A 56,499-nucleotide genomic window follows, 5' to 3' on the forward strand; every position below is an offset into this window, starting at 1 on the left:
TCGACCTCTGCGTGCTGGGCGTCGAACTGAGCCGGAGTGCGATCGCCGTCGTGCGATGGTTCCGGCCCGGCGGCGACGAGTACCTCTGGCGGTTCAGTTTCTGAGCCTGGTCGTCGGAACCCTGGCCGACGAGCCCTTCCCGTGAGGTGGCGGGTCAGCTGCTGAGCCGAGCGCGTCTCTCGGCGACGTAGTCCGCAGCCGTGAAGGCCTCGAGGACGGGCGGCAGGTGATCGGCCCCGAGGTCGGTGACCAGCACGCCCGGGTCGACCCCGAGCACGACGGCGAGACGGACGATCGTGTGCAACACGGGGTTGCCGATGCCGCGCTCGATCTTTCCGTAGTTGGACACGTTCATGCCCGCGAGGTGCGCCACCTCGTCCTGGCTCAGCGCGAGGCGCAGACGCTCGTCACGGATGCGTTCTCCGAAGAGGCGGGCGGCGGCGGACGTCGGTTCAGGCATGCCTCATGGATACGCTGCTCAGCGTCTGACATCCAGAGTCCACGGCACCGAGACATGAAAGCCCTGGTGCCTCAGACCCCTCGAGTGCGGTGCCGGGGGTCAGAGGTCGGACGCCTCCGCGTCGCCGGCCTCCTGGTCGGCGTCGCCCGCCGAACCGGTCGAACGCGGGTCGTCGGTCGACGGCCGGCGCGCCGCGTAGTCGTCACGCAGCCGCACGAGGCGCGCCACCGCGCTCTCGAACCGATGCGTGGCCGCTCCGGGCGACGTGTCACCGAAGTGACGACGGACCCAGTGCTCGAGGCGACCCCGCGCCTCCGGATCGTCGACGACCCGATCGACGAGGGCGACGATGTCGCCCGCACCGTCGGCCGTCAACCACTCGGCGTCACCGAGGTAGCCCGATTCGTCGACGTCGGCCTCGACGGCGACCGGACGGGTCACGACGAGGGGACGGCCCGTGGCGAGGCGGTCGTAGACCATCGCCGAGATGTCGGTCACGGCGACGTCGGCCGCGGCCAGTTGCCAGCCGAGCTCGGGCCCCACGTCGTGGACGTGGTGGGCGTCGGGATCACGCGCGTTCGCCTCGCCGAGGGCCCGGATGATCGCCTCGTGCGCCCGCCGGTACTCGGGGTCGAGCACGCCGCTTCGCGGATGCGCCCGGTAGACGACCCGGTGACGCCCCGACGCCAGCAGGGCCCTGACGAGGGCGAGGCCGTGCGTCGCGATCGACCCGTACGCGGCCGCGGGACGGTCACCCTCCCAGGTCGGGGCGTAGAGCACGACGAGGCGGTCGTCGTCGGGGTACGGCACCTCGCCCGAGAAGTGGTCGGCCTGCGGTCGGCCGATGGGCACGGCGCGCTTCTCGAGGTCGTAGTCCCAGAGTTTGGCGGCGAGGCGGTCCTTGGCGGCGTCGCCCGCGACGAAGGCGTAGTCGTAGGCCTTGAACTGGTTCGTCGTCATGTACATCTTGTCGCTCTCGCCGTGGTTGACGAAGACGTGCCACATGCGGCCGTACCGCATCATCTGGAAGTTCTTGGCGTTCTGGTTGACGTACAGGGTCAGGGCCAGCGGCTGAGCGGCGACGAAGTCCTCGAGGTCGGCCACCTTGCGGGCGTAGACCAGCGGCACCGGGCTCTCGTCGAGCATGGTCACCATGGTGCCCGGCGAACGGACGACGATGGCGACGGGGAAGGTCTCGGCCAGGTGGGCGAGAGGCGCGTACCACTGGCGGATCTGGTACATGTTGACGGCCGTGTCGGCGAAGTACACGGCGACGCGCACGGTGCCCGGAGCCGGCGTCACCGCGACCCGCGGGTCGCGCTCGAGCCGACGTCGACTGCTGCGGGAACGGACGGCCCGGCGGGCGAGGCTCCAGGCGAGCCCCAGGTCTCGGGTCAGCGGCACATGCCCTCCTCGGGTCGGTCCGTCACCCGATCGGCGCCGGACCCCGGAAAGCCTAGAGGACCGGAGGTCGACCGGCCCTGGACATGCGGAGGACCGTTACCCAACCGATGGAGCGTCGACCGCCCGGCGCCTCTCGCCACCCCTCCACCCAGCCCGCGAACCAGGGCCGCAGGCGCTGCGGGGTGCGTGCCCAGCGCAGCAGCTGGACCCCCGTCCAGGAGGCGACGTAGACGGGGACCAACGGCCAGGGCAGGTTGCGCTTGGCCAGCCAGACCCGGTTCCGGGCGTTCAGACGGTAGTAGTCGGCGTGCCGCGCTGGGTCGATGGCCGGGTGGTTCGCCACGAGCGAGCCCTCGTACCAGGTGCGCCTGCCCTGGGCCCAGACCCGCCACGCCAGCTCGATGCCCTCGTGCGCGTAGAAGTACGGCTCCCCCCAGCCGGCGCAGGCGTCGAAGACGTCGCGCGGCAGCAGGGTGGCCCCCTCCCAGACGGAGAACACGTCGCTCGAGCGGCGAGGGTCGCCCTTGCGCAGTCGAGGCGTCCAGCGGCGGGGGTTCGCGGCGCCGTCGGGGTCCACGACCCGCGGCTGCAGGAGCCCGATCTCGGGTCGGGCCCGCATCAACGCGACGGCGTCGGCGAGGAACCGCTCGGAGGGCAGGCTCGCGTCGTCGTCGAGGAAGAAGATCCACTCGCCCGAGACCGCTTCGGCTCCCCGGTTGCGGCCGGCGGGGATGCCCACGTTCTCGGCGAGTTCGAGCAGGCGGACCCCGGTCGGGACCTCGACCTCGGCGGTCGCGGCGTCTCGTCCGTTCACCACGCAGACGACGTCCAGCTCGACGTCGCGCTGGGCCAGCATCGTGGCCAACCCCCGGGCCAGGTCGCGCGGACGTCGCCCCTGGGTCAGGCTCACGACTCCGACCCGGGGCCGGACCTCGCTCAGGAGCGCACCCGCTTCGACGCCATGATGGCGACGAAGTGGCCGACCAACGCCAGCACCGACAGCGGGAGCAGGGCGACGAGCAGGACGCGGTCGGCGGTGACACCGCCCACGACGAGGCCGACGATCGCGGCCAGGAAGACGAGCATGGTCAGCTCGACCGAGTGGTACAGCCGATGGAACGGCACGAAGCGCGCGGCGCTGCGCAGTCGGGACAGGAGGCGCCCGCTCGGTTGGGTCGCGCCTCCTCGTTTGTCTTCGAGCCGGGCGAGGCCCGCGTTCGCCCGGGCGACGTGGACCATGTCGTTGAGGGCCTTGTTGAGCACGATCACGAGGGCCAGGGCGAAGCCGGCGGACGTCCAGAGGAAGTCCTCCGGGGTCTCGAAGGGGAACCCGGCGGCACGGACGCCCAGCACGATCGGGATGAGCGCCTCGGTCGAGTAGTGGCCGACCTTGTCGAGGAAGACCCCGGCCGGCGAGCTCGTTCCGCGCCAGCGGGCCACCTCGCCGTCACAGCAGTCGACGAGCATCTGCAGCTGGCCCAGCACGAGGGCGAGCAGGGCACCGGTGATGCCCGGCACGAGCAGCGACAGGGCGGTGCACCAGCCGACGAGGATCATCAACCCGGTCACGCCGTTCGCCGAGACGCTGGTCTTGAGCAACCACCAGGTCAGGTAGGGCGAGACGTCGCGCAGGTACAGCGAGGCCGTCCAGTGCTCGGCGTTCGCGCGGCTGCGCACCTCGGGCGGCTGGGCGACGCGTCGCAGCTCGGCGATCGAGCTCGGTCTGGTGGGCAGCGCGGTCATCGGCGGCTACCTTCCGGTCTGGGCGGTGATGTTCTTCGTGAGGTCGAGGAAGCCGAGCACAAAGCCGACGCCCCACCCGAAGTGGATGGAAGGCAAGACTACGAGAAACCAGAGCCGGGTGCGGAGGTCGTCGCCGCGGGCGGCGAGCAGAGCGGCCGCGAGCACGAAGACGACGTAGACACCGGGTACGACGAGGGCGAGCGTGGCCCACCCGAGGGCGGTGCCGAGGGCGAGGCCGACCAGGCCGGTCAGGCCGACCAACAGGCCGAGCGCCACGCCGAGCACCATGGCGGGAGGGACCAGGTACCGCACGGTGTTCGCCTTGGGGAAGCGTCGGGCCAGTTCGCCCCGCCAGAGCCCGGTCGCGACGAACTGGCGCGCCAGCTTGCGCAGGCTCGGTCGCGGACGATAGGTCACCACGAGCCGAGGGGTGAACCAGACCGTGCCGCCCGTGGCCCGGAGCCGGCGGTTGAGCTCCCAGTCCTGACCGCGCTTGACGCCCTCGTCGAAGAGGCCGACCTCGATCAGACGGTGCCGGAGGAACACCCCCAGGTAAGCCGTGTCGGTCGGTCCCTCGGCCCCGCCGACGTGGTGCGGCGTCCCACCGAGGCCGACCCGACTGCCGTAGGCGCGGGCGACGGCCTTCTCGAAGGGGGTGCGCCCGACGGCGGCCATGATGCCGCCCACGTTGTCGGCCCCGCTGCGTTCGAGGGTCTGGACCGCGATGCGCGTGTAGTCGCGAGGCAGCACCGAGTGGGCGTCGACGCGGACCGTGACGGGGTGGACCGAGGCCCGGATGGCCACGTTGAGCCCGGCAGGGGTCGAACCGACGGGGTTGGGGATGCTGCGGACACGCGGGTCGGCCGCCGACATCTCGGCCACGACCTCGTTCGTGCGGTCGACGCTCGGACCGAGGGCCAAGATCACCTCGAACGGGCCTTCGTAGTCCTGGTCGAGCAGGCTCTCGACCGCCGCCCGGATCTCGTGCTCTTCGTTGAGGACGGGCATGACGTACGAGACACCGGGTCGGGTGGCGTCGCCTGCTTGCATGGATCGCGTTCCTCGGGCTCGTGAGCGCCGGGGAGGCGCGGGTCGGGACTGCGGACGGCCGCAGGGATCGTGGCGAGCTTAGCAACACGCCAACGGGGGCCGGGACGCCCTCGCGTCCCGACCCCCGCCGCACCGACCGGGCAGAGCCTCAGGAGGTCAAGGTGTCGAGGGTCACCTTCGTGGTGTCGGTCTTCCCGTCCCGGACGTAGGTGAGGTCGGCCGTCGCGCCACCGGCGAGGAACCGGACCTGCGCCGTGAGGTCCGTCCGGTCGCTGATCGGCACGCCGTTGAACTCGGTCACGACGTCGCCCTGCCGCAGGCCGGCGTTCTGCGCCGCACCACCAGGGCTCAGCTGGACGATGAGCGCCCCGACCCGGGTGGCGGCCGCGTCGCTCGTGGCGTCGTTCACGCTGGCGCCGAGGAGGCCGTGGCTGGCCTTCCCGTTCGCCATGATCTCTTTGGCGACGCGCTGCACGAGGTTCGACGGCACCGAGAAGCCGACGCCGATGCTGCCGGACGATTCTCCGGAACTGGCGATGGCGACGTTGAGGCCGATCAGCTCTCCTTGCGAGTCGAGCAGCGCACCGCCCGAGTTGCCCGGGTTGATGGACGCGTCGGTCTGGATGACCGGCAGCGAGATGACCGAGCTGGCCTGGTTCTGCGTGCCGCCGTCCCCGTTGTTGAAGGAGAAGGGCCCCTGGCCGTTGTTGTCGTTCTGCTGGCCCTGGTCGCTGCCGTCCGTCGGGGCGGCCGAGGACTGCACGGTGATGCTGCGGTTGAGGGTCGAGACGATGCCGTCGGTCACCGTGTTCGACAGACCGAGCGGTGCGCCGATGGCCACGGCGGTGTCGCCGACGTTCAGCTCCGACGAGTCGGCGAAGGCGATGGGGGTGAGCCCGGTCGCGTCGACCTTCAGCACGGCGAGGTCGACGGTGGGGTCGAGGCCCACGACCTCGGCCGGCAGGATGCTGCCGTCGCTGAGCGTGACGGTGACGGAACCCGACGCACTCGCCCCGTCGAGGGTGACGACGTGCGTGTTCGTGACGATGTAGCCGTCGTCGCTCAGGATGACGCCCGAGCCGGTGCCGCCGGACTCGCCCGCCGTCACGTTGATCGTGACGACCGACTTCGTGGCCTTCGCCGCCACCGCCGTGACGACCGTCGCGTCGTCGTAGTCGTTGACCGTCAGGTCTCGCGACTGACCCGTGGCCGAGACGCCGGCCCCGGAGTCGCGGGACAGCACCGCGGCGACGCCGCCGCCCGCCGCGCCTCCGACGAGGACGCCGACCAGGAGGGCCGCCGCGACGGACCCCGCACCACGCCGGCTCTTCTTCGGTTTCTCCGCAGGCGCCCGCCAACCAGCCGCTGCGTACGAGTTCGTCGTGTCGTACGCGAACGCCGACGGGTCGGAGTCCGGCTGCCGATAGGGGTCGGTCCCGGCCTGCTGGTAGGAGGACGGCTGCTGGTACGACCCGGGTTGCTGGTAGGAGGACGGCTGCTGGTACGACCCGGGTTGCTGATACGAACCGGGCTGCTGGTAGGGACCGGGCTGCTGAGGGTCCCCGGCCTGCTGGTACGAACCCGTCTGCTGGTACGAACCGGGCTGCTGGTAGGGACCCGCCTGCTGGTGAGACGACGGATGCGGGAACGAGCCGGGTCGAGGCTGCGAGTCGTCGTTCCGGCGCCCGTCGGGGCCGGACTCGAACTCGCCCGCTCGCGGCGTGCTGCCGGGGAGAGGCGGAGCACCGTAGGTGACGCCCTGGTCCGCCGGGTACGGCGTCGTGGGCTGGGCACCGTCGTTCGTGGCCCGGTCGTCGCCCGGGACGCCCTGCGAACCGTCGGCGGTGCCCTCGGGCGTGCGCGGTGCGCCGTCGTCGGCGTCGTCGTGGCGGGGGGTGTCGGTCATGGTGCTCCTTCCAAGCCCTGACAGCCTGGTCGCCCAAGCTGGGCGGATCATACGGCGAGCCTGTGAGCGGACTGCGCCCAGCTTATGCGGGGGCTGGACGGGACCTCCCCCGAGCCCCTCCTCCGCGGCTACGGTGACGGGATCATGACTCCTCAAGCACCCTGGCAACGCGCGGCGAGCGGCGCCATGCTCCTCGACGCCGCCGGTCGACTCGCCACGACCATCTTCGCCGAGATGTCGGCGCTCGCCACGGCGACGGACAGCATCAACCTCGGGCAGGGGTACCCCGACGAGGACGGCCCGGTCGAGGTCCTCGAGGCGGCGCACGAGGCACTGCGCTCGGGCCTCAACCAGTACCCCCCGGGCCGGGGCATGCCCGTCCTCCTCGACGCCGTTGCCGCCCACCAGAGGCGGTTCTACGGCATCGACCTCGATCCGCGACGCGAGGTGCTCGTGACCGCGGGGGCGACCGAGGCGCTGGCGGCCACGATCCTGGCCTTCGTCGACCGCGGTGACGAGGTGGTGACGCTCGAGCCCTTCTACGATGCGTACGGAGCCGTCATCGGGCTCGCGGGCGGCGTCCACGTCACCGTCCCGCTCCGGGGTGCGGACTCGGTCGTCGACCCGGACGAACTCCGGCGGGCCTTCGGTCCGCGCACCCGCCTCGTCGTGCTGAACGACCCGCACAACCCCACGGGTAGCGTCCTCGACGACGCGACCAGGCGCCTCCTGCTCGAACTCGCCGTCGAGCACGACGCGCTCGTCGTCACCGACGAGGTCTACGAGCACCTGCTCTTCGACGGAGCGGCACACGTGCCGTTCGCCACCCTGCCCGGGGCGGCGGCCCGGACGATCAGCATCTCGTCGGGAGGCAAGACCTTCAACACGACGGGGTGGAAGATCGGCTGGCTGACCGGTCCGGCCGAACTCGTCGACCGCATCGTCGCCGTCAAGCAGTACCTGACCTTCGTGAACGGCTCGGTCTTCCAGCCCGCGATCGCCGTCGGACTCGGACTTCCCGACGCCTACTTCGACGGGATCGCTCGCACGCTGGCCCACAAGCGAGACGTGCTGTCGGACGGGCTGCGTCGGGCCGGCTTCGCGGTGCGCGCGAGCCGCGGCTCGTACTTCGTGGTCGCCGACGCCGCTCCGCTGGGGTTCGACGACGCGGCCGAGCTCTGCCGGCGCCTCCCGGAATCGGTCGGAGTCGTCGGCTTGCCGATCAGCGCCTTCTGCCACCCCGCGCTCGCCGCCGAGCAGTCGTCCCTCGTCCGCTTCGCCTTCTGCAAGCGCGTCGAGGTGCTCGAGCAGGCCGCGGCCCGACTCGCGTCACTCTCGGTCTGAGCGCTCCGAGGAGGTCTCGCCGGCCCCCACGCGGCGCGGGACCACGTCGTACCGACGCAGGGCCAGGGACGGGTTCAGGCGCCGCACGGCGGCGATCCGGTCGGCCGAGACCCTGGCCACTGCCATGACGTCGACCTCGTCCCCGACCGAGGCGACGGCCACGCCCGTCGGGTCGACGATCGTGCTGCAGCCCACGCCGATCGGCGGTGCGTGGTCCGCGGCGGCGACGTACACGGTGTTCTCGAGCGCACGAGCGGTCAGGAGGGTCGTCCAGTGGTGCTGCTTGAGCGGCCCGCGCACCCATTCGGCCGGCATCAGGACGACGTCGGCCCCGGCGTCGACGAGCGTCCGCGTGACCTCGGGGAACCGCAGGTCGTAGCAGGTCTGCAGACCGAAGACGAGCCCGCCGACCTCGAAGGTCGCGGCGACGGCCAACGGGCCCGGCACGATCCACCGGGACTCCTGCCCACCGAACGCGTCGTAGAGGTGCTGCTTCGAGTAGCGGGCGACGACGCCCCGACCGGGCGCCACGGCCACGAGCAGGTTCTCGAACCGGGCCGGGTCGGGCGAGACGGCGACGAGGCCGGCGACGACCACGACGCCGAGCCGGTCGGCCAGCGCGGTCAGGTGTCGCACGAAGGGCCCGTCCGTCGGTTCCGCGGCATCGAGGTACGCCGGGCCCAGGTCGGGAGAAAAATACGACGAGTACTCGGGGAAGACCACCACCTGTGCTCCACGGCGGACCGCCTCCTCGGTGAGGTCCGTGATGGCCCGCCGGTTGCGCGCCGGGTCGTCGCCGGGCGCGGTCTGCACGACCGCGACGACGACCTCGGACGTCCTGCCGGCGGTCATCGCGCCCACCGCCCCGCCACCTCGGCGGCGGCCTCGCCCACCCAGTAGGAGGCGCGGGTCGTGGACTCGGCGACGCCCCCGGCCATCTGCGTGGTCGAGACGGCGTCCGCGAAGCCGTCCGCAGGCGCGTCGACCGCACCGGCGACGAGGACGACCGGTACTCCGACGGCGTCGGCCATCCGACGCACGAGCGACACGGTCTTCCCGGCGGCGGTCTGACCGTCGAACGATCCTTCTCCCGTGACGACGACGTCACCGTGGGCCAGGGCCTCGGCGAGACGGACCGTCTCGGCGACGGCGACCGCTCCGGGTTGCAGACGGGCACCCCAGGCGAGCAGACCGAAACCCGTTCCTCCTGCGGCCCCGGCCCCGGGCGTCGTGGGATCGACGTCGACGAGGCTCGCGAAACGCTCGAGACCCTGCTCGAGTGCGAGGACGTCGTCGACGGAGGCACCCTTCTGCGGCCCGAACACGGCCGCGGCACCGTCGGGACCGAGCAGGGGGCTGTCGACGTCGACCAACAGGGTGACGCCGTCGGGCGGGAGGGCGATGAGACCCGACAGATCGACCCGGGCGGCTGTCGTGAGGCCGTGGTTGCCCGAGGCGACGGGCTCCCCCAGGGAATCCACGATGCGGGCACCGAGGATCGTCAGAGCGCCCGCTCCCCCGTCCGTCGACGCGCTGCCTCCGAGGCCGACGACGAGCCGGGTGGCTCCGGCGTCGACGGCCGCACGGATGACGCCACCCAGGCCGCGGGTGTTCGCGTCGTGCGGCGCGGGCGAGCTCAGCAGGCCGAGCCCGCAGGACGAGGCGAGCTCGACGACGGCCGTACCGTCGGGCAGCGTGAGCCAGGGGGCGTCGACCGGGCGGCCGTCAGGGCCCTCCACGACGCTCTCGTGGCGGACGCTCCCGGGGCACGCCCGCTCGAACGCGTCGAGGGTGCCCTCGCCGCCGTCCGCCAAGGGCAGGGTAACGACGACGTCGTCCGGCCGTGATCGTGACCAGCCGGCAGCGAGGGCCGCCGCCACCTCTGGTGCGCCGAGGGATCCCTTGAACGAATCGGACGCGATGACCACCCGGAGTCTCGACATGCCTCAACCTTGGCATGATCGGCGGCCGGGGCACAGACCCGATCACGCGCACGAGGACACGAAGAAGGCCCCGGTCATTCGACCGGGGCCTTCATCGTTCTTGTTGCGGGGGCAGGATTTGAACCTACGACCTCTGGGTTATGAGCCCAGCGAGCTACCGAACTGCTCCACCCCGCGGCACAAGAAATGACTCTAGCACGCCGTTCGGCCCCCGTCCAATCGAGCCACCGGAAGAGGCACCCACGACGCTGGATCGACGACGAACCCCCTCCCGGCATGCCGGAAGGGGGGTCGACGATCACCGCTCGGGCCTACTGACCGCTGGCGGCGACCGCGTCCTCGAGCGCGGTCTGGAGGCGCGTGTCGGCTTCCGCCGCCGCGACCAGGTCGTTGTCGGCATAGGCCGCGGCACGGTCGGTCAGGGCCTGCTGAGCGTCGGCCAGGGCCTGGTCGAGCGCTGCGTTGTCGGTACCCGATCCGGTGCCGCCGGTGTCGGGGGTCGCCGTGCCACCGTCGGTCGCTCCGTCGCCGGTGCCGGTGCCGGTGCCGTCGGTCCCGTCACCCGTGGTCGGCACGCCGTTGTCGCCGGCGGTCGCACCCGAGTTGCCACCGAACAGCGAGTCGAGGGCGCCGTCGAGGGTGTCCTCGAAGGCGATCTTGTCTCCGAACGAGACCAGGATGCGCTGCAGGACCGGGTACGACGTCTCGGAGTTCGACTTCACGTAGATCGGCTGGACGTAGAGCAGACCACCGCCGACCGGCAGGGTCAGCAGGTTGCCTCGGACGACGCTCGTGTCACCCCGGGTGAGGAGAGCGAGCTGGTTGGCCACGGCCGTGTCGGTGTTGAAGTTGTTCTGCACCTGTCCGGGACCGGGCAGCGTGTCGGTGCGCGGCAGGGCCAGCAGCGTCAGCTTGCCGTAGTCCGACGAGATCTCGCCCGGCGTCGACCCGGCATCGGCATTCGCCGCGAGATAGCCCGTCAGGACGTTCCGGGCGTTCTCACCCGACTGTTGCGGGATGTACGTCGAGTAGATCGAGAACGCAGGGTCTTGATCGGGCAGCTGCAGCGTCAGGTAGTACGGAGGCTGCAACGGCGGGTTCTGGGCGTTGCTCGTCGGCTCGTTGGGCGTGACCCACGCGTCGTCGCTCGAGTAGAACGAGTCGGCGTCCGTCACGTGGTACGTGCCGAGGATCGCCCGCTGCACCTTGAACATGTCCTGCGGATAGCGGACGTGCTGGAGCAGCTCGGCCGACATGTCGCTCAGCGGCGACAGCGTGGAGGGGAAGATCTTGTCGTAGGTCTGCAGGATCGGGTCGCTGGTGTCCCACGCGTAGAGCTTGACCGAGCCGTCGTACGCGTCGACCGTGGCCTTCACCGAGTTGCGGATGTAGTTGATGTTGTTCGAGGCGTACACCGGGCGGTCGTTGTACGTGTCGGCGATCGCGTCGGACAACGCCTGCGGCTTCGAGTACGGGTACTCGTTGGTCGTGGTGTAGCCGTCGACGATCCAGACGACCTTGCCGTCGACGACGGAGGGGTACGGCGCGCTGTCGATGGTGAGGTAGGGAGCGACCTTCTGGACGCGCTCGGTGGGGTCACGGTCGTAGAGGATCTGCGACTGGTCGTTCACCGCGTCGGACAGGAAGATCTGCTCGGACTGGAACTTGATGGCGTAGATGAGCTTCTTGAAGACGTTGTCGAGCTTGGGCCCACCGTCTCCCTCGAAGGTCGTCGTCTCGTTGGTGCCGTTGTCGTTGCTGCCCGACGGGTAGTCGAGCTCGATGTCGTTGCCGCCGTCGCCACCCACGATCGAGTAGGTGGGCGACTCCTGGCCGAAGTAGATTCGCGGTTCGTAGTCGCCGGCGTCGCCGAGGGCACCCGTCACCGGGATGCCGGACTCGAGGAAGACCGGCTGGCCGTCCGCCGACCGCTGGTTGCCGTAGGCCGCCACCACGCCGTAGCCGTGCGTGTAGACGAAGGTCGTGTTGTAGGGGGTCGCAGAGTTGCCGAGCTGCGAGGTGTTCAGCTCGCGCACGGCGATGACGGTGTCTTGCACGTTGCCGTCGATCGTGTACCGGTCGACCGCGAGCTGCTCGGGGAAGCTGTAGTACTGGCGGTACTGCTGCAGCTGGGCGAAGGCGTCGGTCACGAGTGCGGGGTCGATGATGCGGATGTTCGCGGTGGTGACGGCGTCACCGGCCAGGGCGCCGGCCTCGGCGTCGGACTTCGCATCGTAGGTCTGCTCTTCGACGTCGGCCACGCCGTACGCCTCACGCGTCGCCTGGATGTTGCGCTCGATGTACGGCGACTCGACCGTCCGCTCGCTGGGCTCGACCGTGAAGCGCTGGACGATCCAGGGGTAGATGCCCCCGACGATGATGCTGATGATGATGAGCGCGGCCGTACCGATGACCGGGAGGCGCCAGCGGCCGACGATCGCGGTCACGATGAACAGGACGGCCACGACCACCGCGATGCCGGCCAGGATCTGCTTGCCGGGGATGCCCGCGTTGACGTCGGTGTACGTGGCACCCGTGAGGAGCTTGTTCGTTCCGTCGGACAGCGTCGCGTACTGGTCGAGCCAGAGGCTCACGCCCTGGAGGAGCAGGTAGACGGCGGCCGTGACGGCCAACTGGATGCGCGCGACCTTCGAGATGCGCACCTCGCGACCGGTGAAGCGCAGGGCACCGTAGAGGTAGCTGGTCGCGACGGCGGCGATGCCGGCGATGAGCACGACGGCCGAGGCGAAGCCGACCACGGCCTGGTAGAGCGGCAGCTCGAAGACGTAGAACCCGATGTCGAGCCCGAACTGCGCGTCGGTCTGACCGAAGGGGGTGCGGTTGATCCACTCGAGGACGGTCTGCCACTGCGTCGACGTGGCGATGCCGGCGAAGAGGCCGAGGACGGCGGGGACGCCGATGACGACGGCCCGACGCAGGGGCTCGATGACCTGCTGGTAGCGGTCGAGCTGGGAGTTCAACTTGGCGTACACCGGCCGGAACCGGAAGGCCACCTCGATGCTGACGTACACCGGCACCGCCATGGCCACGAAGCCGACCGCGAACATCACGAGGCGGGAGATCCACTGTGTCGTGAGCACTCCCGTGAACCCGAGCTGCTGGTACCAGAGGTAGTCGGTCAGCAGTGACGAGAAGATGAAGAAGGCGATGACCAGGGCGGCGAGGACGGCCACCGTGACCAGGACGGGCAATCGGGGCGAGCGTCGTGCGGTTCGCGACGATGCGGGTGACGTCAAGGGTGGACTCCTGGCTGACGGGGACGTGGACGGCCATCCTACGTGTCGAGCCTGGCCGACCCAGCGTCCCCTTCTCAGCTTTGCGCGGGCTGCACGAACGCTATCGACCGGCCGTGCAGGTGGCCAGGGACGACGTGTCGCCGCCGTCCGCGACCGTCTCGAGCGCAGTGACCGCATCGTCCAACGTGGCGACCGAGTAGACGTCCAGCCCGGAGGGCACGTTCCCGACGACCTCGGAGCAGTTCGTGGACGGCGCCAGGAAGACGGTCGCCCCGGCGTCGCGAGCACCGTAGAGCTTCTGTCGGATGCCGCCGATGGCACCCACCTCGCCCGAGGCCGTGATCGTGCCCGTGCCCGCGACCTTCGCGCCGCCGGTGAGCTCGCCGGGTGTCGTCTTGTCGATGATGCCGAGCGCGAACATCATGCCGGCACTCGGTCCACCGACCTGGTCGAGCTTGAGCGTGACGTCGAAGGGATACGTGTAGTCCACGCTGACCCCGACGCCGAGGAGCGGCGTGCCGTCGACTTCTTGCGGGGTGACCTGCTCGGTCATGCTCGTCCCCGCGCGTTCGAGGACCACCTCCGCCGGCGTCGACGCCCCGTTCGCCGCCACCAGGCCGCGGAGGACGTCCACGTCCGCATCGGTGGCGAGACTGGTGCCGTTGACGCTGACCAGGACGTCTCCCTCGCGCAGGACGCCCTCGGCAGGGCTCCCCTCGGAGACCTGGCTGACCGTCACGGCGCTGGGGACGGCGTACCCCTCGTGGATCAGCGCCGCGGCGATCGCGGACTTCTGGGAGTTCTGCATGTCGACGGCGTTCTGTTCGTCGACCTGGTCGTTCGACACCCCCGACGGGTACACGGCCTCGACCGGGATGACCGAACGGCTACGGTCCGCCCACGCGCGGACGACGTCGACCCAGCCCGGCCGGACGTCCTGGTTGCCCTGCACGCTCACGGTCAGCAGGTCGAGGGTGCCCGCGGTGGGGTAGGTCTCGTGGCCCGACACGGTGATCAGGGGTTGGGACGAACCCTCGTACTCGGCACTGCCCAGGGTGTCGAACACGGGGCCGGGCTGTTCGATCAGGTAGGGCCCCGGGAGGAGGCTCAGGACCACGGCCGAGACGACGGCGACACCCAGGAGGGGCCAGCCGAACCTGCTCGCTCGGCGTGCTGACGAGGGGGCGGTGCGCGGGGGCGTGAAGAAGGCCACGGAGGGTCCTTTCGGGATCGGCCGGGGAGGCGCGGGTCGCGTTCGCCACGAGCGGAGCGACGCCCCCGGAGCGGTGGCCGAATCCCAGGATCTTCGTGCGGCCAGCAGCTAGCGTAGTCAGCATGACCGATGATTCGCCGCGCGGGCCTGAGGACGAGTTCCGTGACATGCTGCGGCAGTTCCTGTCCGGCGGTTCCGAGATCGATCCGTCGCAGCTCGCCGGGGCCGCCGGGCTGCCCGACGACCCGGCCTTCGTGGCGCGACTCATGAGTCAGCTGCAGAACGCCGTCAACAGCAGCGGTGACGGCATCGACTGGTCGATCGCCACCGAACAGGCGACCGCCGTGGGCGCCCAGAGCGCCGTCGTGCCGACCGCGGCCGAGACCGCCGCCCTCGAGCAGGCCTTCCACGTCGCCGCACTGTGGCTCGACGACGTCACGTTCGTGGCCGAGCTCACCGCCACGCCCCGCCTCGTGACCCGCGCCGAGTGGGCCCGGCTCACCATGCCCGTGTGGAGCCAGCTCGCCGAGCCCGTGGCCACGTCGATCGCGGACTCCCTGACCGGCGTGCTCAGCGAGCAGGCTCCCGAAGAGATGCGCTCGATGCTCGCCGGGGCCAGCCAGGTCATGCGCAGCGTCGGCGGCACGCTCTTCGCCATGCAGCTCGGACAGGTCGTCGGCCAGCTCTCGACCGAGGTCGTGTCCGGCGGCGACGTCGGCATCCCGCTCCTCGACGAGCAGCAGGCGGCGCTGCTCCCCCAGAACGTCGCCGCCTTCGGCGAGGGCCTCGACATCGAGGCCGACCAGGTACAGCTCTACCTGGCGGTCCGCGAACTCGCGCACGCCCGCCTGTTCCGGCACGCCCGATGGCTGCGCCTGCACCTCATCTCGTCCATCCGCGAGTTCGCCCAGGGCATCCGCATCGACACCTCCCGGCTCGAAGAACTCGCGGTGGACTTCGATCCCTCGAACCCCGGCGAACTCCAGGAAGCCATGAAGAGCGGGGCCCTCATCCCCCCGAAGACCGACGAGCAGCTCGCCGCCCTCGCCCGGCTCGAGACCACCCTGGCCCTGATCGAGGGCTGGGTCGACGTCGTGACCGCCCAGGCCACGGCGCGCCTCCCGAAGTCCGCGGCGATCGCCGAGACGGTCCGCCGCCGCCGGGCCGCCGGCGGGCCTGCCGAGTCAGCCTTCTCCACCCTGGTCGGCCTCGAACTGCGGCCGCGGCGCCTCCGCGAGGCGGCCGTCCTCTGGCAGACCGTGACCGACGCCGTCGGTGCCGAGCGCCGAGACGACCTCTGGTCGCACCCGGACATCGTGCCCACCAGCGCCGACGTCGACGACCCGCAGTCCCTCGTGGCCCGCCTGACGTCGGACGAGCCCACCTTCGACGACGTCGACCAGGCGATCCAGGACCTGCTCGACGACACGACCGACGACCGCCCTCGCGAGGGGGACGACGGCTCGGCGACCGAGCCCGGCGAGTCCGGGCCCGACCAGGACGCCCCCCGGTCCTGACGAACACCGTCACCGGGGCCCGGGCGGACCTGTGGACAACTCCTCATCCGCCCCGGCCCCACGACATGATCGGACGATGCCCCTCGTCCTCGATCCCCGCATCCCCGTCGTCTGGCGCGATCCGTCGACCCTCCAGGTCGGCGTCGACCGCCCCACGCTCGTCCTGAGTCCGGTCAGCAGGCTCGACGAGCGGGTGGTCGCGGCCCTCGCCGCGGGGCACGGCGCGGGGGGCCTGCCCACCCTCGTCGCCCGCCTCGGCCTGGATCGCGCCGCGGTCGAAGCCTCCGTCGAGCGCCTGCGACCCGCGCTGGGCGGCGACACCCGGTCGGTCGTCCCGCCGACCGTCGTCGTCGGCGGGCCGGGCCCCGTCGCCGATGCCGTCGCGCGCCTCCTCGGCTCCTGCGGTGCCGACGTCCGACGGGCCGACGCCGACCTGGCTCCGCCGCGGCACGCCACGGGCGTCCTGGTCGGCGGGCACGTGCTCGACCCCCGGGTCGTCCGAGAGTGGGTGAGGTCCGATCTGACGCACCTCGTCGTACGCGTGGGCGATCGTCACGCGCGGATCGGCCCCGTGACGGTGCCCGGTTCGACGGCCTGCGCCCGATGTCTCGACCTCCACGCCGGCGAGGCCGACCGTGCCTGGCCCGCGATCGCCGGTCAGCTGAGCGCCCGTCCCCTCACCGCGCCTCCGCTGCTGTCCGTCCACGAGGTCGCCACGAGAACCGCCCGCCGGCTGTGGTCCCGTCTGACCGGCGCGGACGGCGCCCCCGAGGACTCCGAGGTCGAGTCGATCTCGATCGCCGACGGGCTGGTCACTCGCGCGGACGTGCCGCCGCACCCGGAGTGCGGGTGCGCAGCTCTTCCACGAACCGGCTCACCCGCCGTTCGCCGCCGCGCCCCTGCCCCGAGCGACTCCACGACAACCGGAGCCGCTCACGCGCCCTCGTGACGCCGACGTACAAGAGGCGGCGCTCCTCGTCGATCGCCGCGTCGTCCTTCGCGTAGCTGATCGGGACGAGGCCCTCGCTGAGGCCGATCAGGTAGACGCTGCGCCATTCGAGGCCCTTCGCGGAGTGCAACGTCGCCAGGGTGACCGCGGCCATGGTCGGCTCGTGCTGACCGGCCTGGCGGGCGAAGAGCTCGTCGACGAACTGGCGGAGGGTCGTCCCGGGGGGTGATGCCTCGGCCAGGCCCATGATCGTGTTCAAGGACTCCCAGCGGTCGCGGATCGCGCCTCTCTGGTCGGGTGCGTCCTGGGTCCAGCCGAGCGACCGGAGGACGTCGCTGACGGTCTTGAAGAGCGGCTCGCCCACGATGCTCACCGCCGCGCCCTTCATCATCATCAGGGCCTCTTTCACCTCACGGAGCTCGAAGAAGCGCGTCGCGCCGTGGATGCGGGTCGACACGCCGACGTCGGCGAGTGCACGCTCGATCGCCGCCGCCTGGACGTTGACCCGGTACAGCACCGCGATCTCCTCCGGCGCGACGCCCGACCGGATCTCGTCGGCGATGGTCTCGGCGATGCCCCTGGCCTCGGCCGAATCGCTGGCGTACTCGGTCACGGGCGGCACCGGGCCCGTCGTCTCGACGGCCGGGTGGAGGTGCAGGGCACCCGGACGGCCCCGCATGAGTTGGTTCGCCGTGTCGACGATCTGCCGCGACGAGCGGTAGTTCTGCTCGAGACGGACGACCGTGGCGTCGTCGTACCGTGAACCGAACCCGAGCAGGTAGTCCGAGGACGCACCCGCGAACGAGTAGATGGTCTGACTGGCGTCGCCGACCACGCAGAGGTCGTTCCGGCCGCCGAGCCACAGGTCGAGCAGGTCCTGCTGGAGGGGCGAGACGTCCTGGTACTCGTCGACGACGAAGAAGCGGTACTGCTCGTGCACCTGCTGGGCCACCCGCGGCTCGAGCTCGAGCATGCCGACCGTCGCGAGCAGGACGTCCTCGAAGTCGAGCTGTCGCCGTTCGTCCTTGACGGCTTCGTAGGCACGGTGCAGGTCGACGGCTTTCTCGACGCTGATGGCCGGCGGCAACGACCTGCTCGACAACGCCTCGGCGTAGTCCTCGAGGGTGAGCCGAGAGACCTTCCGCCACTCGATCTCGGCCGCGAGGTCGCGCAACGCCGCCGTGTCGATCTTGAGCCTCAGGGACTCGGCGGCGTGGGCGAGCGCCTTGGCCTTGCTGTCGAGGAGCCGCGGCATCTGACCACCCATCGTCTGCGGCCAGAAGTACGACAGCTGGGACAGGGCCGAGGCGTGGAAGGTCCGTGCAGAGACTCCCCCGGCGCCCAGGTGACGCAGACGGCCGCGCAGTTCGGCGGCCGCGCGTGAGGTGAAGGTGAGCGCCATGACGCGGTTCGGGGCGTACACGCCGGTGGCGACCCCGTAGGCGATGCGATGCGTGATGGCACGGGTCTTGCCGGTACCGGCACCCGCGAGGAGGCACACGGGGCCGAGCAGTTTCGACGCCGCACGGCGCTGCTGTTCGTCGAGCCCCGCGATCAGGTCGGCGGCCTCGGTCACTGGTCGATCTCGCCGCCGAACCAGTCCTCGATGATCGCCCGGGCGATGGACGTCCGTCCGGGCAGGACGATCTCGCCCAGGCCGGCGACCAGGTCGTCACGACTGAACCAGCGCAGGTCGAGGATCTCGGCTCCGTCAGGCGTGAGCGTCCCCGGGTCGTCGGCGTCGACCTCGGCCCGGAAGCCGAGCATGAGGCTCGCCGGGAACGGCCACGGTTGCGAGCCCACGTATCGAGGCGACACGACGTTGATGCCGGACTCCTCGAAGATCTCGCGCTGCACCGCGTGCTCGAGGGACTCGCCGGGCTCGACGAAGCCGGCGAGCAACGAGTACCGGTTCTGCTCCCACAGGGCGTTCGAGCCGAGCAGGAGTCGGTCGTCCGCGTCGGTGACGCCGACGATGATCGCAGGATCGGTCCGGGGGAAGACCTCGTGGCCGTCGTCCGGGTCGCGACGGACCCAGCCCGCCTTGTCGGTGACCAGGCGGCGGCCGGTGCGCGGCGAGAACCGGTGCGAGTCGTGCCAGTTCGCCACGGCGACGGCCTCGACGGCGAGTCCCGCGTCGCGGGCGCTCAACGCCGTTCCCGAGACGCGCGGGCTGCCCCAGGCGGAGTCGTCGGACGAGAGCGACCGCGCGCGCTCGTCGTCGAGCAACGCCGCGAGGACGGGTGTGCCCACCGGCTCCACGGCGGAGGGGTCCTTCGAGACACCGAGGTAGACGTAGTCGTCGGCGGCCGGCACCGCGGCAGCCGGCAGGAGCGCGAGGGAATCCGGGGAGGCCATCAACGTCCGCCCCCGCCAGACCGGGAGCACACGGGTCACCTCCGACGCGAGCAGTTCGTCGACGACTCCGTCACGCTCACGGGTGAGGTAGTCCCGGTCGACCTGGTGTCGGGACAGCGGGAGCCGGGACGTGAGAGGCGAGGACATCGGACGACCAATCATCGCGAGTTGACAGCGTGGCGCACGGCAGGGCATCGCGTGCGGCGGCCTACCCTGAGGGCATGGCCAGATCTCATCTCACTCTAGCCGCGCTGGCCACGGCCGCCGTCGCGGACCTGGACGTCACGCGTGCGTCACGCCACGGCAGCGAGACGGGTGGCGACTTCGACTCCGCACTCGTCGACGGCCGTGGCGGAGAGCACTGCATCGTCCGCGTCCCTCGCTCGCAACGCGCCGAGGCCGAGCAGTCGGCCGACCTCGTCGCCCTCCGTGCCCTGAGCGCAGGGGTCCGAGGGCGGCTCTCGTTCGACGTGCCGGCCTACCGGGGTCAGGCCCCGATCGGCCGCACACGCGGCATCGTCTACGACGTCGTCCCCGGCGAGCACCTGTCGATCTCGCGACTGACCGCCACCAGCGACCTCCCGACGGCACTCGGCCGTGCCGTGGCGGCGATCCACTCGCTGCCGACGAGCTTCGTGACCGACGCCGGCCTGATCAGTCACACCCCGTTCGAGGCCATGCGCTCGTCGGCGGCCTTGGTCGATCGTGCGGCCTCGACCCGCCTCCTGCCGGCCGCGCTGCTCGAGCGATGGGAAGCCGCGATCCAGGACTCGGTGCTGTGGCAGTTCCAGCCCACGGTCGTCAACGGCTCCCTCGACGCCGGTTCGGTGCTCGTCCTCGGCGACACGGTCAGCGGTGTGCTCGGCTGGCACGACCTCCAGGTCGGTGACCCCGCCCGTGACCTCGCCTGGTTGCTGGGTGCCCCGAGCCCGACGGCGGTCGACACGGCGTTCGACGCCTACAACACCGCTCGCGGCACGAGCGACCACCAGCTGCGGCACCGGGCGACCCTCTACCGCGAACTCGACCTGGCGAAGTGGCTGCTGCACGGCACCGGCACCAAGAACACGTCGGTGGTCGACGACGCCGTCGAGATGATGACGAAGCTGGTCGACTCCTTGCCCGGTGACCGACGGGCCGGCATCGGCTCGGGCTCGACCGCGGCCTTGGACGTGGACGGCGTCGAGGACCTGCTCGAGGCCACCGAGCGCCGTCACGTCTGAGTCGACGCCTCGACCCGCTGCCAGAGTTCGACGAGCTCGTCGCGGTCGGCCACGTGCCGGGGCCGCAGCACCACGTCGTCGGCGACGAAGTAGAAGACCGCGTCGATCGTGTCCGCCGGGACACCCCTGAATCGCGCGTAGGCCTCGCGGTAGAGCGCCAGCTGGAGCTGCTTGAGCTCGAGGTCGGCGTCGTCGGTGGGTGCCTTGCCCGTCTTCCAGTCGACGACCTCGAACCGGCCGTCGCGTTCGAAGACGGCATCGATCTTGCAGATGACGGTGCGACTGCCGAGGGGGAGGTGGATCTCGAGCTCGACGTCCGTCGGTTCGAGAGATGCCCAGGCCGAGCGCTCGAAGGTCGTCACCAGCTGCTCGAACCGCCTCGCGTCATCGGGATCGATCGGCCCCGACCCGGGTGAGCCGACCCGCTCGTCGTCGAGATCGCTCTCGTCACCCCAGGCGTCGAGGGTCTCGGCACGACCCGTCGGCCGGAAGCGCTCTTCGACCCACTCGTGGAACAGCGTGCCGAGGCGGGTCGCCCGGTAGGGCCGTTCGGGCAGGGGACGACGGAGCGCGGCGGCGACCGCGGCGGGGTCGTCGACGTAGTCCTTGAACCTCGAGGCCGGGATGCGCTGGGGAAGGGGGACCGCCCCGGCGCCCGCTCGCGCGGCGTCGCGCTCGAGCAACAGCAGGTCGATGTCGGACGACCATCTCGACGCGGTGCCTGGCTGCTGCGTGTCGGCGGGCTCGTCTCGTGAGCGCCGGTCGACGGCCGTGGTGACCCGTGCAGCGGCGTCCTCGACCACCGCGCGGCGTTGCCCCAAGGGGTCGAGCGGCCAGCTGAGCTCTCGGGACGCGGCGGCCAGGGGGTTCTCGTCGTCGTCGGGTCGTTCGGGGAGGTCACCGGTCGGTACGAGCCCACGCTCGGCCAATTCGACGACGAACCGGCTGGCAGGGCGGGGGCGGACGGCACTCGTCCAGAAGGAGCCGCTCACGAGCAGGGCGTCACGGGCCCGGGTGAGTGCGACGTAGGCCAGACGCCGCTCCTCGGCCTGGTGCCGGACGATCAACTCGTCCTTGAACGCCTTCAGCGCTTGGTCGAACTCCTTCTGGTCGGCCACGCCCCGCCAGCCGAGCACGGGCAGCTCGGCGGCATCGCCGCGGAACTCGTACGGCAGTTCGCCGAAACCGAGCCACCCCACGCCTTCGCGGGAGGTGCCGGGCAACTCGCCCTCGACGAGTCGTGGCACCGCGACGACGTCCCACTCGAGCCCCTTGGAGCCGTGGATGGTCAGGAGCTGGACGGTGCCCCGCTCGGCCTGCTCGGACCGCGGACCCATGTCGTCCCGCCGCTCGGCTGCTGCCAGCCACGACAGGAAGCGCCCGAGGCCGGCGTTCTCGTCGGTCGCGACGTACCCCGCCAGTTCGTCTTCGAAGGCTTGCAGCCACGCGCCCCCCGACGGCGCGCCGGTGGCCGCCGCCACCTCGACGTCGAGCAGCATCTCGTGCTCGACCAGCGTGACCAGGTCGACGAGATCGAGACCGGTGCGGGCGCGGAGGAAGGCGAGCTGCGAGCCCAGCCGCCTCAGGCGGACGAGCCCCTCGTCACTGAACTCGGAGAGCTGCCGATGCGTGACGGGCGCCGTGGCCACGAAGTCGAGGGCGTCGACGATCGACCCGTGCTCACCCGCGGCGACCGACGCCCGGAACCCGGCGGCGACCTCGTCGTCGAGGCGCTGTTGGGCGTGGTCGTGCGAGAAGAGCCACGAGGCGACGTCGCGCAGCCGGGCGATGTCTCGAACGCCGATCCGCCATCGGGCACCGGCCATCAGACGGATCGCCTCGGAACCGGCCGACGGGTCGTGCAGCACCCGGAGGCAGGACACGAGGTCGACGACCTCGGGCCGCTGCAGGAGACCACCGACGCCGAGCACGTGGTACCTGACGCCGCGAGCGGCGAGGGCCTCGACGAAGACGGGCATGGTCTTCTTCGATCGGAAGAGCAACGCCGCCGTTCGGCGGGCGGGCTCGCCGTCGACGATCGTGGGCACGGCCAGCTCGCTCTGCAGCCAGGCCGCGACCTGGTCGGCCTCGCCCGGCAGCGTCTGGTCGAAGAGCAGTTCGACGCGCCCCTCGGGCGCACCCGGCCGGGCTCGCAGCTCGCCCACGACCGCCCCGGAGGACCGCGCGAGTTCGGCCACGACGGTGTTCGCGGCGTCGAGCACTCGTGACGCGTTGCGCCAGCTGGTCGAGAGGCTGAACACCGCATCGGGCCGGGCTCCGAAGTCCACCGGGAACCGTCCGAGGTTCGCGGCGCTGGCACCCCGGAACCCGTAGATGGACTGGTGGGGGTCCCCGACCGCCATCACCCCGGTGCCCTCGAAGAGGCGGGACAACAAGGTGGTCTGCACGACGCTGGTGTCCTGGTACTCGTCGAGCAACACGACGCGGTAGCGGTCGCGCAACTCGGCCACGACGTTCGGCGCCGTGTCGCACACCTCGAGGGCCAGTGCCACCTGGTCGGAGTACTCGACGAGGCCCCGACGGGCCTTCTCGTCGGCGAAGGCCACGGCTAGGTCGAGCAGCGGCGGGAGCGCCGACACCGCGCCGACGGCGTCGACGACCGACTTGTAGGCGCTGCCCTTGGTCGACGGAAGACTCCCGAGGTCGAGGAACCGGTCGGCCAGGTGTGCCACGGGCTCGGGCCCGGTGACGTTCTCGCTGAGGGCGTGGCTCAGGCGGAGGACGGCCTCGGTGATGCCGTCGACGCTTCGACCGAGCCCGGCGAGGCGCTCGTCGTGGCTGCCCACGACGAGTGAGCGTGCCAGCTGCCAGGCGGACGCATCGCCGAGCACCTGCGACTCGCTCTCTCGACCGACCCGCAGGGCGTTGTCGCGGAAGATCGCGTTGGCGAACGCGTTGTAGGTCGAGACGGTGGGCACGTCGAAGGGATCGGCCTCGTCGCCGAGCAGTCCGACGGCGGCGAGCTGGCCGATGCGCCGCTCGATCCGCTCACCGAGTTCGCCGGCGGCCTTGCGGGTGAACGTCAGGCCGAGCACCTGCGAGACGCCGACGAGACGGTTGGCCAGCAGCCACACCACGCGGTTGGCCATGGTCTCGGTCTTGCCGCTGCCGGCGCCCGCGACGACCAGGGCGGGTTCGAGAGGGGCCTCGATGACGGCTTGCTGCTCGGGGGTCGGCGTGGGAAGCCCGAGCGCCTCGGAGATCTCGGCTGCTCCGAGCCGGGACGAGGAGGCGCGCGTCGTGCCGTCGACGCCACGACCGTCCACCCCGTCACGCGTGCCCGCGGCGCCACCCCCGTCGGCGGCGCGGCCTCCGGCCGTCACGAGCCGCTCACCTCGCCCACCACGTGGATGCGGCACGATCCGCCGTGCCGCCCTTCGCAGTGGTCGTCGAGGCGGGCCACGAACACCCGGCCCGCCATGTGCTCGGCCGCGTCGACGACCCGGGCACGGAAGGCCGCGAGTCGGTCGTCGTCGAACGCCCCCTGGGCGGGCTCCCGGTAGAGCTTGCCCCGGACGCCCGACGACACGATCACGAGCTTCGCCCCGCCGGGAGGTGTGCCCTCGGGCACGGCCTCGACGGCACCGTCGGCGAGGGCGACCTGGTAGCTGCCCAGCTGGGGGTGTTCGGCGACGGCCTGGGGCGACGTCGGGGCCGACCGGCCCGTCTTGAGGTCGACGATCACGGCGGCGCCCTCGCGGGTGCGCTCCACCCTGTCGATGGACCCGCGCAGACGTGCCGGCCCGATGTCGAGGCTGAAGGTGGACTCGGCGCCGAGCAGGCTCCCGCCCGACGCCTCGAAGTCCCGCAGGTAGGAGGAGAGGCTCTCGGTCATGTCGCGCGCCCGGCGTTTCTCGGCCTCAGCGATCCAGGCCGACTCGAACTCGAGCTCGGGCCAGCGCCCCTCGACCGACTGCCAGAGCGAGTCGACGTCGGTGCCCTCGGCGTGCTCCATCACGTCGTGCAGCACCGTGCCGAGACCCATCGCCGCGTTGGGAGGGGACCCGCCGAACCGGTCGACGAACCAGTGCAGGGGGCACTCCTCGAACGACCCGAGTTGCGACGGCGAGACCGGCACGTGGGCCTCGGGAGCCTCCAGGTCGATGAGCGGCTCGACGGTGCTGGGGTCGAGCAACCCGTACCAGTCGTCCGGCGACGCCCCCGCCACGCCTTCGCCGGCGAGTCGGGCCAACGCCTCGACCGCGTCGTCGGCCCGTGGTCCGTGAGGCGCCGAGACGAGCACGTGACGGACGTGCCCCACGAGTCCTCGAAGCGACAGGGGGTGCCCGGCGGGTGCCTCGGGGCAGCCGTCGGGCAGCAGCCGGAAGAACGGCGAGGGCCCCTCGTCGTCGTTCGAGGTGCAGGAGAGCACGACCTGTCGGGTGGCCCGCGACACGGTGAGGGCGAACATGCGCAGCTCGTCGGAGAGCACCGTGGCCCGCGCGTCGGAGGGGGCTGCCGGCTCGTCGTCGTGGTCGTGGTCGTCCATCGGACCGCCGCGGAGCAGGCCGCGCTCGGCGAGGTCGACCAGCTCGTCGGGGGCGAGCAGCCCGCCCCGGACCCGGAGGTTCGGCCACACGCCGTCCTGCAGCCGAGCGGCGACGACCACGTCGACCTCGATGCCCACGGCGTTCGACGGCGAGCACACCAACACGGTCTCGGCCGTCGCCTGCGGCGAGAGGGTGTCCTCGGGCACCTCGGCCCCGAGAAGCGAGTCGAGGAAGGCACCGGCGGGTGCCTCGGGGGTGCGTTCGACGAAGCGCTTGGCGGCCGTGAACAGGGCGACGACACCGTCGAGGTGACGGTCCGCCTCGGCGGCCACGATGCCGCGACCGTCGCTCTGGGCCGACCACTCGGCCGCGAGTCCGCTGCGCTCCCAGAGGCCCCAGAGCACCTCTTCGATGCTGGCGCCGGTCGCGGCTGCACGACGGGCCGCGTCGAGACTGGTGGAGAAACGCCCGGCTCGGGCCGCGAACCTCGAGTCGATCGTGACGAAGCGACCGGCCCCCTCGAGCGCCTCGACGAGCAGGTCGTCGGCCGAGCGGACGCCGCCCGTGCCGAGCTCGTCGGCTCGCAGGGCGAGCCTCAGGCGTCGGAGCGACAACGCGTCGAAGCCGGCGAGCGGCCCCAGCAGCAGCTCGGTCGCGAGCTCGACGGTGAGCTCGTCGCGACCGACGGCGACGGCGGCGGCGAGCAACAGGTGGCGGGCCGCGTGTTCGTCGCGCACGGCGCGTCCGGCGACGGAGGTGCGGGTCGGGACCTCGGCGAGCTGCAGCCCCCGGGCGACTCCGGCCACCTGCCCACCGCTGCGGACGACGACCATCATGCGCGACCACGGCACCCTGCGGACCAGGTGGTGCTCGCGCAGCAGGCGGGCCACCGACGCCACTTCGTGGCTCGGGCTGTCGGCCCGGACGGTCACGATCGGGACCGCCACCGGGTCCGCCGCTCCCCCGGCCTCGGAGGGCTCGATCGCCGGAGCCGCCACCGCGGCGTGCTGGCGACCGGCGCCGGCCGTCCCGATGCGCGAGGTGACCCGCTGCACGAGATCGCGCAACGGAGGCTGGTGCCGGTGGGCCGTGGAGAGGTACAGGGTCTCGACGTCGGACAGGCCGAGCCGAGGGCCGAGACGACCGAGCACGTCGGGCGTGCCCCCGCGGAACGCGCTGGTGGACAGGTCGGGGTCGCCGAACGCGACCACGGCGACACCCCGCCGCGTCAGGGCGCGGAGCAGCGCCAGGGTCGACTCGGTCGCTTCTTGCGCGTCGTCGACGAGGACGACCCGCAGCCCCTCGACGACCGGGGAGGTCTCGCCGCGGTCGAGGGCGGCGACGGCGTAGTCGACCAGGTCCGCCGAGTCGAGGTGCTGCCCCCGCGCCGCGTCGAGGACGCTCAGGTACTCGTCGCGGAAGTCGGCCACCGCCGCCCATTCGGGCCGGTCGGCCCGTTCGGCGGCTCGTCGGAGCCCCTCGGACCCGATGCGATGCTCGGTCGACCGCATGAGGACTTCGCGCAGTTCGGTGCGGAAGCCGCGGAGTCGACGAACGGTCGGGCCGAGCCCCTCGGGCCAGGACGGACCCGTGCCGTCGACCTCGTGCCCCTCGAGGAGGGAACGGACGATGCTGTCCTGGTCACCGCCCGTCAGCAGGGTCGGCGCGGGCAGGCCGACGAGCCGCGCCGCATGGCCGACCACGTCGAACGCCAGGGACGAGACGGTGCGGGCCAGGGGCCCCGGAGTCGGCACGGTGAGCCTCGACGCGATGACGTCACGGAGCGTCGTCGCCGTCGAGCGCGTCGGTGCGAGCACCATGACGGCGGCCGGACCCCAACCGCGCCCTTCGACGCGGTCCACCACGAACTCGACGAGCGTCCGGGTCTTGCCCGAGCCCGGGGCACCCAGGACCGCGGCCGATCGCCCGTCGGCCAGGTCGAGCACGGCCCGCTGCGAGTCGTCGAGCACCGGCGACACCGAGGCTCGGGCCGGACTCGAGAGGGGCGGTGAGACGGTCGAGGCCATGTCCCGACGCTACCGGCTGGCACCGACATCGAGGTCAGTCGCGTGGACCCTCGACGGCCCGACGGGCCACCCCGTGTGCGCCGACAGAGAACGTGCAGAGCCGGGACGGCGAGGTCGGATATCGTGACCTCGTGGACATTCGCATCGGCATCACCAACAGCCCCCGTGAGATCAGCTTCGAGACGGCCCAGACCGCCGACGAGGTCGAGAAGGTCGTCGGCGACGCGCTCGACGGCGGCAAGTCGTACGTCACCCTCGCCGACTCCAAGGGCAAGACCTACCTGGTCCCCACCGCATCGCTCGCCTACGTCGAGGTCGGCAGCGAAGAGAGCCGCAAGGTCGGGTTCGTCAGCTAGTCGTGGAACTCCTCTTCGTCGTCCTGGGTGGCGCCATCCTCGGGTTCGTCCTCCACTACGCGCTGCCCGACGGCGACACCCGCGGCGTCCTGCTCGCGCCCGCGTCCGGCGCCGTCGTGGCGGCGATCGTGTGGGAGGTCCTGACCTGGGCCGGATGGCCCGCCGACGGCGGATGGATCTGGGTGGTAGCACTCGTCCTTCCCGCCGTCGTCGCATTCGTGGTCTGCCGTGTCGCGGCGGCTCGCCGCCGGGCTCACGACAGCGAGCACTTCGCCCGCCTGGTGCGCTCCGCCTCTTGACGCCGCGCCTCCGCCAGGCCCTCGATGCACGGCCGGTCGCCCAGGGCGGCCACGCCAGTTCGCCGGGCACGCGCCCGCCAGCCGGAGGGCTACCAGCGGTCAGCGCTCAGGCGGTGAGTCCGAGGGCGTCCATGCGGCGCGTGTGGGCGGCGATGAGTTCCGTGAAGACGGGTTCGAGACGCTCGTCGTCGGCGGACACGTGCGACGCGGACACCGCGGCGCGAGCGACCAACAGGGTGTCTCCCACCAACCTGCGCCCCCAGAGGGCCAGCCGTGACGCGAGCCGCGGGTCGGCCTCGATGGCCGCGGAGAGTTCTCGCACCACGAGCGGTGCGTCGTCGTGGGCCTCGAGCACCGCCACGATCCGCTTGTGGTGGTCCGCCGGCAGTCCGGCCGCCAACCGCACGAAGACGTCGTTGAGCAGGCCGGCCGCGACGTAGTCCGCGACGATCGCCTCGTACCAGTCCGTGCCTCCGGTCCGGGCCCGGAACTCGTCGATGGCGGCGATGTGGGGCTCCATCGACTCGGTGGCGTCGTGGCCGGACCGTTCGATCTCGGCCACCAGGCCGCGGTGTCGGGCCAAGGTCGTCTCGGCGATGCGGCCGGTGGTCTCTTTCGCACGGACGTCGGGGGCGAAGGCCGACGAGCGGCCCAGCGTCTCGAAGAGCGCGAGTTCGAGGTAGGCCGCGTGCCCCAGGAAGACCAACAGGTCGGGGGTGAACTGGTCGAGCTCGACCCGGGCCGCGGGGGTCGGCTTCGCCGCGGGCCGCGGCCACTGCAGGGACGGGACGCCGCGTTTCGCACCTCGACCGGGCCAGGACACCACGCCCACATCTTACGGGGTCCGAGGGGCCGCCCGTCGCGACGGGCTAAACTCGACGCATCCCCCTATATGAGACAGGGCAACACTTTGACATTCACTGACCTCGCGATCGACCCCGACATGGTCGACGCTCTGGCGTCGAAGGGGATCCTCGAACCTTTCCCCATCCAGACGCAGACCATCCCCCTCGCCCTCGCCGGGCAGGACATCATCGGCCAGGCCAAGACGGGCACCGGCAAGACCTTCGGCTTCGGCCTCCCGATCATCCAGCGCATCGGCCTCGACCCGGCCCCCGGCGTCAAGGTGCTCGTCGTCGTCCCGACCCGCGAACTCTGCGTCCAGGTGGCCGACGACCTCGAGCTCGCCACCTCGAACCGGGCGACCAAGATCGTCAGCATCTACGGCGGCAAGGCCTACGAGGGCCAGGTCGAGCAACTCAAGGCCGGCGCGCAGATCGTCGTGGGCACCCCCGGGCGCCTCCTCGACCTGGCCGGCCAGCGCCTCCTGAACCTCAAAGAGGTGCAAGAGGTCGTGCTGGACGAGGCCGACAAGATGCTCGACCTGGGCTTCCTCAGCGACATCGAGAAGATCTTCCAGCAGGTGCCGGCCACCCGTCACACCATGCTGTTCTCGGCGACCATGCCCGGCCCGATCGTGGCCTTGGCACGCCGGTTCATGTCGAAGCCGATCCACATCCGCGCGACCGACCCCGACGAGGGCCTCACGCAGGCGAACATCAAGCACGTCGTCTACCGGGCCCACTCGCTCGACAAGGACGAGGTGATCGCGCGCATCCTCCAGGCCGAGGGGCGTGGCAAGACCGTCGTCTTCACCCGGACCAAGCGCGCGGCCGCCAAGCTCGTCGAAGAGCTGAACGACCGCGGCTTCAACGCGGCGGCCGTCCACGGTGACCTCAACCAGGAGCAGCGCGAGCGCGCGATGGCCGCGTTCAAGGCGGGCAAGAAGGACATCCTGATCGCGACCGACGTCGCGGCCCGAGGCATCGACGTGAACGACGTCACGCACGTGATCAACCACACCGTGCCCGACGACCACGACACCTACCTGCACCGCGCCGGCCGTACCGGCCGCGCCGGCAAGACCGGCATCGCCGTGACGTTCGTCGACTGGGACGACCTGCACAAGTGGGCCCTGATCAACCGGGCCCTCGACATGGGCCAGCCCGAGCCGGTCGAGACCTACTCGTCGAGCCCGCACCTCTTCGCCGACCTCGACATCCCCGCCGGGACGAAGGGACGCCTGCGCGCGAGCTCCTTGTCGGCGGTCAAGGCGGGTTCGGTCGGCTCGCGCGAGCGCACCGGCGGCCCCCAGGGCGATCGTGACAGGGGTCGCGGTCGCGGTCGTGGCGACGCTCCCGTGCGGGCCTCCGGTGAGCCCTCGACCACGGGCCGCGGCGCCGCACAGGCGCCCGACGCGGCGGCTCCGGCCGGCGAGGGCACGGGTGAAGCCCCGCGCAAGCGCAGCCGCAACCGTCGCCGTCGTCCCGCCGGCGACTCGTCGTCACAGCCGCAGGGCTGACGACCGATCCAGCACGAGACCCCCTCGACCGTCCGCGGCGAGGGGGTCTCGTGCGTCCGGCACGTCGCCGCCCGGCACGTCACCGTCCGGAACGCCGCCGTCCGGCACGTCATCGCCCGGCAGGGAGCCGTCCGGACGAGGAGGCGCGGGCCGGGTCAGCCCCGGACGGGCACCCACCCGGTCGCCGCGTCGACGATCCGGTCGAGTTGTCCGGGAGCCGTGGTGTTCTCGCCCAACCGGTTGGGCTTGCCGTCGCCGTGGTAGTCGCTCGACCCGGTCACGATGAGGTCGTACCGTCGGGCGAGCTCGAGCAACCGCACCTTACCGGCCGAGGTGTTTTCGCGGTGGTCGATCTCGACGCCGAGCAGGCCGGCGTCGACGAGGGCCTCGAAGCCCTCGCTGGAGACGTTCGGCTCGCGACCCCGCGTCGCCGGGTGGGCGATGACGGGGACGCCCCCGGCCTCCCGGATCAGGCGGACGCCGATCAGGGGGCTGGGTGCCTCGTGCGGCTCGTAGTACCCGGACCGCCAGTGCAGGATGCCCGCGAAGGCGGCGCTGCGGTCGGGCGCGTAGCCCTTGGCGACGAGGGCGTCGGCGATGTGCGGCCGTCCCAGGGTCGCCCCCGAGCTGGCCTGGGCGAGGACGTCGCCCCAGGTGAGGTCGTAGTCGGCGGCGATGCGTTCGACGATGCGCTCGGCCCGGTGCAGACGGCTGTCGCGCAGGCGGGCCGTCTCGGCGACGAGGCCCGGGTGGGCGGGGTCGAAGAGGTAGCCGAGCATGTGGACGCTGTTCAGTCCGAGCCGGGTGCTGAGCTCCATGCCGGGGAGGAGGGTGAGACCGGTGCCGGCGACGGCGGCCGTGGCCTCGGACCACCCGGCCGTGCTGTCGTGGTCGGTCAGGGCGACGGTGTCGAGCCCCGCGCGCACGGCCGACGCGACCAGCGCGGCGGGCGCCTCGGTGCCGTCCGACACGCTCGAGTGAGTGTGCAGGTCGACCAGGCGCGTGGGCATCCCCCCATCGTAGGCGGCGCGCATCCGAGCCGTCCGTGCGGCGCCCGACGTGCGGTCGGGGGTTCCCCTAGGCTCCAGGGGCCATGATCCGTCGTCTCGTCGCCCTCGTCTTCGTCCTCGCCGTCGCCGCCGTGCTCCTGGCCGCCCTCTGGCCCCAGGCCGTCGGGCTGCAGCGCGTCTTCCCGGTCGGTCAGGTGGTGTCGTTCCGCCTCGTCGCCGGGGCCGTCGCGATCGTCCTGATGGTGCTGCTGCTCGTGCTGGGCCTGGTCGCGCGGCCGATCCGGTCGCTCACGGCGAGCGCGGCCGTGCTGCTGCTCGTGTTCGGCGTCCTCTCGGCGGGCGTCGTGACGGCTCGCGGCCTGGGCCGCACCGACTTCGTCGAGAAGACGCCCACCGACGTCACCGTCCTGTCGTGGAACACCCTCGGCGCGGCGACCGGGGCCGACGCCGTCGTCGCCCTCGCGACCGAGGTCGGTGCCGACGTGATCGCCCTGCCCGAGACCCGCCAGGAGGTCGGCGTCGCCGTCGCCGAGGCCATGGCCGCCGCCGGCAAGCCCATGTGGGTGCACACGGTGGCCTACGACCAGATCGCGAGCGGCCGCTCGACGACCCTCCTGATCAGTGCCGCGCTGGGCGACTACCAGGTCGCGATCGGTGACGACGGCACCACCGACGCCCGGACGACGCCCGTCCTCCCGACGGTCGTCGCGACACCCGTGTCGGGCGAGGGCCCCACGATCGTCGCCGCCCATCCCGTGTCGCCGACGCCCGAGCACATGGGGCAGTGGCGTGCCGGCCTGGGGTACCTCGCCGACGTCTGCCGGTCGGGGGACGTGATCATGGCGGGTGACTTCAACGCCACCCTCGACCACATGGCCGGGCTCGGCACCGACGGTGGAGCGCTCGGCGCCTGCCGCGATGCCGCCGAGGCGACCGCGAACGCCGGCGTCGGGACCTGGCCGACCGACGTCCCTCCCCTCCTCGGTGCGCCGATCGACCACGTCATGGCCACCGAGCAGTGGCTGCCGACCGGCTTCCGGGTCGTGACCGAGCTCGACGACGCCGGCAGCGACCACCGGGCGGTCGTCGCCCAGCTCAGTCGCACGGGAGCCTGAGCCCACCGACTGGGCGTCCGGCCCGTTTGGCGGGACAATGGTGGGCATGGCAGATCAGAAGGCGCCGCGCGCGACCACCAACCGCTCCACCACCCCCGGGTCGGACACGTTCAAGGACTACATCTCGTCGCAGTGGGCCGACCGCCCCGACGTCCTCCCCGAGCCGCGTGAGCAGGCGCCGTTCGCCGCCGACCGTCGCGCGCGGCTGTCCGCGCTGCACCCGGGCACCCGCCTGGTCGTGCCGGCCGGCTCCGCCAAGGTCCGGTCCAACGACTGCGACTACCCCTTCCGTGCGCACTCGGCGTTCTCGCACCTGACGGGCTGGGGTTCCGACACCGTGCCCGGTTCGGTGCTCGTGCTCGAGCCCACGGCCGAGGGCCACGACGCCACCCTGTACCTGAGGGCGAGCGCCGGGCGTGACTCGGACGAGTTCTACGCCAACCCCGAGATCGGCGAGTTCTGGATCGGCCCGCGCCCGTCGTTGACGCAGGTCGCCGCCGACCTGGGTCTCGCCACGCGTGACCTGGCCGACTTCGAGGCCGTGGTCGGCACCATCGACGCCGGCACCCTCGTCGTCCGCGAAGCCGACCCCGACCTGACCCGCCGTCTCGACGCCGTCGTCGAGGCCGCCGCCGAGCAGTCCCCCGTCTCGGCGGGGACGACGGCCGTCGTGATCTCCGACGACGACCGCCCCCGCGAGCGGGCGACCTCCGCCGACCTGGCCCGTGACCTGAGCGAGCTGCGTCTCGTCAAGGACGCGTACGAGGTCGCGCAGATGCGTCAGGCCGTGACGGTGACGGGCAAGGGGTTCACCGACGTGATCGCCGACTTCGACGACATCGTCGCGCACCCGCGCGGCGAGCGGCTCGTCGAGGGCACCTTCAACCGTCGGGCCCGAGCCGACGGCAACACGGTCGGCTACGACACGATCGCCGCGTCGGGCGACCACGCCTGCGTCCTGCACTGGACCCGCAACGACGGCGTCGTCCGCGACGGAGACCTCATCCTCATCGATGCGGGCATCGAACTCGACAGCCTCTACACGGCCGACATCACCCGCACGCTGCCCGTCTCGGGCCGGTTCACCGACGTGCAACGTCTCGTGTACGAAGCCGTGCTCGAGGCGGCCGACGCGGCGTTCGCGATCGTGCGTCCGGGCATCGCGTTCCGCGAGATCCACGCGACGGCCATGAAGGTCATCGCCGAACGGACGGCCGAATGGGGCTTCCTGCCGGTGTCCGCCGAGGAGTCGCTGAAGCCCGACCACCAGTACCACCGTCGCTACATGGTGCACGGCACGAGCCACCACCTCGGCATCGACGTGCACGACTGCGCCGCCGCCCGCCGCGACCTCTACCTCGACGGCGTGCTCGAGCCCGGCATGGTGTTCACCATCGAACCCGGCCTGTACTTCCAGCCCGACGACCTCACCGTGCCCGAGGAGTTCCGCGGCATCGGCGTGCGCATCGAGGACGACATCCTCGTGACCGCCGACGGGGCCGAGAACCTCTCGGTGGGCATCCCCCGCACGGTCGCCGACGTCGAGGCGTGGATCTCCCGCGACTGAGGTCCGACACCGAAGGGCCCCGGGTGCGTCGCACCCGGGGCCCTTCGCCCGTTCACACCCCGATCAGCGAGGCAGGGTCATCGACCGTCGGACGACGAGTCGCCGTCCGGGGCCGACGTGTCGTCGGTCTCGGACGGTGTCCCGTCACGTCGCCGGCCGGTGACGATGGCCACGACCACACCGGCGGCGGCCAGCACGACGATCGCGACCGCGATGCCGATGACGAGTCCGGCGTTCACCGAGCCCGACTCGGGCGCAGCCGACGGCGTCGCCACGGTGTCGTCACCCGGGGTCGCCATGGTCGTCATCTCGGGCTCGGACGAGGCCGAGGGCGAGGCCGCCCCGGTCTCGTCACCGGTGGGGGCGCCGGCACCGCCAGCCGCGCCTCCTGCGCTGCCGCAGCTCGGACGGGTCGGCGAGCCCGCCCCCTCCGCGGTGCCCGCGGCGGGGGCGTAGGTGAACGGAACGGCGTCCGAGACGGTGTGGCCGTCGGCCGAGACGGCCTGGTAGGTCATCGTGTAGGCGCCGGGCGACCCGAGCGCGACACCGGTCGTCAGCGTCGGTCCCGAGGTCGTCGAGCAGCCGTCCTCGTAGTGCAGGCCGGCGGCGTCCGTCACCTCGAGCACGTTCGAGCTGCCGGTGCCCGAGAGGTCGAGGATCACGTCGTTGAACGTGATCGACACGGTCGCCGGGGACGAGTCGACGGTCGAGCCCGCGGCCGGCGTGCTGCTCACGACGTAGTCGTGCGCCGCGGCCGATCCCGCCGGTACGAGGGCGAGGGCACCGACCGCGGTACCCAGCCCGGCCGTCACGAGGACGCCGAGGAGGCGCGGTGTCCGCGAGCGCGCGGCCGTCACGCGTCCACCCCGCCGTTCGTCGAGGTGCGGGACGCGGTCGCCCGGGGCCGACGGGTCAGCGCCACGACCGAGACGACGAGCGCCAGCGCACCCAGGGCGAGGCCGCTGATGCCGAGGCCGATCGAGAGCGGTCCGACCGCGCCGTCGCCGGAGCCCGACGCCGAGTCGCCGGATGTGCCGACACCCGCGGTCGTCGCGTCGTCGTCCGTCGCGTGGTCGGCGTGTTCGTCGGCCGGCGGCGCGTCGTTGACGTAGAGGGTCGGTGCGGGGTGCTCGGGCTCTTCTCCCGAGGCGGGAGTCGCGTCGGCCCAGTCGACGACCGTGCCGTCCGAGTAGCGCTGGTGGGCCGGCAGCGCGATCGACCCGGTGTCGGGCACCGCACCGGCCGAGATGACGAACTGCTGGAACTGTCCGGGTGCGATCTGCGTGTCGCCCTCGGCCGTCCAGGTCACCTGCGTCGGCGCCTCGGTGATCGTCGTGCCGTCGAGCTCGACCGGCTCGGGCAACGTGTTGGTGGTGACCTCGGTGGTCCACCCCGGGAGGGGCTCGTACGACACCGAGGTGAACGGGGTGTCGGTGGGCAGGTCGACGACGAGCCCGACGGTGCCCGCGGTCGCCGACTCGTTCGGCACCTTGAAGGTCAACGTCTCGTACGAACCGGCCTCGGCCTGACCGGGCTCGACGTGGACGTGGGCCGAGGCCGCGAGGGGCGCGGCCAACGCGAGCAGGGCGGCGGCGCCGAGGGCCGCTGCCGAACGGGCGACGACGGCGGACGACCGGGGACGGCGGGACGCGACGGAAATGGGGTTGGTGCTGCGGTTCATGGATCTGGTCCTCTCGATCGCGAGCGCGATCGGTCTGCGGTGCATGACGATGGGGCCCGACGGCGCGACGGGCGCGTCCGACGGGGTCACCGGCGACGGAGGCCGGCGGTGTGCGGGGTCAGGCAGGGCAGGGCGGACCGCGACGGGGTCGGGCCGTGAGGTGTCGTCGGCCGGGCGGGCACGGAAGGACGCCGACCGGAGCCGGCGGGCGCCGGACGACGGGCGCCTCGGGCCGGTGCCCGGCGGTCAGGAGGCGCGCGACGGCCAGACCGCGGACGGCCAGTCGGACGAGGGCCCACGCGGCGCCCTCGCCACGCCGGAGGGCGACGATCGTGACCACGGCCGCGAGCGCGTGGGCCAGCCACATGGCGGGGCCCCCCATGACCATGGCCTGGCCGACGCCGCCACCGGACGCGGCGCCGTCGGCGATCGTCGAGATCACGAGTGCGGAGTGGTGCCCGCCCGTCGCCGAGGCGCCCCCGCCGTCCGATGCTCCGAGGGAGAACAAAAGGTGGAACGCGACCTGGCTGAGCGCGACCGCGACGGCGAGCCGGACGGTCGAGAGGTGCACGCCCGCCAGGGCGATCGAGACGGGCACGGCCACGGCCAGGGCGAGGACGACGCCGAGCAGTCCGGGCTCCATGCCACCGCCGGCCACGTGGGAGAAGGCCGCGACCAGGGTCGACGCACCGGCGGTCAGCCAACCACGCGCGAAGCGCTCGGCCCGGGTGGCCGTCGTGGAGGGGTCGCGGGGTGCCATGTCGACACCAGGGTACGTCAGCGGCGCGGGGTCTCGGGACGCGCGAGGATCTCGTGCGCCCGCCCGGAGACCTCGGGGTCGACCACGATCTGGTAGTTCGACGCGAGCACCTGGTGCGTCGAGGTGAAGTCACGGCGGCGACGGGTGATCGCGAAGCTGACGATGCCGTAGAGCATGCCGAAGCCGGCTCCGAGCAGGGCGGCCGCCCCGACGGTGGCCGCGGTGGCGGTCTCGGTCGCGAAGACGAGCATGACGAGCCCGAAGAAGACGCCGAGCCAGAGTCCGGTCACGGCCCCGGCCAGCGCGGCGCGCCCGTAGCTCAGGCGACCGGTGACGCGTTCGACGGTCTTGAGGTCGTTGCCGATGATCGCCAGCCGCTTGATCGGGAACTCGGCCTGTGACAGCCGGTCGACCACGCGCTGCGCCTCGGGATACGTGTCGTAGGTGCCGAGGACGTCGCCCCGCGGCAGGGTGGGCACCATCGGCGGGCGGCGGCCCACGGGGCCCGGGTTCGTCATCCCAGCATTAAACACGGTGCCCCTGCCGGGCACCCGTCGGCGGCGACCCCGCGAGCGACTAAATTGGACGCGTGAGTGCAACCAGAGTCTTCGTCGCCCGGCTGGCCGGTTGCTCCGTCTTCGACCCTGCGGGCGACAAGGTCGGCAAGGTGCGCGACGTGCTGGTGGTCTACCGCCGCACCGGGGCGCCGCGCGTGGTGGGCCTCGTCGTCGAGGTCCCCGGCAAGCGCCGGGTCTTCGTGGGGATCGGACGCGTCACGAGCATCGGCTCGGGCCAGATCATCACGAACGGCGTCATCACGCTCCGCCGCTTCGAGCAGCGTGGCGGCGAGACCCGGGTCATCGCCGACCTGCTCGGTCGTCGCGTGTCGTTCCGGCACGGTGGCGGCCACGCCACCATCGAGGACGTGGCTATCGACGAGGTGAGCGAGGGCGACTGGGAGGTCGGCCAGCTCTTCCTGCGCAAGCCCAAGACGTCGCCGTCGCCGTTCGTCAAGGCGCCGACGGCGTTCGCGGCGTGGGACGACGTCGTCGAGGAGGCCGGACCGGGCGAGGCGCAGAGCGCCGAACACCTGATCGCCGCGTACTCCGACCTCGTGCCCGCGGACCTCGCGAACACCCTGCTCGACCTCACGCCCGAGCGGCGGCTCGAGGTCGCCGGCGAACTGTCCGACGACCGCCTCGCGGACGTGCTCGAAGAGCTGCCCGAGGCCGAGCAGGTCGAGATCTTCACGGGCCTCGACGACCACCGTGCGGCGAGCGTCCTCGACCAGATGCAGCCCGACGACGCGGCCGACCTCATCGCCCAGCTGCCCGACGAACGCACCGAGCAGCTGCTCACGCTGATGGAGCCCGACGAGGCCGACGACGTGCGCATGCTGCTCAGCTACGACTCCGACACCGCCGGCGGACTGATGACGACCGAGCCCGTCATCGTCTCGGCCGACGCCACGGTCGCCGAGGGCCTCGCCCTCATCCGTCGTCACGAACTGGCCCCGGCGCTCGGCGCGGCGGTCTGCGTCGTCCTGCCACCCTACGAACCACCCACCGGCCGGTTCCTCGGCATGGTGCACTTCCAGCGGATGCTCCGTTACCCGCCGAACGAGCGCCTGGGGACGATCCTCGACCAGACCACCGAACCGGTCCGCGTCGACGCCACGGCCCTCGAGGTCACGCGGGTCATGGCGACCTACAACCTCGTCTCGGTCCCCGTCGTCGACTCGGCGCACCGCCTCGTCGGCGTCGTCACCATCGACGACGTCCTCGACCACGTCCTGCCCGACGACTGGCGCAGTCAGGACCCCGACCAACCGCTGACCCCGAGCCGACCGCGTGGCCGCGCCCGTCGCCCCGCGATCGGCCAGAGCACGAGGAGCGACGATGGCCCGCGATAACCGCAACGACGTCCGCCTCGACGCCCCCAAGGGTCTGCGCCCCCGCGTGCTGCCCGGGCGCAAGCGGGTCAGCAGCGACCGCTTCGGTCGGGCGACCGAGTCCATCGCCCGGGGCATGGGCACGCCCTACTTCCTGATCGCCCTCACCCTGTTCTGCGTCGTCTGGATGATCTACAACACGGTCGCCCCGATCGACATCCGCTTCGACAGCGCCGCGATCGGCTTCACGGCGCTGACGCTGATCCTGTCGCTGCAGGCGTCGTACGCCGCTCCCCTCATCCTGCTCGCGCAGAACCGGCAGGACGACCGCGACCGCGTGCAGTTCGAACAGGACCGTCAGCGCGCCGAACGCAACCTGGCCGACACCGAGTACCTGGCCCGCGAGGTCGTCGCGCTCCGGATCGCGATCCGCGACATGGCCAGCAAGGACTTCATCCGGGCCGAGCTCCGCTCTCTGCTCGACGAGCTCGACCGGCGCGACGACGACGAGAGCCCCGCGGTCGAGCCGACCCGCACCTCCTCGTCGTCACGACGCGACGCCCGGCGCGACGGCCACCACCGTGGCTGAGCCGGTCGCCGCCACCCGCCCCGCGACGCCGGACGACGTCCGTCGCGCGCTCGCGCGGGTGCTCGACCCCGAGATCCGCAAGCCCGTCACCGAACTCGACATGATCGGTGACGTCGTCGTCGACGCAGGAGGCGCGGCGACGGTGGCCGTCAAGCTCACGATCGTGGGGTGCCCGGCAGCCGACACGATCGAACGCGACGTCCGCGAGGCCACGGCCTCGGTGACCGGCGTCACCGACGTCACCGTCGACGTGACCGTCATGACCAAGGACGCACGACACGCCCTCACCGAGAAGCTGCGGGCGGGCCGGGCGGCGCGCGGCATGCAGTTCGGCCCCGACACGCTGACGCGCGTGTACGCCGTCACGAGCGGCAAGGGCGGGGTGGGGAAGTCCACCGTGACCGCCAACCTCGCGGTCGCCCTCGCGGCCCGGGGTCTCGCCGTCGGCATCGTCGACGCCGACGTGTACGGCTTCAGCATCCCCGGACTCCTCGGCCTCGTCGGCCCCGACGGCGCCTCGGTGAAGCCGACCCGCGTCGACGACATGATCCTGCCGCCCGTCGCCCACGGCGTGAAGGTCATCTCGATCGGCATGTTCGTCGACGACGCCTCGACCGCCGTCGCCTGGCGCGGGCCGATGCTGCACCGGACGATCCAGCAGTTCCTGACCGACGTGTACTTCGGCGACCTCGACGTGTTGTTGCTCGACCTGCCGCCCGGCACGGGCGACGTCGCCATCTCGGTGGGGCAGTTGCTGCCGCACGCCGAGGTGCTGGTCGTCACGACGCCTCAACCGGCCGCCGCCGACGTCGCCGAGCGCAGCGGGCTCGTGGCACGCCAGACGGGTCAGCGGTTGCTCGGGGTCGTCGAGAACATGGCGGGTCTGCCGCAGGCCGACGGCAGCGTCCTCGAGCTCTTCGGCTCCGGTGGTGGCGTCGAGACCGCCCGCCGACTGTCGTCCGGTCAAGAGGCCGAGGTGCCGTTGCTCGCCAGCGTCCCGCTCAGTCTGGGCCTGCGCCAGGGGGGCGACGACGGCGTACCGGTCGTGCTCGCCGCTCCCGACGATCCTGCGGCCACGGCCATCGACGAGTTGGCGGGCCGACTGGCGGTGCGGGCCCGGGGGTTGGCCGGCCGGAAGCTCGGGCTCAGCGTCACCTGACCGGGGTCGAGCACCCCGGACGTGCAGAAAGGGCACCTCGCGTGGCGAGGTGCCCTTTCGTCACAGCGTCTCGCCCGAGGGGCGGCGACGTGCTCGTGCCGCACCCCAGCACGGAGGCGGCACACGCGGTGACGGCACGCTCAGGAGGGAGACGCGCCGACCACCGCGAAGCGGACTAGGACCAGCGGTTGTAGGTCTTGGTCGGGATGGCGCGGAAACCGTCCCGGGCGACCGAGACGAGCGAGCCGGCGATTCCGACGACTGCGGCGATGGCGAGGACGATGATTCCGGTGAGCATGGGGGACTCTCTTCTGGCGCGGTTCGACGCGCGATTCTGCGTGGTGGGATGGATTCGCCACCGAGCCCGGGACCAGGTCGACCGGAGCTCGGGAGCGCTACGACGCGCTCCGGGGACTCTTCAATGATGCGCCCGGAGAAGCGGTAGATCAATCTCACGTTTCTACCGAAACAGCGTAGATTTGCTACATGGATGTCAAGCGTCTCGAACTGCTCCGCGAACTCGCCGAACGAGGCAGCGTGGCCGCCGTCGCCCGGGCCACCCACCGCACCCCGAGTGCCGTCTCGCAGCAGCTCAAGGTGCTCGAGCGCGAGGCGGGCGTGGCGTTGACCGAGCGGGTGGGACGCGGCATCGTGCTCACCGGCTCCGGGCGCGTGCTGGCCCAGACGGCCACCGACGTCGCCGTGGCACTGGAGCGAGCCCAGGCGGTCTGGGACGACTTCGTCGCCACCCCCCAGGGCGAGGTCACGCTGGCCACCTTCCCCACGGGCGGGCAGATGTTGCTGCCGGGGCTGCTGCGCACGGTGGCCGAGACCCCCGGCCTGGTGGTCGTCGCGAGCGACCACGACCCGTCGATCCGCGAGTTCCCCGAACTGGCCGCCGACCACGACGTCGTCGTCGCGCACTCGTCCGACGACAAGCCGTGGCCCGGTCGCGGACTCGTCACCGTCCCCCTGTTGACCGAGCCCCTCGACATCGCCCTGCCCGCCGACCACCGTCTCGCCGGTCGCGCCTCGCTCGCACCCGGCGACCTCGAGGGCGAGAACTGGATCGGCGTCCCGCACGACTTCCCGTTCGAGTGGGTCTACCGCGAGATCGAGCGCGTGACCGGCAGCCCCGTGCGCGTCGCCCAGCGCTTCAGCGACACCAAGGTGACCGAGTCGCTCGTCGGGGCAGGCCTCGGCATCGCCGTGCTGCCGCGCTTCACCGCCAAGGACGCCCGGGACGACATGGTGCTCGTGCCGCTCGAGAGCATCCGGGCCGTGCGCTGGGTGTCCGCCGTGATGCGGCGCGACCGGGCCGAGCGCCCCTCGGTGCGACGGGTCGTCGACGCGCTCAGGGCCGAGGCCTCACGCGTGGCGGCACTGCACGGAGGCGTCTGAGCGCCACGCCGCCCACGGCCGGCGTGAAGACCGAGTGAGGGGCTCGAGGCGAGAGGCCACGAGGCGGGCGACGAGGTCAGGAGGCGCGGTGCCGCAGGCGGATCAGGTCGCCTCGGAGTCGTACGGCGGCACCTCGCCCGTCGCGAGCGGCACCACCTGTGCGGGGGAACGACCCCCCGGCAATCCTGCGGACACAGCCGCGGCGGCGGCACCGGCCGTCGCCATGCTCGGCGCCGAGGGCTTGGGGGCGCCATCCGTGCCGTCGAGCAAGGCGTCGCGGATGATGCGCCGCGGGTCGTACTGACGGGGGTCGAGCTTCTGCCACTCGACGTCGTCGAACTCGGGGCCCATCTCGTCGCGCATGCGCGTCTTCGCACCGTTGGCCATGTCGCGCACCGTCCGGACGAGCTGGGCGAGCTTCGCCGCGTAGCCGGGCAGTCGTTCGGGACCGAGCAGGAAGACCGCGAGCACACCGATGATGAGCAGCTTGTCGAACGTCAGACCGAACATGGACACGCAAGCAGACTAACCGGTGACGACTCGGGGAACCCCCTAGAGTTGGCCTTTCGAGGAGTGGGTGTGTCGCAGATAGAGTCAAGTTGGAAGTTCGCGGAAGAACTCGTCACCGAGAGCGACGCGATCGCCGAGGCTCGACAGCATTCGCTGGAGGTCGGGGTCGAGGCCGTCTCGCCGGCGGTCGGCGCCCAGCTCGCAGTCGTCGCCGCCGCCTCGAACGCGTCGTCGATCATCGAGGTCGGTACGGGCCTGGGCGTCAGCGGGCTCTGGTTGCTCTCGGGCGCCCCCGCGGCCGTCCTGACGACCATCGACCGCGAGATCGAGCACCAGCAGGCCGCCCGGGACGCCTACCTGCAGGCGGGCATCCCTGCCAGCCGCTTCCGCATGATCGCCGGCCGTGCCGCCGACGTGTTGCCCCGGATGAACGAGAACTCGTACGACATCGTCTTCGTCGACGCCGACCCCGGCTCGGTCATCGAGTACGTCGAGCACGGCCTGCGCCTCGCCCGCCCGGGCGGACTCGTCCTCGTCGCGCACGCACTCTGGCACGGACGGGTGGCCAATCCCGCCGTCCGCGACAGCACGACCACGGGCTTCCGCACCTTGCTGACCGAGGTGTCCACCTCACCGGCCGTGATCAGCTCGCTCTCGACGGCGGGCGACGGACTGCTGTCGCTCATCAAGCGGTGACGCACCCCCGCCGGGCTCCCTGCCCGTGCAACCGGCAACCGACGCGGTAGCCGGCGCCACGGAGGCGGGCACGCGCACGGACGCCCCGCGCGCCGCAGGTGCGGCGGGCGGGGCGTCCGGGGTTATTAAGGAGGCGGCCGACTAGGCGCTGACGACGCCGGCGAGGGCGTCGTGCAACTCTTTGGCTTCGTCGTCGTTGACCGACACCACGAGGCGTCCCCCACCCTCGAGCGGAACACGCACGATGATGAGACGGCCCTCCTTAACGGCTTCCATAGGCCCGTCGCCGGTCCTCGGCTTCATGGCTGCCATCAGATAGTCCCCTTTCGCAAGTTGCTGGTCCCATTATCCGTGATTTCGGGCCCCCGACCTAAACGACGCCGTTCCCCGACCGATCACGGCGGCGTCCAGTCGTACCCGTTCACCCACCAGCAGTAGTAGAGCCACACCCACTGCGCCGCCACGAACACGGCGACGAGCAGCGCCCGGTAGACCTTCGAGCGCGGCACCGCGAGGACGCCCAGCAGGGGGAAGAGCGGCATCAGGAGCCGGAAGGTGCTGGACTGCGGGAAGAACACCGCCAGCAGGTAGAGCCCGTAGGCGACGCCCCACAGCCTCAGGTCGGTGCTCGTCCGGCGTGCCCACGGCGACAGCAGCAGGGCTCCGAACGCCACGAGCGTGACCACGAGGAGGGCGATGCCGGAACCACCCGGAAACCACCAGTTCGCCCCGTCGACCCACGGGGTGAACGGCACGAGCGGTCCGTAGCCGATGTAGGGCGCCCGCCAGGCGAGTTCGGTCTCCGTGTACGCACCCGGCACGCCCGTGACCGCGCCGGCGACGACGAGCCAGGCGACGCCGAACACGCCCGTGGCCGCCGCCGACACCGCCACCCGGACGCGCTCGCGCACCGGGAAGGGATCGTCGTGCCGGCGCCACCAGCGCAGCACCCCGTGGAGACCGATCGCCAGGGCGAGCGGAAGGGCTCCGGGCCGCGTGAAGGACATGATCAGCACGACCGGCAGCATCGCCAGGTACTGCCGCCGCACCAGCATGAGCAGGCTCGCGCAGAGCAGCAGCAGGAACATCGACTCGGCGTAGGCCACCTGCAGCAGCGGCGACAGGGGCGCCACGCAGAACAGGACGACCGCGAACAACGAGGTCGACTCGGGCAGCGCGTGCCGCATGAGGCGGTAGAACAACAGGGCCGTCCCCGCGGCACAGGCGACAGACACGACGACGGCCAGCGCCGCGAACGACAGGCCCGTCAGGCCCATCAGCCCACGGACGACGAACGGGTAGGCGGGCATGAACGCCCAGGCGTTCTCTCCGACGTGGCCGTCGCCGGTGATGGGGAGGTCGCGCGGGTACCCCACCACGGCGATGATGTTGTACCAGTGACCGTCCCAGATCGTGGCGAAGCTGCCGTAGTCCGGGCTCGCGAGGGTCCACGCGTTGGCCTGCTGGGCACCGGCGAAGGTGAGCAGCGCGATCGTGCTGACGGCGCGCGACAGGACGAACACCACGAGCACCCGGGCCCACCACGGCGTGAGCCGGTAGCGCAACAGGAGGCGCCGCGACGCCGAGGTCGGTCGTCGGGGATCGTGCCGCGTCGACGGGGACGAGGAGGCGCGACTCGCGTCGTCGACGGTCAGGCCGTCAGCCACGCCCGCAGTCCGCGCTCGTTGTCGAGGATCTGCTGCACGGGCACCCGCTCGTCGTCGTGGTGGGCCAGCATCGGGTCACCGGGACCGTAGTTGACCGCGGGGACGCCGAGCGCAGAGAACCGCGCGACGTCCGTCCACCCGTACTTGGGCTTGGCCTCGCCGCCCACGGCACGCAGGAACTGCTGTGCCAGCGGGGCGTCCAGACCGGGCCGGGCCCCGGGGGCGAGGTCGACGATCGTGACGTCGAAGCCCTCGAAGAGCTCGCGGACGTGGGCGACGGCCTCGTCGCCGCTGCGGCTCGGGGCGAACCGGTAGTTGACGTGCACCATGCACTCGTCGGGGATGACGTTGCCGGCCACGCCGCCCGTGATGCCCACGGCGTTGAGGCCTTCGCGGTAGACGAGCCCGTCGACCTCGACCTCTCGCGCCTCGTAGGCCGCCAGCACGTCGAGGATCGGCGCGGCCTTGTGGATGGCGTTGTCGCCGACCCACGAGCGGGCGCTGTGCGAGCGGGCGCCGAAGGTGCGGATCTCGGCGCGCAGGTTGCCGTTGCAGCCCCCCTCGACCCCGCTGTTGCTCGGTTCGCCCAGGACGGCGAAGTCGCCGGCCAACAGGTCGGGTCGGACGCGCGCGAGGCGGCCCAGGCCGTTCAGGGCGTCGGAGACCTCTTCGTGGTCGTACCAGACCCAGGTGACGTCGACGCCGGGCTCGGTCAACTCGACCGCGAGCCTCAGGTGGACGGCACAGCCGGCCTTCATGTCGACGGTGCCGCGACCCCAGAGGTAGTCGACCCCGTCCTCGGCCTCGTAGCGCGTGGGCACGTTGTCGTTGATCGGCACCGTGTCGATGTGACCGGCGATGACGACCCGCGAGGCCCGGTCGAGCCGGGTCCGGGCGACGATCGCGTCGCCGTCGCGGAACAACTCGAGGTGGTCGCAACCGCCGAGCGTGGCCCAGATCTCGTCGGCGACGAGCCGTTCGTCACCTGACTCCGACCGGATGTCGCAGAGCTGCCTGGTGACGTCGACGGGCGAGACGGAGAGGTCGATCGGTGCCATGCGGGCGAGTTTACGGGGCCAGGGCACGGGTCACCTCCGAAGCGGTCCGTCGGCGGCTGCCGATACGCTCGGGTCCATGACTTCCGACGCCACCGCCACCGCCCCGACCCACGCCTACGGGTACGGCCTCGCGACCGTCTCGCACGACGGCACCACGCTCGACACCTGGTTCCCCTCCCCCCGGCTCGGCACCCTCCCGGCCGACCGCGACCCCGAGATCGTCCCGGCCGAGCTGGCCGACGCGGCCGGACCCGACGAGCGCCGTGCGGTCGACCTCGTCCCGGTGACCGTCGAGATCGACCTGAGCGCGCCTCCTGCGTCCACGCCCGACGCGTACCTGCGACTGCACCTGCTGAGCCACCTGCTCGTCGAGCCCAACACGGTCAACCTCGACGGCGTGTTCGCGCACCTGCCCATCGTCACCTGGACGAACGCGGGGCCGGTCCACCCCGACGACTTCGCACGGCTCCGTCCGACGCTGCAGCGTGCCGGCATCGTCGCGACCGGCATCGACAAGTTCCCGCGCATGCTCGACTACGTCTCGCCCGACCGCGTCCGCATCGCCGACGCGTCGCGGGTGAGGCTCGGTGCCCACCTGGCCCCCGGCACCACGGTCATGCACGAGGGGTTCGTGAACTTCAACGCGGGCACGCTCGGGTCGTCGATGGTCGAGGGCCGCATCTCCCAGGGCGTCGTCGTGGGTGACGGGTCCGACATCGGCGGCGGAGCCTCGATCATGGGCACGCTGTCGGGCGGCGGCACCCAGCGGGTGACGATCGGCGCCCGCGCCCTGCTCGGCGCCAACGCCGGCATCGGCATCGCGATCGGCGACGACACCGTCGTCGAGGCCGGGCTCTACGTGACGGCGGGCACCAAGGTCGTCGTCGTGGGCGGCACCCCGACCAACGACGGTTCGCCGCAGACGGTCAAGGCCGTCGAGCTCTCGGGCCAGCCGGGCTTGCTCTTCCGCCGCAACTCGCTGACCGGCGCCGTCGAGGTGCTGCCCCGCAAGGGCCACGGCATCACGCTGAACTCGCAGCTGCACGCGTAGGTCTTCGACGAGCACCACGACCGAAAGGGGTGGGCACGAATCCAGGTCTGAACCCGGCGTCGTGCCCACCCCTTCGCGTCGTGCCGATCGTTCCGGCGGACTAGCGCTGCGGCCAATCGCGTTCGGTCGCGCCCAGGTACAACTGCTGGGGGCGGCCGATCTTGGTCGTCGGGTCGGTGTTCATCTCGCGCCAGTGGGCGATCCAGCCGGGGAGGCGACCGATGGCGAAGAGCACCGTGAACATGCGGGGCGGGAACCCCATCGCCTTGTAGATGACGCCCGTGTAGAAGTCGACGTTCGGGTAGAGCTTGCGCTCGACGAAGTAGTCGTCGGCCAGGGCGATGCCCTCGAGCTCCATCGCGATGTCGAGCAGGTCGTCCTTCACGCCGAGCGACTCGAGCACCTCGGTGGCGCTCTCCTTGACGAGCTTGGCGCGCGGGTCGTAGTTCTTGTAGACCCGGTGGCCGAAGCCCATCAGCTTGACGCCGGCCTCTTTGTTCTTGACCCGCTCGACGAAGCGCTCGACACCCTGCCCGCTGTCGCGGATCTCGGCGAGCATCTTGAGGACGGCCTCGTTGGCCCCGCCGTGCAGCGGCCCGTAGAGGGCGCTGATGCCCGCCGAGATCGACGAGAACATGTTGGCCTGCGTCGAGCCGACGAGACGCACGGTCGAGGTCGACGCGTTCTGTTCGTGGTCCTCGTGGAGGATGAGCAGGCGTTCGAGCGCCTTCGACAGGACGGGGTTCACCTCGTACGGCTCGGCCATCGTGCCGAAGTTCAGCTTGAGGAAGTTGTCGACGAAGCTGAGCGAGTTGTCGGGGTAGAGGAACGCCTGGCCGAGGCTCTTCTTGTGTGCGTACGCCGCGATGACCGGCAGCTTCGCCAGCAGTCGGACGGTCTGGAGCTCGACCTGCTCGGGATCGTGCACGCTCATGCTGTCTTCGTAGAACGTCGACAGTGCGCCGACCGCGCTCGACAGCACCGACATCGGGTGGGCGTTGTGCGGCAGGGCGTCGAAGAAGCGGCGCAGGTCTTCGTGCAGCAGCGTGTGCCGCCGGATGCGCGCGTCGAAGTCGGCGAGCTGGTCGGGGGTGGGCAGTTCGCCGTAGATCAACAGCCAGGCCGTCTCGAGGTAGGTCGAGTTCTCGGCGACTTGTTCGATCGGATAGCCCCGGTAGCGCAGGATGCCCTGATCACCGTCGATGTAGGTGATCGTGCTTCGGGCGTTGGAGGTGTTCACGAAACCCGTGTCGAGGGTCGTGTAACCGGTCTGCTTGGTGAACGTCGAGATGTCGATCGCCGAGGCACCCTCGGTGCTCGCGACGATCGGGAACTCGGCTGTTCCCCCCGGGAACTGCAGCGTGGCCTTCTGGGCGTCGTTGGCAGTGTCAGTCACCCGGTCAGCCTAGCGGTCAGCCGCCGACTCGCCCCACGGCGGCGTCGATGCGCTCGTCGGTCGTCGTGAGCGCCACTCGGACGTGGCGATCACCGGCAGGCCCGTAGAACGACCCGGGCGCGACGAGCACGCCGCGCTCGGCGAGCCAGGACACCGAGGCCCAGGCGTCCTCGTCCCGCGTGGCCCAGAGGTACAGGCCGGCCTCGCTGCGGTCGATGCGGAACCCCGCTGCCTCGAGAGCGGGCAGGAGGCGCGCTCGGCGGGCCGCGTACCGCGCCTTCTGCTCGACCACGTGGGCCTCGTCGGCCAAGGCGACGACCATGGCCTGCTGCACCGGGGCCGGCGGCATGAGGCCCGCGTGCTTGCGCACGGCGAGGAGCTGCCCGAGCACGTGGTCGCAGCCCGCGACGAAGCCCGCGCGGTACCCGGCGAGGTTCGACTGCTTGCTGAGCGAGTAGACCGAGACGACGCCGCGGAGGTCGTCGCCGACCACGCGTGGGTCGAGGATGCAGGGCGTGGGGCGGTCGGCCCACTCGCCCGTCCACCCGAGTTCGGCGTAGCACTCGTCGCCGGCGATCACGGCACCGAGTTCACGCGCACGGGCGACGGCGGCGCGGAGAGCCTCGAAGCCCAGCACGGCCCCGTCGGGGTTGCCCGGGCTGTTCAACCAGACCAGCTTCGTCGAGACGGGCCACTCGGCGGGGTCGTCGGAGGCGAGGGCCGTCGCTCCGACGAGGGCGGCGCCGAGCGCGTAGGTCGGGTAGGCGTTCGTCGGGTAGACCACCGTGTCGCCCGGACCGATGCCCAGCCAGAGGGCCATGCCGGCGATGAGTTCTTTCGAGCCGATGGTCGGCAGGACGTTCGCGTCGCCGAGTCCGGTCACCCCTCGGCGGCGCGCGTACCACTCCGAGATGGCCGACCGCAGGGCCGGGGTGCCGGCGACCTGCGGGTACGAGTGGGCGTCGGTCGCGACCGCGAGGGCCTCACGGACGACCTCGGGCGTCGGATCGACGGGCGAACCGACGCTGAGGTCGACGATGCCTCCGGGGTGGCGCCGGGCGGTGGCCGCGTACGGCACCAGGGCGTCCCAGGGGAACTCGGGCAGGTCGAGCGCCACGGGGGCCGTCCTAGGCGCCGGCGCCCTGAGGGGGCAGCGCCGAGATCACGGGGTGGTCCTTGGCGATGACGCCGACCTTGGCCGCGCCACCGGGCGAGCCGATCTCGTCGAAGAACTCGACGTTGGCCTTGTAGTACTCGGCCCACTTGTCGGGCAGGTCGTCTTCGTAGTAAATGGCCTCGACCGGGCAGACGGGCTCGCACGCACCGCAGTCGACGCATTCGTCGGGGTGGATGTAGAGCGAGCGTTCGCCCTCGTAGATGCAGTCGACGGGGCACTCGTCGATGCAGGCACGGTCTTTGACATCGACACAGGGAAGTGCGATCACGTACGTCACGTCTGGGGGGTTCCCTTCGCGTCGGGCAGGGCGTCCAGCTTATCGTCTGCCGGCTGTGCCTCGACCGAGGAGGCGCGGGCCGCGTCGCGGGGCGGCGTCGCTCCCCCGGCGGCCGGGCCCCGCAATCGCGGCCACCCGAGCACCACGAGGCAGATCAGGAACACTCCGCCGAGCCAGACCAGGGCGGGCGTGTTGTCGGGCACGAGGATCGACCCCCCGGGACTCGCCTGCCACAGGACGACGAGCGCCCCGATGAGACCGACGGCGGCGGCCCCGGCCATCGCCCGCGAGCCGAAGACCGAGCGGAGACCGGCGAGGAGCGTGAGGCTCATGAGCAACGCGAGCACGAGCCCGGACCAGAACGGCGAGCCGGCGACGGTGATCGTCGACTGGTGCATGACGGTGCCGATGGTGCCGAACACGGCTCCGGCGGCGAGCGCCAGGACGAGCGCGACGACGCGTCCGCCCGTCGTCATCCGGGCCATCTCGGAATCGCCCTCGTCCACCGTCGGCTCGGGCACGAAGCGGAACGACTCGCGGACCGTCACGGGCTCGACGGCGCCGTGCGGGAACCGGATGCCGGCCCGGCCACCCGGGAGGTCGACGACCTCGACCTGACTGCGGTGGTCGCGGAGTGCGGCGAGCTTGCGAGGAGCCACGTGACGCGTGTCGGTCGTCAGCACGGTGTCGTCGGTGGCGAGGGCCTCGGCCTCCGCCCCCACGGCCGACTCGGCACCGGCCACGATCGCGAAGAACGGCACGCCGACGAGGCGGGCGGCACGCACGGCGACCCGGTTGGCCCGGACGTGGTCGGGGTGGTGGTACCCGCCGTCCTCGTCGTAGCTGATGATCGCGGTCGGGCGCACGGACTGGACGACGGCCGACAGGTCGCTCACGACCTCGCCGAACTCGGCGGCGCAGAACGCCGCGGGGTGCAGGTCGGGCGTCGGCCCGGCCACGCCGTCCGACCGCCAGACCATGCCGCTGTCGCGATAGACCCGTTCGGGGAGCCCCGGCGTGCGGGCACCGGCCGAACCGAGGAACCGGTGGTCGTCGACGCCGAGGTCTCGCATGGCGGCGGCGATCTCGCCCTCGCGGTGGACGGCGAGGGCGGCCTGGTCGGCCCGGAGGGCGGCGAGGTCGTCGGGGATCACCTCGCCCAGTTCGCCCCGGGTGCAGGTCACGACGGTGACCGCGGCACCGGCCTCGACCATCGCGGCGATGGTGCCACCCGTGGTGATGGTCTCGTCGTCGGGGTGGGCGTGGACGAAGAGCACGCGCTCGAGCCGAGGGTCGCCGGCGGTCGAGGGCGACGCGGGCGTCGGCGAGGCGGAGGAGTTCATCACTGGACAGGATATGCCGCGCCGCACTACTGTCGGTCTGGCTCAGGGTGCCCTTAGTGAGGTTAGCCTAACCATACCAGCCCGTTCGGTCCCTCTGCGGTCCGACCGGTCGACCGCGTCCCTGATCCCCATCCTGCTCGACGACGAGCTCCACTCCCCCGAGAAAGCCGTCCCCGTGCTCGCCAACTACCTCATCGGACTCCGAGAGGGCCTCGAGGCCGCTCTCGTGGTCGGCATCCTCATCGCCTACGTGGTCAAGGTCGGCCGACGCGACGTCCTCCCCCGCCTCTGGCTGGGCGTGGGCGCCGCGGTCGTCCTCTCGCTCGGCCTCGGCGCCGTGCTCACCTTCGGCACCTACGGGCTGACCTTCCAAGCCCAGGAGATCATCGGCGGCGGTCTCTCGATCGTGGCCGTGGGCTTCGTGACCTGGATGGTCTTCTGGATGGCCCGCACCGCGCGCGGCCTGCGCGGCGAACTCGAGTCGGGCCTCGAGCGAGCCCTCGGCGGCGGCGCCTGGGCGGTCGTCGCACTGGCCTTCCTCTCGGTCGGTCGCGAGGGCATCGAGACCGCTCTCTTCGTCTGGGCCACCGTGCAGTCGACCGGCGGCGGCGCGACGCCGCTGGTGGGTGCGCTCCTCGGCATCGTCACGGCGGTCGCCGTCCAGGTGGCGATCTACCGTGGCGTGGTTCGCCTCGACGTCGCCCGGTTCTTCCGGGTGACCGGCTACTTCCTCGTCGTCGTCGCGGCGGGCGTCCTCGCCTACGGGGTGGGCGACCTGCAGGAGGCGTCCGTGCTGCCGGGCCGCGCCTCCCTGGCCTTCGACGTGAGCGCTGCCGTTCCGCCGACCAGCTGGTACGGCACCCTGCTCCAGGGGCTCGTGAACTTCACCCCGACGCCGAGCTGGCTGCAGGTCGTCGTCTGGCTCGCCTACCTCGCCGTCGTCGTCCCCCTCTTCGTGCGGGCGACCCGCCGACGTCGACCCGGCACCACGACCCCGTCCGGCTCGTCCGCGACCCTCGGCACGTCCGTCCCCTCGACCACCCCGTCACCCCGCACCGCAGGAGCATCACGATGATCGCCAGCCCCCTCCGCCCCCTCGCCGTCGCCTCGGGCGTCGCCGCCCTCGCGCTGGCCCTGACCGGCTGCGTCGCGAACGCTCCCGCCGGCTCCTCCGCGGCCACCGCCGTGACCGTCGACGGCTCCGACGACACGTGTTCGCTCTCGACCACCTCGGTCCCGAGCGGCCCCGTCACGTTCACCATGACGAACACCGGCAGCGACAACAGCGAGTTCGAACTGCTCGCCGACGACGGTCTCCGCATCATCAGCGAGAAGGAGAACATCGGCCCCGGCACGACGGGCTCGATGACGGTCTCGGTGCCGGCCGGCGACTACTACACCGCCTGCGTCCCGGGACTCGTCGGAGAAGGCGTCCGCGCCTCCTTCACGGTGACCGACTCGGGCGCGGCCGTCGAGGCGACGGGCAGCGAGAAGCAGCAGATCGACGCCGCGGCGACGGCGTACGTGGGCTACGTGAAGGACCAGACCGGGCAGCTCGTCACGGCGACCGACGAGTTCCTCGCCGCGTACACCGCCGGCGACGACGAGAAGGCCCGGTCGCTCTACCCGTCGGCGCGGGCGCACTACGAGCGCATCGAGCCGGTGGCCGAGTCGTTCGGCGACCTCGACCCGAAGATCGACTTCCGCGAGGCCGACGTCGAAGCCGGCACCGAGTGGACCGGATGGCACCGCATCGAGAAGGACCTCTGGCAGCCCGCGGCGTCCGAGAACGGAGGCGCGGCGTACGTCCCCCTGACGGCCGACGAACGTGCCCACTACGCCGGCCTGCTGACGAGCGACACGAAGGACCTCTACGACGAGGTCACCGCGGACGACTTCACGGTCGGGATCGACGCGATCGCCAACGGCGCGGTCGGCCTGATGGACGAGGTGGCCACCGGCAAGATCACCGGCGAGGAAGAGATCTGGTCGCACACCGACCTCTACGACTTCCAGGGCAACCTCGAGGGCGCCCGGGTGGCGTTCGACGGCGTGCGCGACATCGTCGACCAGAAGGACCCCGAGCTGGCGACCTCCATCGACGACCGGCTGACGAAGGTCGAGACGCTGCTCGCGGGGTACGGCAGCCTCGACACGGGGTACCCGTCGTACACCGACCTGACCGACGCCGACAAGAAGAAGCTGTCGGATGCCGTCAACGCCCTCAGCGAGCCGCTCAGCGAGCTCACCTCCGCGCTGGTCGCCTGACGGTGACGGAGGGAGGCGGCCTCTCGCGCCGCGGTCTGCTGGGACTCGTCGGGACGGGCGTCGGAGCCGGCGTCCTCGGCCTCGGGGTCGGAATCGGCACGGACCGAGCCGTGCAGGCCCACGCCGACGGGTCCTCCGGGGCCTCGGCGTCGTACCCGTTCTTCGGTCGGCACCAGTCGGGCATCGTCACCGCCGCGCAGGACCGCCTGCACTTCGCCTCGTTCGACGTCGCGGACGGGGTCTCCCGCGCCGAACTCGTCGAGCTGCTGAAGGACTGGAGCTACGCCGCGTCGAGGCTGACGGCCGGCCTCGACGTCAGCCCGACGGGCGCCACGGGCGGCAGCCCCCTGGCGCCGCCGGACGACACGGGCGAGGCCACGGGTCTGCCCGCGGCCGGGCTGACCGTGACGATCGGGTTCGGTCCGTCGCTGTTCACCACGAGCGACGGCACCAACCGTTTCGGGCTCGCCTCGAAGCGGCCTCCGGCCCTCGTCGACCTGCCCCACTTCTCGGGCGACCAGCTCGTGGCGGCCGCGAGCGGCGGCGACCTGTGCGTACAGGCCTGCAGCGACGACCCGCAGGTCGCGGTGCACGCGATCCGCAACCTCTCGCGGATCGCCTTCGGCCGCGCCTCCTTGCGGTGGTCGCAGCTGGGATTCGGTCGGACCTCGTCGACGACCCGTGGCCAGACGACGCCCCGCAACCTCTTCGGCTTCAAGGACGGCACGGCCAACGTCAAGGCCGAGGACGTCACCGCGGTGGACGACGGCGTCTGGGCGACCGCGTCCGACGGCGCCGGGTGGATGAGCGGCGGCTCGTACCTCGTCGCGCGCAAGATCCGCATGACGATCGAGACGTGGGACCACGCCTCGCTGGCCGAGCAGCAGACGGTCGTGGGTCGGGACAAGGGCGAGGGGGCTCCGCTCTCGGGCGGCACCGAGTTCACGGTCCCCGACTTCGCCGCGTCCGCCCCGACCGGTGGCGGGCCGGCCATCGCACCCGACTCGCACGTCGCCCTGGCGCACCCCCAGAACAACGACGGGGCCACGCTGCTGCGCCGCGGCTACAACTTCGTCGACGGCAACGACGAACTCGGCCGCCTCAACGCCGGGCTGTTCTTCATCGCCTTCAACCGGGACCCGCGGCGACAGTACGTGCCCATCCAGCAGGCGCTGTCGCGGAACGACCGGATGAACGAGTACGTGAAGCACGTCGGATCGGGCATCTTCGCCGTTCCACCGGGGGCGTCCCAGGACGGCTGGGTGGGCGAGACCCTCTTCGCCTGACGCGACCGTCGGGCCCCGGGACTCGCCGAGACCCGCGGGACTCGCACAGTCCGTCGGGATGCGCCGCGGTCGCTCAGACGGACGTGACGACGTAGGTGGCGATCGCCTGGCCCTCGCTGTCGGTCGAGACGGTGAGCACGACGCGGTAAGCGGAACCCGTGAACGTGCCGAAGCCGCTCTCGGCGTCGGTGTCGACCCCGGAGGCCGTGAACCCGGCGGCCTCGAGCTGCTGTTGGGCGACGGTGAACTGGTCGGCACCCGAGACGGCGATCTGGGCCACCCAGCCGGTGCCGTCGGGACCGGCTCCCCCACCGCGGGTCGTCCCGGGGACGAGCGGGACCTCGGTCGGGAAGCTCGCGGGCAGGGTGCCGTCGGTCGTGATGCCGGCACCGTTCAGCGCCTCCCCGGCGGCGTCCTCGACGGCCTTCTGCGCCGTGCCCTTGAGGCTCTCGATGCCGCTGTCGACCGCGCCACCCACGATGTTGTCGACGGGCGAGCCCGCGCCGCAGGCCGTGAGGCCGGTCACGAGGCCGGCCGCCAGCGCGAGCGTGGCGGCGGAGCGGGCGAGGGTCGTCTTCTGGATCAGCACCTCGCGAGGCTAACCGGGGTCGCTGAGGGCGGGCGTGGAACGTGCCGACGATGCACGAAGGAGGCGGCCCGCAGTGGTGCGGACCGCCTCCTCGGCGGGTGGTGCGGTGGAGCGGTGGAGCGGTGCTGCTTACGCGTTCTGCTTCTTCAGGCGAGCGGTGCTGCGCTGGCGGGCGCTGGCGTCGAGCTCGACCTTGCGGATGCGGATGGCGTCGGGGGTGACCTCGACGCACTCGTCGTCACCGGCGAACTCGAGGGCCTCTTCGAGCGAGAGCACCTTGGAGGGCGTCATCGACTCGAAGTTGTCGGCCGTCGACTGACGCATGTTGGTCAGCTTCTTCTCTTTGGTGATGTTGACGTCCATGTCGTCGGCGCGCGAGTTCTCGCCCACGACCATGCCCTCGTAGACCTCTTCGGTCGGCTGCACGAAGAACGACATGCGCTCTTGCAGGTTGATGATCGCGAAGGGGGTGACCACGCCGGAGCGGTCGGCGATGATCGAACCGTTGGTGCGGGTCGAGATCTCGCCGGCCCAGGGGCCGTAGCCGTGGCTGATGCCGTTGGCGATGCCGGTGCCGCGCGTGTCGGTGAGGAACTGCGTGCGGAAGCCGATCAGGCCGCGCGAGGGGACGATGAACTCCATGCGGACCCAGCCCGAGCCGTGGTTCGCCATGTTCTCCATGCGGCCCTTGCGGGCGGCCATGAGCTGCGTGACGGCGCCGAGGTACTCGTCGGGCACGTCGATGGTCATGTGCTCGAACGGCTCCTGGAGCTTGCCGTTCTCGTCACGACGCGTGACGACCTGCGGCTTGCCGACGGTGAGCTCGAAGCCCTCACGGCGCATCTGCTCGACGAGGATGGCCAGCGCGAGCTCGCCGCGACCCTGGACCTCCCACGCGTCGGGACGTCCGACGTCGAGGACCTTGAGCGAGACGTTGCCGACCAGTTCGCGGTCGAGGCGGTCCTTGACCATGCGGGCGGTCAGCTTGTGGCCCTTGACCTTGCCGATGATCGGCGAGGTGTTCGTGCCGATGGTCATCGAGATCGCCGGGTCGTCGACCGTGATGGTCGGCAGCGGGCGCACGTCGTCAGGGTCGGACAGCGTCTCGCCGATGGTGATGGTGTCGAAGCCGGCGACGGCGACGATGTCGCCGGGGCCCGCGCTCTCGGCGGGGTAGCGGCTGAGCGCCTTCGTGATCAGCAGCTCGGTGATCCGTGCGTTCTGGACGGAACCGTCGGACTTGACCCAGGCGACCGTCTGACCCTTCTGCAGGGTGCCGTGGAAGACGCGGAGGAGCGCGAGACGACCGAGGAACGGCGAGGCGTCGAGGTTGGTGACGTGCGCCTGCAGGGGGTGCTCGTCGTCGTAGCGCGGTGCCGGCACGTGCGTGAGGATCGCCTCGAAGAGGGGCTCGAGGTCGGGGTTGTCGGGCAGCGAGCCGTCGTCGGGCTTGTTCGTCGACGCGGCGCCGTTGCGACCCGAGGCGTAGACCACGGGGACGTTGAGGATGGCGTCGAGGTCGAGGTCGTCGACCTCTTCGCTCAGGTCGCTGGCGAGACCGAGGAGGAGGTCCTGGCTCTCGGCGACGACCTCGTCGATGCGCGCGTCGGGGCGGTCGGTCTTGTTGACCAGCAGGATGACGGGCAGCTTGGCCGCGAGGGCCTTGCGCAGCACGAAGCGCGTCTGGGGCAGAGGGCCCTCGGACGCGTCGACGAGCAGCACGACGCCGTCGACCATCGACAGGCCGCGCTCGACCTCGCCGCCGAAGTCGGCGTGGCCGGGGGTGTCGATGACGTTGATGGTGATGGGGCCGTCGGTCGCGTGGGCACCGTTGTAGAGCACCGAGGTGTTCTTCGCGAGGATCGTGATGCCCTTCTCGCGCTCGAGCTCGTTGCCGTCCATCATGCGGTCTTCGGTGTCGAAGTGCGCGTCGAACGAGTTGGTCTGCTTGAGCATGGCGTCGACGAGGGTCGTCTTGCCGTGGTCGACGTGGGCCACGATCGCCACGTTGCGCAGGTCGCTGCGGATGGCAGTCGCCATGGATGTATTCCTTACGAGAAGAGAGAGGGGGAAGTGGTCGGGTCGG

At 71.5% G+C, this 56,499-nt stretch carries 50 protein-coding genes and 1 tRNA gene (1 of these 51 running past the window's edge); 18 read left to right on the forward strand and 33 right to left on the reverse strand.

Annotated elements, in window-relative coordinates:
• Positions 1 to 104, forward strand: the final stretch of a protein-coding gene (locus ARTHRO9V_RS10745) for a hypothetical protein (RefSeq protein WP_056048599.1). 178 nt of this gene lie to the left of the window's left edge; 104 of the gene's 282 nt are visible here — the last part of the coding sequence; the start codon falls outside the window, past its left edge; its stop codon occupies positions 102 to 104.
• A 50-nt stretch (positions 105 to 154) separates the two neighbouring features.
• Here ARTHRO9V_RS10745 and ARTHRO9V_RS10750 read toward each other — a convergent pair whose 3' ends face one another.
• From ARTHRO9V_RS10750 to ARTHRO9V_RS10775, 6 genes are all read right to left on the reverse strand, one after another.
• Positions 155 to 460: a helix-turn-helix domain-containing protein gene (locus ARTHRO9V_RS10750; RefSeq protein ID WP_159827054.1), complete on the reverse strand. Its 306-nt coding sequence runs from the start codon at positions 458 to 460 to the stop codon at positions 155 to 157.
• Between the two features lie 99 nt (positions 461 to 559).
• The gene (locus ARTHRO9V_RS10755) at positions 560 to 1,864 is read right to left on the reverse strand and encodes a CDP-glycerol glycerophosphotransferase family protein (protein ID WP_159827057.1); all 1,305 of its coding nucleotides are present in this window, start codon (positions 1,862 to 1,864) and stop codon (positions 560 to 562) included.
• 52 nt (positions 1,865 to 1,916) lie between these two features.
• The gene (locus ARTHRO9V_RS10760) at positions 1,917 to 2,804 is read right to left on the reverse strand and encodes a glycosyltransferase family 2 protein (RefSeq protein ID WP_159828665.1); all 888 of its coding nucleotides are present in this window, start codon (positions 2,802 to 2,804) and stop codon (positions 1,917 to 1,919) included.
• Positions 2,801 to 3,607 carry a CDP-alcohol phosphatidyltransferase family protein gene (locus tag ARTHRO9V_RS10765; RefSeq protein ID WP_159827060.1) on the reverse strand — a complete coding sequence of 269 codons (807 nt, stop codon included), beginning with the start codon at positions 3,605 to 3,607 and terminating at the stop codon, positions 2,801 to 2,803. The genes ARTHRO9V_RS10760 and ARTHRO9V_RS10765 overlap by 4 nt, the downstream gene beginning before the upstream one ends.
• 6 nt (positions 3,608 to 3,613) lie before the next feature.
• Positions 3,614 to 4,657, reverse strand: a complete 1,044-nt coding sequence (locus ARTHRO9V_RS10770; protein WP_159827063.1) for a glycosyltransferase family 2 protein — start codon at positions 4,655 to 4,657, stop codon at positions 3,614 to 3,616.
• Positions 4,658 to 4,805: 148 nt separating this feature from the next.
• On the reverse strand, positions 4,806 to 6,563 hold the full coding sequence (locus tag ARTHRO9V_RS10775) for a S1C family serine protease (RefSeq protein WP_159827066.1): 1,758 nt from the start codon (positions 6,561 to 6,563) through the stop codon (positions 4,806 to 4,808).
• 144 nt (positions 6,564 to 6,707) lie between these two features.
• On the opposite strand from ARTHRO9V_RS10775, the gene ARTHRO9V_RS10780 reads away from it, so the two are divergent.
• On the forward strand, positions 6,708 to 7,907 hold the full coding sequence (locus tag ARTHRO9V_RS10780) for an aminotransferase class I/II-fold pyridoxal phosphate-dependent enzyme (RefSeq protein ID WP_159827069.1): 1,200 nt from the start codon (positions 6,708 to 6,710) through the stop codon (positions 7,905 to 7,907).
• Here the strand turns inward: ARTHRO9V_RS10780 and ARTHRO9V_RS10785 are convergent.
• The 5 genes from ARTHRO9V_RS10785 to ARTHRO9V_RS10805 form a co-directional block, all read right to left on the reverse strand.
• Positions 7,893 to 8,759: a carbon-nitrogen hydrolase family protein gene (locus ARTHRO9V_RS10785; RefSeq protein WP_159827072.1), complete on the reverse strand. Its 867-nt coding sequence runs from the start codon at positions 8,757 to 8,759 to the stop codon at positions 7,893 to 7,895. The genes ARTHRO9V_RS10780 and ARTHRO9V_RS10785 overlap by 15 nt on opposite strands.
• Positions 8,756 to 9,850, reverse strand: coding sequence for a glycerate kinase (locus ARTHRO9V_RS10790; RefSeq protein WP_159827075.1), 1,095 nt, complete (start codon positions 9,848 to 9,850; stop codon positions 8,756 to 8,758). Before ARTHRO9V_RS10790 ends, ARTHRO9V_RS10785 begins: the two co-directional genes overlap by 4 nt.
• A gap of 103 nt (positions 9,851 to 9,953) precedes the next feature.
• A tRNA-Met gene (locus ARTHRO9V_RS10795) sits at positions 9,954 to 10,027 on the reverse strand.
• A gap of 134 nt (positions 10,028 to 10,161) precedes the next feature.
• Entirely contained in the window at positions 10,162 to 13,053 is a 2,892-nt protein-coding gene (locus ARTHRO9V_RS10800; protein WP_056049181.1) for a UPF0182 family protein, read from the reverse strand.
• 154 nt (positions 13,054 to 13,207) lie between these two features.
• Entirely contained in the window at positions 13,208 to 14,320 is a 1,113-nt protein-coding gene (locus tag ARTHRO9V_RS10805) for a PDZ domain-containing protein (RefSeq protein ID WP_123571541.1), read from the reverse strand.
• Between the two features lie 122 nt (positions 14,321 to 14,442).
• Between ARTHRO9V_RS10805 and ARTHRO9V_RS10810 the strand changes: the two genes are divergently transcribed.
• Positions 14,443 to 15,837: a zinc-dependent metalloprotease gene (locus ARTHRO9V_RS10810; RefSeq protein WP_159827081.1), complete on the forward strand. Its 1,395-nt coding sequence runs from the start codon at positions 14,443 to 14,445 to the stop codon at positions 15,835 to 15,837.
• Positions 15,838 to 15,880: 43 nt separating this feature from the next.
• Here ARTHRO9V_RS10810 and ARTHRO9V_RS10815 read toward each other — a convergent pair whose 3' ends face one another.
• The 3 genes from ARTHRO9V_RS10815 to nudC form a co-directional block, all read right to left on the reverse strand.
• Entirely contained in the window at positions 15,881 to 16,393 is a 513-nt protein-coding gene (locus ARTHRO9V_RS10815; protein ID WP_159827084.1) for a hypothetical protein, read from the reverse strand.
• Between the two features lie 256 nt (positions 16,394 to 16,649).
• On the reverse strand, positions 16,650 to 18,362 hold the full coding sequence (locus tag ARTHRO9V_RS10820; RefSeq protein WP_159827087.1) for an ATP-dependent helicase: 1,713 nt from the start codon (positions 18,360 to 18,362) through the stop codon (positions 16,650 to 16,652).
• Entirely contained in the window at positions 18,359 to 19,291 is a 933-nt protein-coding gene (nudC, locus tag ARTHRO9V_RS10825; RefSeq protein WP_123571544.1) for an NAD(+) diphosphatase, read from the reverse strand. Before nudC ends, ARTHRO9V_RS10820 begins: the two co-directional genes overlap by 4 nt.
• Positions 19,292 to 19,365: 74 nt before the next feature.
• Between nudC and ARTHRO9V_RS10830 the strand changes: the two genes are divergently transcribed.
• Positions 19,366 to 20,367 (forward strand): phosphotransferase, encoded by a 1,002-nt coding sequence (locus ARTHRO9V_RS10830; protein ID WP_056048636.1) that lies wholly within the window; start codon positions 19,366 to 19,368, stop codon positions 20,365 to 20,367.
• On the opposite strand, the gene ARTHRO9V_RS10835 is transcribed toward ARTHRO9V_RS10830, so the two are convergent.
• Positions 20,358 to 23,711 (reverse strand): ATP-dependent DNA helicase, encoded by a 3,354-nt coding sequence (locus ARTHRO9V_RS10835; RefSeq protein ID WP_159827090.1) that lies wholly within the window; start codon positions 23,709 to 23,711, stop codon positions 20,358 to 20,360. The two genes, ARTHRO9V_RS10830 and ARTHRO9V_RS10835, sit on opposite strands and share 10 nt — an antisense overlap.
• Positions 23,708 to 26,905: a UrvD/REP family ATP-dependent DNA helicase gene (locus ARTHRO9V_RS10840; protein WP_159827093.1), complete on the reverse strand. Its 3,198-nt coding sequence runs from the start codon at positions 26,903 to 26,905 to the stop codon at positions 23,708 to 23,710. Before ARTHRO9V_RS10840 ends, ARTHRO9V_RS10835 begins: the two co-directional genes overlap by 4 nt.
• 131 nt (positions 26,906 to 27,036) lie before the next feature.
• Between ARTHRO9V_RS10840 and ARTHRO9V_RS10845 the strand changes: the two genes are divergently transcribed.
• Together ARTHRO9V_RS10845 and ARTHRO9V_RS10850 are read left to right on the forward strand one after the other, a co-directional pair.
• On the forward strand, positions 27,037 to 27,261 hold the full coding sequence (locus ARTHRO9V_RS10845; protein ID WP_043595511.1) for a DUF3107 domain-containing protein: 225 nt from the start codon (positions 27,037 to 27,039) through the stop codon (positions 27,259 to 27,261).
• 2 nt (positions 27,262 to 27,263) lie between these two features.
• Entirely contained in the window at positions 27,264 to 27,560 is a 297-nt protein-coding gene (locus tag ARTHRO9V_RS10850; RefSeq protein WP_159827096.1) for a hypothetical protein, read from the forward strand.
• Positions 27,561 to 27,666: 106 nt separating this feature from the next.
• Here ARTHRO9V_RS10850 and ARTHRO9V_RS10855 read toward each other — a convergent pair whose 3' ends face one another.
• The gene (locus ARTHRO9V_RS10855; protein ID WP_082460613.1) at positions 27,667 to 28,386 is read right to left on the reverse strand and encodes a ferritin-like fold-containing protein; all 720 of its coding nucleotides are present in this window, start codon (positions 28,384 to 28,386) and stop codon (positions 27,667 to 27,669) included.
• Positions 28,387 to 28,470: 84 nt separating this feature from the next.
• On the opposite strand from ARTHRO9V_RS10855, the gene ARTHRO9V_RS10860 reads away from it, so the two are divergent.
• Positions 28,471 to 29,922 (forward strand): DEAD/DEAH box helicase, encoded by a 1,452-nt coding sequence (locus ARTHRO9V_RS10860; protein ID WP_123571548.1) that lies wholly within the window; start codon positions 28,471 to 28,473, stop codon positions 29,920 to 29,922.
• Between the two features lie 155 nt (positions 29,923 to 30,077).
• Here the strand turns inward: ARTHRO9V_RS10860 and ARTHRO9V_RS10865 are convergent, their stop codons facing one another.
• Positions 30,078 to 30,932 carry a PHP domain-containing protein gene (locus ARTHRO9V_RS10865; RefSeq protein ID WP_056048649.1) on the reverse strand — a complete coding sequence of 285 codons (855 nt, stop codon included), beginning with the start codon at positions 30,930 to 30,932 and terminating at the stop codon, positions 30,078 to 30,080.
• An 83-nt stretch (positions 30,933 to 31,015) separates the two neighbouring features.
• Here ARTHRO9V_RS10865 and ARTHRO9V_RS10870 point away from each other — a divergent pair, with 83 nt between their 5' ends.
• Positions 31,016 to 32,047: an endonuclease/exonuclease/phosphatase family protein gene (locus ARTHRO9V_RS10870; RefSeq protein WP_159827099.1), complete on the forward strand. Its 1,032-nt coding sequence runs from the start codon at positions 31,016 to 31,018 to the stop codon at positions 32,045 to 32,047.
• 46 nt (positions 32,048 to 32,093) lie between these two features.
• Positions 32,094 to 33,614 carry an aminopeptidase P family protein gene (locus ARTHRO9V_RS10875; RefSeq protein WP_123571725.1) on the forward strand — a complete coding sequence of 507 codons (1,521 nt, stop codon included), beginning with the start codon at positions 32,094 to 32,096 and terminating at the stop codon, positions 33,612 to 33,614.
• A gap of 77 nt (positions 33,615 to 33,691) precedes the next feature.
• Here the strand turns inward: ARTHRO9V_RS10875 and ARTHRO9V_RS10880 are convergent, their stop codons facing one another.
• The 4 genes from ARTHRO9V_RS10880 to ARTHRO9V_RS10895 form a co-directional block, all read right to left on the reverse strand.
• On the reverse strand, positions 33,692 to 34,471 hold the full coding sequence (locus ARTHRO9V_RS10880) for a copper resistance CopC family protein (protein WP_236557028.1): 780 nt from the start codon (positions 34,469 to 34,471) through the stop codon (positions 33,692 to 33,694).
• Positions 34,468 to 35,295 (reverse strand): YcnI family protein, encoded by an 828-nt coding sequence (locus ARTHRO9V_RS10885; RefSeq protein WP_159827102.1) that lies wholly within the window; start codon positions 35,293 to 35,295, stop codon positions 34,468 to 34,470. The genes ARTHRO9V_RS10880 and ARTHRO9V_RS10885 overlap by 4 nt, the downstream gene beginning before the upstream one ends.
• Positions 35,296 to 35,413: 118 nt before the next feature.
• The gene (locus tag ARTHRO9V_RS10890; protein WP_159827105.1) at positions 35,414 to 36,055 is read right to left on the reverse strand and encodes a hypothetical protein; all 642 of its coding nucleotides are present in this window, start codon (positions 36,053 to 36,055) and stop codon (positions 35,414 to 35,416) included.
• A gap of 17 nt (positions 36,056 to 36,072) precedes the next feature.
• Positions 36,073 to 36,573 carry a general stress protein gene (locus tag ARTHRO9V_RS10895; protein ID WP_056048662.1) on the reverse strand — a complete coding sequence of 167 codons (501 nt, stop codon included), beginning with the start codon at positions 36,571 to 36,573 and terminating at the stop codon, positions 36,073 to 36,075.
• A gap of 71 nt (positions 36,574 to 36,644) precedes the next feature.
• Here ARTHRO9V_RS10895 and ARTHRO9V_RS10900 point away from each other — a divergent pair, with 71 nt between their 5' ends.
• Genes ARTHRO9V_RS10900 through ARTHRO9V_RS10910 form a run of 3 tightly spaced genes read left to right on the forward strand, consistent with a single transcriptional unit; the run spans position 36,645 to position 39,694 of the window.
• Positions 36,645 to 37,967: a magnesium transporter MgtE N-terminal domain-containing protein gene (locus ARTHRO9V_RS10900; RefSeq protein WP_056048665.1), complete on the forward strand. Its 1,323-nt coding sequence runs from the start codon at positions 36,645 to 36,647 to the stop codon at positions 37,965 to 37,967.
• Positions 37,954 to 38,535, forward strand: coding sequence for a DUF1003 domain-containing protein (locus ARTHRO9V_RS10905; RefSeq protein WP_056048668.1), 582 nt, complete (start codon positions 37,954 to 37,956; stop codon positions 38,533 to 38,535). Before ARTHRO9V_RS10900 ends, ARTHRO9V_RS10905 begins: the two co-directional genes overlap by 14 nt.
• On the forward strand, positions 38,528 to 39,694 hold the full coding sequence (locus ARTHRO9V_RS10910; RefSeq protein ID WP_236557029.1) for an Mrp/NBP35 family ATP-binding protein: 1,167 nt from the start codon (positions 38,528 to 38,530) through the stop codon (positions 39,692 to 39,694). Before ARTHRO9V_RS10905 ends, ARTHRO9V_RS10910 begins: the two co-directional genes overlap by 8 nt.
• A gap of 175 nt (positions 39,695 to 39,869) precedes the next feature.
• On the opposite strand, the gene ARTHRO9V_RS15885 is transcribed toward ARTHRO9V_RS10910, so the two are convergent.
• The gene (locus ARTHRO9V_RS15885; RefSeq protein ID WP_255350805.1) at positions 39,870 to 39,992 is read right to left on the reverse strand and encodes a hypothetical protein; all 123 of its coding nucleotides are present in this window, start codon (positions 39,990 to 39,992) and stop codon (positions 39,870 to 39,872) included.
• Positions 39,993 to 40,180: 188 nt separating this feature from the next.
• On the opposite strand from ARTHRO9V_RS15885, the gene ARTHRO9V_RS10915 reads away from it, so the two are divergent.
• The gene (locus tag ARTHRO9V_RS10915; RefSeq protein ID WP_056048675.1) at positions 40,181 to 41,095 is read left to right on the forward strand and encodes a LysR family transcriptional regulator; all 915 of its coding nucleotides are present in this window, start codon (positions 40,181 to 40,183) and stop codon (positions 41,093 to 41,095) included.
• 102 nt (positions 41,096 to 41,197) lie between these two features.
• On the opposite strand, the gene ARTHRO9V_RS10920 is transcribed toward ARTHRO9V_RS10915, so the two are convergent.
• Positions 41,198 to 41,605 carry a hypothetical protein gene (locus ARTHRO9V_RS10920; RefSeq protein ID WP_056048676.1) on the reverse strand — a complete coding sequence of 136 codons (408 nt, stop codon included), beginning with the start codon at positions 41,603 to 41,605 and terminating at the stop codon, positions 41,198 to 41,200.
• A gap of 69 nt (positions 41,606 to 41,674) precedes the next feature.
• Here ARTHRO9V_RS10920 and ARTHRO9V_RS10925 point away from each other — a divergent pair, with 69 nt between their 5' ends.
• A complete protein-coding gene (locus tag ARTHRO9V_RS10925; RefSeq protein WP_159827108.1) occupies positions 41,675 to 42,301 on the forward strand; it encodes an O-methyltransferase in 627 nt (208 codons plus the stop codon).
• Positions 42,302 to 42,442: 141 nt separating this feature from the next.
• Here ARTHRO9V_RS10925 and ARTHRO9V_RS10930 read toward each other — a convergent pair whose 3' ends face one another.
• From ARTHRO9V_RS10930 to dapE, 3 genes are all read right to left on the reverse strand, one after another.
• Positions 42,443 to 42,613, reverse strand: a complete 171-nt coding sequence (locus ARTHRO9V_RS10930; protein ID WP_071256769.1) for a DUF3117 domain-containing protein — start codon at positions 42,611 to 42,613, stop codon at positions 42,443 to 42,445.
• Positions 42,614 to 42,696: 83 nt separating this feature from the next.
• Positions 42,697 to 43,968, reverse strand: coding sequence for a hypothetical protein (locus tag ARTHRO9V_RS10935; protein ID WP_236557030.1), 1,272 nt, complete (start codon positions 43,966 to 43,968; stop codon positions 42,697 to 42,699).
• Positions 43,953 to 45,026, reverse strand: coding sequence for a succinyl-diaminopimelate desuccinylase (gene dapE, locus ARTHRO9V_RS10940; RefSeq protein WP_159827111.1), 1,074 nt, complete (start codon positions 45,024 to 45,026; stop codon positions 43,953 to 43,955). The genes ARTHRO9V_RS10935 and dapE overlap by 16 nt, the downstream gene beginning before the upstream one ends.
• Positions 45,027 to 45,102: 76 nt before the next feature.
• Between dapE and dapD the strand changes: the two genes are divergently transcribed.
• A complete protein-coding gene (gene dapD, locus ARTHRO9V_RS10945; protein WP_159827114.1) occupies positions 45,103 to 46,077 on the forward strand; it encodes a 2,3,4,5-tetrahydropyridine-2,6-dicarboxylate N-succinyltransferase in 975 nt (324 codons plus the stop codon).
• Positions 46,078 to 46,177: 100 nt separating this feature from the next.
• Here dapD and ARTHRO9V_RS10950 read toward each other — a convergent pair whose 3' ends face one another.
• From ARTHRO9V_RS10950 to ARTHRO9V_RS10965, 4 genes are read right to left on the reverse strand one after another with little or no spacing between them, the layout of a single operon-like run.
• Positions 46,178 to 47,473, reverse strand: a complete 1,296-nt coding sequence (locus ARTHRO9V_RS10950) for a citrate synthase (RefSeq protein WP_082460573.1) — start codon at positions 47,471 to 47,473, stop codon at positions 46,178 to 46,180.
• Positions 47,474 to 47,489: 16 nt separating this feature from the next.
• Entirely contained in the window at positions 47,490 to 48,590 is a 1,101-nt protein-coding gene (gene dapC, locus ARTHRO9V_RS10955; protein WP_159827117.1) for a succinyldiaminopimelate transaminase, read from the reverse strand.
• Positions 48,591 to 48,600: 10 nt separating this feature from the next.
• Complete coding sequence (gene fdxA / locus ARTHRO9V_RS10960; RefSeq protein WP_043595461.1) at positions 48,601 to 48,927, reverse strand: ferredoxin; 327 nt, start codon at positions 48,925 to 48,927, stop codon at positions 48,601 to 48,603.
• Positions 48,924 to 50,270, reverse strand: coding sequence for a PIG-L family deacetylase (locus ARTHRO9V_RS10965; protein WP_159827120.1), 1,347 nt, complete (start codon positions 50,268 to 50,270; stop codon positions 48,924 to 48,926). Before ARTHRO9V_RS10965 ends, fdxA begins: the two co-directional genes overlap by 4 nt.
• A gap of 175 nt (positions 50,271 to 50,445) precedes the next feature.
• On the opposite strand from ARTHRO9V_RS10965, the gene efeU reads away from it, so the two are divergent.
• Genes efeU through efeB form a run of 3 tightly spaced genes read left to right on the forward strand, consistent with a single transcriptional unit; the run spans position 50,446 to position 53,824 of the window.
• On the forward strand, positions 50,446 to 51,345 hold the full coding sequence (gene efeU, locus ARTHRO9V_RS10970) for an iron uptake transporter permease EfeU (RefSeq protein WP_056048699.1): 900 nt from the start codon (positions 50,446 to 50,448) through the stop codon (positions 51,343 to 51,345).
• Positions 51,342 to 52,538 (forward strand): iron uptake system protein EfeO, encoded by a 1,197-nt coding sequence (gene efeO / locus ARTHRO9V_RS10975; RefSeq protein ID WP_056048703.1) that lies wholly within the window; start codon positions 51,342 to 51,344, stop codon positions 52,536 to 52,538. The genes efeU and efeO overlap by 4 nt, the downstream gene beginning before the upstream one ends.
• Positions 52,535 to 53,824 (forward strand): iron uptake transporter deferrochelatase/peroxidase subunit, encoded by a 1,290-nt coding sequence (gene efeB / locus ARTHRO9V_RS10980; RefSeq protein WP_159828674.1) that lies wholly within the window; start codon positions 52,535 to 52,537, stop codon positions 53,822 to 53,824. Before efeO ends, efeB begins: the two co-directional genes overlap by 4 nt.
• A gap of 73 nt (positions 53,825 to 53,897) precedes the next feature.
• Here efeB and ARTHRO9V_RS10985 read toward each other — a convergent pair whose 3' ends face one another.
• Positions 53,898 to 54,413 carry a hypothetical protein gene (locus ARTHRO9V_RS10985; RefSeq protein WP_159827123.1) on the reverse strand — a complete coding sequence of 172 codons (516 nt, stop codon included), beginning with the start codon at positions 54,411 to 54,413 and terminating at the stop codon, positions 53,898 to 53,900.
• 129 nt (positions 54,414 to 54,542) lie between these two features.
• The gene (gene typA / locus ARTHRO9V_RS10990) at positions 54,543 to 56,453 is read right to left on the reverse strand and encodes a translational GTPase TypA (RefSeq protein WP_043595466.1); all 1,911 of its coding nucleotides are present in this window, start codon (positions 56,451 to 56,453) and stop codon (positions 54,543 to 54,545) included.
• Positions 56,454 to 56,499 lie beyond the last annotated feature (46 nt).

The sequence above is a fragment of the Frigoribacterium sp. 9N genome (assembly GCF_902506305.1).
GTDB lineage: Bacteria > Actinomycetota > Actinomycetes > Actinomycetales > Microbacteriaceae > Frigoribacterium.

What these genes read in the sequence shown, in the direction of transcription:
- ARTHRO9V_RS10915 (WP_056048675.1), top strand. Translation starts at nt 40,181, where the DNA reads ATGGATGTCAAGCGTCTCGAACTGCTCCGCGAACTCGCCGAACGAGGC.
- ARTHRO9V_RS10765 (WP_159827060.1), bottom strand. Translation starts at nt 3,607, where the DNA reads ATGACCGCGCTGCCCACCAGACCGAGCTCGATCGCCGAGCTGCGACGC.
- ARTHRO9V_RS10905 (WP_056048668.1), top strand. Translation starts at nt 37,954, where the DNA reads ATGGCCCGCGATAACCGCAACGACGTCCGCCTCGACGCCCCCAAGGGT.
- nudC (WP_123571544.1), bottom strand. Translation starts at nt 19,291, where the DNA reads ATGTCCTCGCCTCTCACGTCCCGGCTCCCGCTGTCCCGACACCAGGTC.
- ARTHRO9V_RS10865 (WP_056048649.1), bottom strand. Translation starts at nt 30,932, where the DNA reads ATGCCCACGCGCCTGGTCGACCTGCACACTCACTCGAGCGTGTCGGAC.
- ARTHRO9V_RS10775 (WP_159827066.1), bottom strand. Translation starts at nt 6,563, where the DNA reads ATGACCGACACCCCCCGCCACGACGACGCCGACGACGGCGCACCGCGC.
- ARTHRO9V_RS10770 (WP_159827063.1), bottom strand. Translation starts at nt 4,657, where the DNA reads ATGCAAGCAGGCGACGCCACCCGACCCGGTGTCTCGTACGTCATGCCC.
- ARTHRO9V_RS10810 (WP_159827081.1), top strand. Translation starts at nt 14,443, where the DNA reads ATGACCGATGATTCGCCGCGCGGGCCTGAGGACGAGTTCCGTGACATG.
- ARTHRO9V_RS10930 (WP_071256769.1), bottom strand. Translation starts at nt 42,613, where the DNA reads ATGGCAGCCATGAAGCCGAGGACCGGCGACGGGCCTATGGAAGCCGTT.
- dapE (WP_159827111.1), bottom strand. Translation starts at nt 45,026, where the DNA reads ATGGCACCGATCGACCTCTCCGTCTCGCCCGTCGACGTCACCAGGCAG.
- ARTHRO9V_RS10895 (WP_056048662.1), bottom strand. Translation starts at nt 36,573, where the DNA reads ATGACGAACCCGGGCCCCGTGGGCCGCCGCCCGCCGATGGTGCCCACC.
- ARTHRO9V_RS10750 (WP_159827054.1), bottom strand. Translation starts at nt 460, where the DNA reads ATGCCTGAACCGACGTCCGCCGCCGCCCGCCTCTTCGGAGAACGCATC.
- dapD (WP_159827114.1), top strand. Translation starts at nt 45,103, where the DNA reads ATGACTTCCGACGCCACCGCCACCGCCCCGACCCACGCCTACGGGTAC.
- ARTHRO9V_RS10870 (WP_159827099.1), top strand. Translation starts at nt 31,016, where the DNA reads ATGATCCGTCGTCTCGTCGCCCTCGTCTTCGTCCTCGCCGTCGCCGCC.
- ARTHRO9V_RS10785 (WP_159827072.1), bottom strand. Translation starts at nt 8,759, where the DNA reads ATGACCGCCGGCAGGACGTCCGAGGTCGTCGTCGCGGTCGTGCAGACC.
- efeO (WP_056048703.1), top strand. Translation starts at nt 51,342, where the DNA reads ATGATCGCCAGCCCCCTCCGCCCCCTCGCCGTCGCCTCGGGCGTCGCC.
- ARTHRO9V_RS10875 (WP_123571725.1), top strand. Translation starts at nt 32,094, where the DNA reads ATGGCAGATCAGAAGGCGCCGCGCGCGACCACCAACCGCTCCACCACC.
- ARTHRO9V_RS10920 (WP_056048676.1), bottom strand. Translation starts at nt 41,605, where the DNA reads ATGTTCGGTCTGACGTTCGACAAGCTGCTCATCATCGGTGTGCTCGCG.
- ARTHRO9V_RS10780 (WP_159827069.1), top strand. Translation starts at nt 6,708, where the DNA reads ATGACTCCTCAAGCACCCTGGCAACGCGCGGCGAGCGGCGCCATGCTC.
- ARTHRO9V_RS10840 (WP_159827093.1), bottom strand. Translation starts at nt 26,905, where the DNA reads ATGGCCTCGACCGTCTCACCGCCCCTCTCGAGTCCGGCCCGAGCCTCG.
- ARTHRO9V_RS10885 (WP_159827102.1), bottom strand. Translation starts at nt 35,295, where the DNA reads ATGAACCGCAGCACCAACCCCATTTCCGTCGCGTCCCGCCGTCCCCGG.
- typA (WP_043595466.1), bottom strand. Translation starts at nt 56,453, where the DNA reads ATGGCGACTGCCATCCGCAGCGACCTGCGCAACGTGGCGATCGTGGCC.
- ARTHRO9V_RS10830 (WP_056048636.1), top strand. Translation starts at nt 19,366, where the DNA reads ATGGCCAGATCTCATCTCACTCTAGCCGCGCTGGCCACGGCCGCCGTC.
- ARTHRO9V_RS15885 (WP_255350805.1), bottom strand. Translation starts at nt 39,992, where the DNA reads ATGCTCACCGGAATCATCGTCCTCGCCATCGCCGCAGTCGTCGGAATC.
- ARTHRO9V_RS10790 (WP_159827075.1), bottom strand. Translation starts at nt 9,850, where the DNA reads ATGTCGAGACTCCGGGTGGTCATCGCGTCCGATTCGTTCAAGGGATCC.
- ARTHRO9V_RS10965 (WP_159827120.1), bottom strand. Translation starts at nt 50,270, where the DNA reads ATGAACTCCTCCGCCTCGCCGACGCCCGCGTCGCCCTCGACCGCCGGC.
- ARTHRO9V_RS10890 (WP_159827105.1), bottom strand. Translation starts at nt 36,055, where the DNA reads ATGGCACCCCGCGACCCCTCCACGACGGCCACCCGGGCCGAGCGCTTC.